The sequence below is a fragment of the Aquitalea sp. FJL05 genome (assembly GCF_003852595.1).
GTDB lineage: Bacteria > Pseudomonadota > Gammaproteobacteria > Burkholderiales > Chromobacteriaceae > Aquitalea > Aquitalea aquatilis.
The window spans coordinates 115,344-171,573 of sequence record NZ_QAJS01000015.1 but is presented as its reverse complement, the minus strand read 5'-3'; the positions used below and the strand labels follow the sequence as shown (position 1 = coordinate 171,573).

Sequence of the window (56,230 nt, the reverse complement as noted above, 5' to 3'; positions counted from 1 at the left end):
CTGGCAGGTTGACTGCTTCCAGCGGCCAATCGACAAGACTGAATGGTTTGGGATCTGGTCCCGCCACCAGCCGGGCGGCCGTGTCCGTCCATGATTCTGGCTGGTCGCTATACGCTACTGCCTCATCCACCAGCCAGTTTTTGTATGCCGGGGCCTCGGCAGCAAAACCGATGATCCAGTGCGCACCAATGGCACGCGCAAGGAAAGACAGCCTGTTTTCACCGCAGAGAAAGGCCAGATCGAAGCGCGGCATGGCAAATAGCTTACGTACCGAGGCAAAGTCTCGTGGATGCCAACCGACTGCAGTAATGCCGTAAGGCCTGCTCTGGTATAGCCCCACCTGTCCCTGCGGGCAGGCCAGTATGATCTCGGCAGCGGGATAGCGCTCGCGCAGTTTGGCCAGCAAGCTGGTGGCCATCAAGGCGTCGCCCAGTAGGAACTGATGCAACACCAAAATGCGCTGTACAGCCTCCTCGGCGGGACGCCGCCGCAACCACTGCCAGGGCAAACGGCATAATAGCGCGGCAAAAATCAGCAAGCGTCCAGGTAGTCGTCGCTGCTTTTTCATGCAGACTCCTCCATCACGCTATCAACCGCAGCAATCACCTGCTCCAGGCTGATCTGCTGTAGGCACTCACTCTGCCAACCTCCACCACAGCCGGCATTGCCGCACGGACGACAGGGCATGCGTGCTGCCACCACCCGATGTGGCACCTGCCATGGCCCCCACTCGATATCACCCGATGGGCCGAACAGCGCTACGCAGGGTGTTTTCATCGCCGAGGCGATATGCATGGGCACCGAATCCACACCGATATACAAGCGGGCATTGTCGATGGCCGCAGCCAGCTCTTTCAGGGTCAACTGGCCGGCCAGGCTGGCGGCGGGGGTAGCCAGACGCGACTGGATATCCGCCAGCATGGCCATTTCGTCGGGACTGGGTGCAGCGGTCAGCAACACTTTAAGGCCGCGCTGCTGCAGGGTATTGATCAGGGCCGCCATGTTTTCCACCGTCCAGCTTTTAAACAGCCAGCGCGAGGTGGGGTGGACCAGAATGTATTGCCCGGCGGTCAAACCAAGCTGCTCCAGCTTGGCCGCCAGCGTCGCTTCGGCATTGTGGCCAGGCACCAGCGTCAGTGCGCGCTGCTCAGGTGATGGGTACACGCCGATGCGACGCAGGGCATCCAGATGGATTTCAATGGTATGACGACGGTTGCCCGGCACCTGCAGATAGCGGTGGGTAAAGCTTTTGCGGAACAGCTTACCGTAAGGACCATCCGGCCCCACCGACCAGCGTGGTGCCAGCAAACGGACCAGCCAGGCCCCGCGCTTGTGCTCGGTCAGGGTAATGACCAGATCGTAGTGACGCTGGCGCAAGGCCGACAGCAAGCCCAGCTCGGCCTTGAACTGGCCGAATACGCCCAATTTTTTCCAGTTGCGATCTATCGTATGCAGCTGGCTGATGGCCGGATGCAGACTGAGCATTTCCTGCGTGTCGCGGTAGACCAGTGCATCGATTTCCAGATGTGGAGCCTGCTGTTTGAGCGCGGCAAAAACCGGAGACGTCAGCAAGACATCCCCATGATGGCGCAGTTTGATGACCAAGACGCGCCGTACCTGGTTCAGATCGATGGAGTCGTTTAGCATTTCACTCATGCGGTAAGAAAATCATTCGCTTGCGCCTTGCGACAAGGCAATCTGGCACGGTTCAAGACGTGTGCGCGGCAAGGAGTTTTTCATATTGTTGCAACATGACATCGGTCATGGCTTGCAGGGTCAGCCCCTCTACCGCCTGACGAGCCTGCTGGCACCAGACTGCCCAGTCCTGTCGGTGTTGAAGCCAGTTTGCCACCCCGTCATGCCACCCCTGCAGGTCATCCACCGCGGCGACCCAGCCATTACGGCCATTGGTCAGCAACTCGGCACTGCCGCAGGTGGTCGTGGTGAACACCGGCAGCCCCGCGGCCATGGCTTCAACACACACATTGGGGAAGGGATCATACAGCGTGGGCAATATAAAGGCATCCGCCATCCCGTAAAATGGCTTTACATCTTGTTGTGCCCCGGTAAAGCGCACCCGCGCCTTCATCCCCAAGCGTTCGGCCAATACCTGATAACGGGCAGCGTGCTTATCGCCGCCGACAACGACAAGATAGATTTCGGGAAATTTCTGCAGTACCTGCAGTGCCCTGGCCACGCCTTTGCGCTCAAAGCCGGAGCCGACATACAGCATGACCGGCGCTGAAGCTGGAATGCCGTACTGCTTGCGCATATCGGCACGATACTGCTGCTGTAATCCCGGATGAAACTGTGCGGTGTCGACGCCATTGTAAACAATGGCGAAGCGCTGATCCGGCAAGCCAAAATATTGCTGTATTTCTTGTTTCACCATGTGCGAATTACACACCACCAGACGCAAGTCTGGATGCTGAAACATGGCTTTTTCAGCATATTGCACATAGTGGTGATAGGGATTCAGCAGTAGCGACAGGCGCCCAAACCAGCCCAAATGCCGACGACGCAGTTGCAGCCAATGCCGATGCACGCCATCGCCGGCACGAAAAATATGGCAACCCGGGATGCGCTCATGCGACTGGACCAGATCAAAACCTTCCTGCTGCCAACGCCGCCGCGCCGACCACGCGAATCCCCAGTCACGCCACAAGCTGCCCAAATAGAAAGGATTGACCCGACATTCGGCAATGCCCTCCAGTTTTTCCCAATTGCGTGCAATCAGGGAAACACTCAGCGCATGCTGCTGGGTCAGCGCCTGCAAGGCGCGGCTGACAAAACGCTCTGCGCCGCCGGCGGGGTTGTATTTTTGACGAACAATGGCAAGGCGTGTCATCCGGGATAGGGCTTCCATTCACACTGAACAGCAGATCAGGCAACGATGCTGCTAAAAACAAAAGCCGGATCAGGCATCCGGCTCGACATTCAGCAGTTGCAAAAGATCGGCGATTTTATCAGGGTCTTCGGATCGAAGCATGCGTCCTGCAATGGGCGCGATATCGTCCAGATGGGTATTGAGCACTACCCGCTTGACGGCCAGCAAGCTGGCCGGGTGCATGGAGAACCTGCGCAGGCCCATGCCCAGCAGCAGCCGGGTCAGGCGCGGGTCGCCGGCCATTTCACCGCACACCGACACCGGCACCCCACCCTTGATACCGGTACGGATGGTATGCAGGATCAGTTTCAGTACCGCCGGATGCACCGGGTCGTACAGATGGCTGACCGAATCGTCGTTGCGGTCGATGGCCAGGGTGTACTGGATCAGGTCGTTGGTGCCGATGGACAGGAAATCGACATGCTTGATGAAGCTGCCCACCACCAGCGCGGCGGAGGGAATCTCGATCATGGCACCGACTTCGACCTCTTTGTCGAAAGGCAGGCCTTCTTCGTGCAGCTCCTGCTTGGCGTAATCCAGCTGGGCAATCGACTGCTTGAGTTCCCCCAGCGAATTGAGCATGGGGAACAGGATCTTGATCTTGCCGTAATGGGAAGCACGCAGCAGCGCGCGCAACTGGGCGCGGAACATCAAGGGCTCGGCCAGACACAGGCGGATGCCGGTCAGGCCCAGCGCCGGGTTGTCGGCCACATCATGATTCAGCCACTTCGGGTTCTTGTCGGCCCCCAGATCCATGGTTCGGATGGTGACCGGCAAGCCTTTCATGTCTTCGGCCACCTTGCGGTAAGCCTCGAACTGTTCGTCCTCGGTGGGCAGGGTGTCACGGCCCAGAAACAGGAATTCACTGCGGAACAGGCCAACGCCAACCGCGCCCGAACCGCGCACCACTTCCACATCCTGCGGCAATTCGATATTGGCCAGCAGTTCGATCACCGTACCATCGCGGGTTTTGGCATCAGACTTGCGGATGGAGGACAGCTTGCGCTTGGCATCGCGCCAGGCACGCTGGCGCCGGCGGTATTCACTGAGGACCAGCTCATCCGGATTGACGATCAGCACGCCTTGCTGGCCATCGACGATGATCTGCTCTTCTTCGCGGATCAGCTCACGGGCGTGGTGCAGGGCGATGACCGAGGGCAGGTCGAGACTACGCCCCAGAATGGCGGTATGCGAGGTGGCCCCGCCTACGTCGGTGACGAAGGCGGCAAAGTTGGAATCCTTGAAATACACCATGTCGGCCGGCGACAGGTCGTGCGCCACCAGAATGGTATCGTCCAGCAGGTCGCCGGGAGCCGGCAACTGCGGGGCGTGGCCATCCAGGTTCTTGAAGATGCGCTCCACCACTTGCAGCACGTCGTTCTTGCGCTCGCGCAGGTAGTCTTCTTCGATGGCGTCAAACTGTTCGACCAGCAGGTCGCACTGCAGCTTCAGCGCCCATTCGGCATTGCAGTGCTGCTTTTCGATGATTTCGCGCGGCTCGCGCGAGATGGTGACATCACCCAGCAGCATGATGTGCAAGGACAGGAAAGCGCCCAGTTCGGCCGGTGCGTTTTCCGGGATGCTGCCCCACAACATTTCCAGCTCTTTGCGCGTGGCGCGCACCGCTTCGTCGAAGCGGGTCATTTCGGCCGGAATTTCCGCGTCTTCCAGGCCGTAGTGCGCCACATCGTCCATGCTGCGCGAGATGAGATGGGCCCGGCCAATTGCGATGCCGCCACCAATGGCTACACCATGCAGGGTGATATTCATCGTCCCATCCCCTCCTCAAGCGGGCTGATTCATTCAGCCTCGTCAAACCGGTTATTGATCAGTGCTACCAGCGCATCCAGCGCTTCCTGTTCGTCAGGGCCAGCCACGTCCAGCTCGATGGTGGAGCCCTTGGCGGCCGCCAGCATCATCACCCCCATGATGCTCTTGCCGTTTACGCGGCGACCATTGCGGGCAATGCCCACATCGCTCTTGAAGCGGCTGGCAAGCTGGGTGAATTTACTCGATGCGCGAGCATGCAGGCCAAGTTTATTGATAATTTGTATTTCAACGCGCAGCATTTCCGTCCCCCGGGAGAATATAAAGCACACCTTCCAAGCCGCCGGTAATGGCCTTGCTGACCACGATCTCCAGCGGCTGGGTGCTGTAGCTGAGCGCTCGCACCAGCATCGGCAGGCTGACGCCGGCAACGGCCTCGACCTTGCCCGGATTGATCAGCCGGCTGGCGATATTGGATGGCGTGCCGCCATACATATCAGTCAATACCACCACGCCATCGCCCTGTTCCAGGCGTGCCACCAGCGCAGCGGCTTCGACCAGTTTCTGATCCGGATCCTCGGTTTTTTCTACCGCCAGCGTGGCGATATTGTCCGGGTCCCGTCCCAATACGTGCCGGGCGCAGTCCAGTAGACAGGCGCCCAGATTGCCATGTGATATGACTAGTACACCAACCATGCCCGAGTCTTCTTGTCCGTAACGATTATTGGCACACAGCCGCATGCTGCCCGGCTGTGCTCATGTCTGCTGCGAATCCGGCATTGTAGCAGGCCCGTTTTCCACCCGCCGGTACCAGGCCAGTTTATCCGCCAGCGTGACCACGCTGCCCACTATGATAAGCGCAGGCGAGGCTACGCCATAGGAGGAAATCAGTGCCGGCAGGCTGCTCAGGGTGCCGGTCAGCGTTCGTTGCCGTGCCGTGGTGGCCCATTCGATCACCGCGACCGGCGTATCTGCCGGCTTGCCATGCTGGATGAAGGCGGCACACAGCTCCGCGGCCATGGTCAGCCCCATGTACACCACCACGGTCTGATCTGGTCGGGTCAGCGCCGGCCAGTCCAGATTGATGCTGCCGTCTTTCTTGTGGCCGGTGACAAAGGTGACCGACTGCGCATGGTCGCGGTGGGTCAAGGGTATACCGGCATAGCTGGCTGCGCCATTTGCCGAGGTAATACCCGGTACGACTTCAAACGGAATGCCATGCTCGGCCAGGGTTTCGATTTCCTCGCCACCACGGCCGAAGGTAAAGGGATCGCCGCCTTTCAGGCGCAATACCCGCTTGCCTTCGCTGGCCAATCTTACCATCAGCAGATTAATGTCTTCCTGCGGCAGGCTGTGGTTGGCACGGGCCTTGCCCACGTAAATGCGCTCGGCGTCGCGGCGTACCAGTTCCAGTAATTCCGGGGCCACCAGATTGTCATGCAAGACCACGTCGGCCTGCTGCATCAGCCGCAGCGCACGGAAGGTCAGCAGGTCCGGATTGCCCGGCCCGGCTCCCACCAGGTATACCGCGCCGCTAGGCGTGTCATTGGTGCTGGCCAGGCGCTTTTCCATTTCCAGACTGGCGGCGGCTTCACGGCCATTCATCACGGCTTCGGCCACCGGGCCTTCCAGCACCGATTCCCAGAAGGCGCGGCGCGCTTCCACATCGCTGAAGCGGGCTTTTACCTTGTCGCGAAAGCGCGCGGAAAAAGCCGCCAGCAGGCCGAAACCCGCCGGGATGATGCTCTCCAGCCGGGCGCGGACCAGCCGCGCCAGCACCGGGACGGCACCGCCGGAAGATACCGCAATCACCAGCGGAGAACGGTCGATGATGGCCGGCGTGATGTAGGTGGACAATTCCGGATCATCCACCACATTCACCGGGATATTGTGGGCCTGGGCCGCTACGGAAACCTGCTGATTGACCGCGCGCTGGTCAGTGGCGGCGACCACCAGCCGCATGCCGGCAACCTGCTCGGGGGCGAAATACCCCGGCAACCAGTGCAAAGCGCCCTGCTGCGCCATTTCGCCCAGTTCGGCGGTCAGCTCAGGCGCGACCACGGTCATCTTCGCACCGGCCGCCTTCAGCAGACGAACCTTGCGCAAGGCGACATCGCCCCCGCCCACGACCAGGCAGGGGGCATCCTGCAGCTTCAGAAAAATCGGAAAGTAATCCATGCATCGCTCCACAACAATGGCCACAGCATACTTTATTTGTTGCATAAAAACGACGAGCTACCGGTACTCTGCCTGATTTTCGTCATCACAATTTCCCTGCCAAATGCCATGATGAGATGAAGCCCTCGGCAATAGACAAGCAGGGCAACTTCAGGAAGCGGCGGGTACACATTGAATATCTTCAGATCAAAATGCAGCAAGACCGGCCAGGGCAGCGCCCTGCTGCTGGCGCTGGGCAGCCCGCTGGCCTGGGCCACCGAACGGTCTCACGCCGTTTGGGACTGGCAGCTGGCAGGCTTGCTCGGCGCTGCCGTCGGCATCTGGCTGGGCAGTCTGTGGCAGCGCCGACGCCAGCTGCATGAGCAAGCCCGCACGCTGCGTTTTCTGGTGGAACACTCCAGTGCCGCCTTGCTGGCACTGGATGGGCAGGGCCAGTTGCAAGCCGCCGGGCAGGGCTGCACGGCCCTGCTCGGACGGCAGCCGCACAGCCTGGAAGAGTGCGGCCTCTCACCAGCACAGTGCCTGGCGCTGCAACAGCAAACTGCCTTGCTGGCACCCCCGCAGCATGTCGAGGTGCAGGATGCACAAGGCCGCACCCGGCAGTTGGGCTTGCAACAAATCGTGCTGCCAGCCGGCAGATCGCCCGGTAACTGGCGGCTGCTGTTATTGCACGATGCCAGCGATGAAGGCAGGCCGACACGGCTGGGCAATACCATCGCCACGGTGTTACAGGGCAGCCGCATCGGTCTGGGCGAATTCGATCTTGGCAAGCAGCAAGTCAGCTGCTCGCCTGGCTCGCTGCACAAGCTGCTGGGGCTGGACCCGCAGCTGGAAAGAATGAGTCTGGACGACTGGCTGCAACGGCTGCACCCGGAAGACCGCCCCTTGCTGGAAAACGCGCTGCAGGCGGCCTGTCATCATCCGGCCACTAGCCACAGCCTGGAATACCGCATGCGACATGCCGACCAGCACTGGGAGTGGCTGGAGCAGACCTTGCAGGCCGGCACGCAGGCGGACGACGGCGCCATCGTGCTGGCACTCAACCAGATCATCACCGCGCGCAAGCTGGCCGAGGCCGCCATGCGGCGGCGCGAGCAGGAATTCCGCACGCTGGTGGAAAACTCCAGCGACATCATCGCCCGCTACGATCTGGAACTGCGCTGCCAGTTCATCAACCGCAGCGTCAGCCGCTACTCGCCGCTGATCCGCGATGAACACATCGGCAAAACCGTCAGCGAAAAGGGCTGGCCGGCCGAGGTTGTCAGCCTGTTCGAGTCGCAATGTCAGCAGTTGATCGAAACCTGGGAACCGCGCTGCTTCGAACTGGAGCTGCTGTCGCACAACCGGCGCTATATTTTCGAAACCCGGCTGTTTCCCGAGTTCGACAACAATGGCAAGCTCACCAGCATTTTGTCGGTCGACCGGGAAATTACCGATACCCGCCAGGCCAATCGTCTGCTGAGCGAAGAAAACGCGGTGATGGAGATGATTGCCTCCAATCAGCCGCTGCAGGACACGCTGGCACAGATCTGCACCATGATCGAATCCCAGCTCACCGGCGGGCTGTGTTCGGTGATGCTGCTGACCGAAGATGGCCAGCACCTGCACGTGGCCTCCGGCAACAGCCTGCCGCCGACATACAGCGCCATGATCGAAGGCATTGCCATCGGCCCCGAAGTCGGCTCCTGTGGCACCGCGGCCTACTGGAAGCGCACCATCATTGTCGAGGACATGGAAAGCAGCCCGCTGTGGCAGCCCTATCTGGACCTGGTACGGCCCTATCAACTGCGTGCCTGCTGGTCTACCCCGCTGTTCAGCAGCACGCGCGAGCTGCTGGGCACCTTTGCCATTTACTACACCGAGCCGCGCACGCCCAACCCCGACGAAATGCGGCTGGTTTACCGCAGTTCCCACATCACCGCCATTGCCCTGCAGCGCGACATCCACGAGAAAAAGCTGTTCCAGCTGGCCACCAAGGACGAGCTGACCCGGCTGGACAATCGCCGTCATTTCCTGGAGCAGGCCGAACGTGAAATCAGGCGCAGCCAGCGCTATCAGCAGCCGATGGCAGTGCTGATGATGGATCTGGACCATTTCAAGAACATCAACGACCAGTACGGCCATGCCGCCGGCGATCAGGTCATCACCCACTTCGCCACGCTGTGCCGCGAAGTGCTGCGCACGAGCGATCTGACCGGACGACTGGGTGGCGAGGAGTTTGCCGCCCTGCTGCCCAATACCGGCGACAGCGCTGCACTGGCGGCGGCAGAACGTCTGCGCGAAGCGGTCAGCCAGAGCCGGGTCGAGGTCAACGGCCAGCAGATCCACTACACCGTCAGCGTGGGGCTGTCCTTGCTGCGCAGTACCGATCTGCATGTGGACGACCCGCTGAAGCGCGCCGACAAGCTGCTATATCAGGCCAAGCACCTGGGGCGCGACCGGGTTTGCCATGACCTGCTGCCGGCGCTGGATTAAAATGGGGCTTTTGTCAGGCAGCCGCCCATCGTGAGTCACTGGCACACCGACTATCTGTCCCACCCGCTCTACCAGCCAGTCCAGACCTTCGCCAAGCTGTTGGCCTTGTCCGACTGGCCTGATCAGCAGGCTTACGACCAGCTACTGACGCTGGCCCGCCCCTTGGCCGCCCTGCCGGCTGGCTTACGCTTTTGCAGCGACCTGCAAACCGCCTCCTACTACGAAACCCATATTGCCGACACCGGCGAGGTACCCACTCGCAGCGAAAACTGGCACGACTGGTTCAATGCCCTGGCCTGGCTGGCCTGGCCGCGGAGCAAAGCGGCGCTGAATGCACGCCATGTGCGCGCCATCGGCCGTGGCGAAATCAAGCGCGGGCCGCGGCGTGATGCCGCCACCTTGCTGGATGAGTGTGGGGTCGTCGTCGCCTGCGCCGAGCCGGCATTGGGACAGGCACTGGACGATATGCAATGGCAAACGCTGTTTGTAGATGAGCGTCACGCCTGGGGGCGGCAGATCAGTGTGCATGCCCTGGGACATGCCCTGTTTGAAACCGGCCTGGCACCGCACCTGGGCTGGTGCGGCAAGGCGCTGCTGATGGCGGTGGAGCCTGACTTCTTTGCCCTGCCCGAGCCCGTACAGCGCGAACAACTGGATAGCCGGCTGGCCACCCTGCTGGCCGATGACGACTGGCTGGCCAGCCCCCGCCAGCTATGGCCGCTACCCTTGCTGGGCATTCCCGGCTGGTGGCCGGACAACACCGAGCCGTCCTTCTATCAGAATACCGACTACTTCCGCCCCAGCCGGCGGGCAAAGTCTTCCAGCGACACGCTCTGAAGCCGCTCGGTCACCGTGCCGAGCAGGTTTTCTATCCCCTGGCCCACCTCATCGTCATTGGCCAGATCCGCCCGATAGACAAACAGCTGGAACAGCTCGGACAGCTGCACCGCAGTCAGCTTTTTCATCAGCACCCAGCCATCGCGCTGGCCTTTCTGCACATAGCCATGCAATGCCAGCTTGTCCAGCACCAGGCCCAGCTCGTCATAGCCTATCTTGACCTGCTGACGCAATTGCACCGGTGTCAGGCTGCAGCCCTGCTCCTGCGCCGCATCCAGCATCAGCAACACCTCCACCGCATCCAGAAAGCGCCGCCGTGGTTCGAAGCGCCGCCGCCAGGCCCCGCCTTCCCAGTAGGAAAGCGAAGCGGTAAACACCGCCCCGGCCAGCACAACCATCCACAGGCAATACACCCACAACAGAAAAATCGGAATACTGGCAAAAGCCCCGTACACCAGCTGGTAACTGGCCACCTGACCGATGTAATAACCGAAACCCAGCTTGGTCAGCTCCAGCAGCACCGCCGTGATCATCGCGCCCAGCACCGCGTGGCGAATCGGCACAAAGCGGTTGGGCACAATGCGGTACAACAGCGACAGCACGATGCCGGTGAGCAAGATGGTGCCGCCCGCCTCTACCGTACTGGCCAGCAAGGGCATGGTTTTTTCGAAGCGGGTGAACTTGAGCAGCCAGCGCCAGGACAGCAGGCCGCCACCCAGCACCAGCGGGCCCAGCGTCAGCACCGTCCAGTAGACCATGCTCTGCTGCAGCCAGGGCCGGCCGCGGCGCACGCTCCAGATGGCATTGAAGGTGCGCTCGATGGTGGACATCAGCATCAGCGCGGTCACCCCCAGCATGATGATGCCGGCGGCGGTGAGTTTTTCTGCATTGTCGGCAAACTGACGCATGTAGACGGAAATCACCTTGCCGGCGAACTCCGGTACCAGTGTCGACAACAGCAATACCTTGAAGCGCGTGCTGTAGTCGGAAAACACCGGAAAGGCCGAAATCACCGTCAAGGCAATGGTGAACAAGGGCACCAGTGCCAGCAGGGTGGTAAAGGTCAGGCTGCCGGCAACCTGCATCACGCGCAGGCGGCTCATGCGGCGGATCAGGAAGCCGGAAAAACCGACTTGCGTTGCATATTTGGCGGGCAGTTTCATGAGGCGCAAGGTAATTCAGCCACTGCCGGCTGGCAAGCAGCAATGTACTGGCGGCGGACCGCAACCCGTCGCCAGGCTGTGCGGCGGCGCTTGGCTTGACATACTGTCCGCATACAAATGAACAGATGGAAACTGGTATCATGCTGCCAGTTCACCCTGTTGCCGCCCTCCTTCCGGCGGCCATCTCTCTGGACATCGTCGTGCAAGACATCCTCGTACTCTATTACAGCCAGCACGGTGCCACCGCCGAGCTGGCCCGGCTGATCGCCCGTGGCATCGAAAGCGTGCCCGGCTGCCAGGCGCGGCTGCGCACTGTGCCCAAGGTTTCCACCGTATGCGAAGCCAGCGCACCGGCCATCCCCGCCAGCGGCGCGCCCTATGTGGAGAAAAGCGATCTGGCCGAGTGCATCGGTCTGGCGCTGGGCAGCCCCACCCGCTTTGGCAATATGGCCGCGGCCATGAAGTACTTCATCGACAGCACCAGTGGCGAGTGGATGGCCGGTGCGCTGGCCGGCAAGCCGGCTTGTGTGTTTACCAGCTCCTCATCCATGCATGGCGGGCAGGAATCCACCCTGCTGAGCATGATGTTGCCGCTATTGCACCACGGCATGCTGCTCGTCGGTCTGCCTTATTCCGAGCCAGCGCTGGCCGCTACCCAGACGGGCGGCACGCCCTATGGGGTGAGCCATGTGGCCGGGGTGCAGAATGACCGTCCGCTGTCGGCCGACGAAAACAAGCTGGCCTTTGCCCAGGGCAAGCGCCTGGCGGAAGCGGCCTTGCGCCTGCAACACCCCTTGTAATACAGGGTGGGGCGCTGGCTTTGCCATGCGCACCCGCCGATTTCTTACCTCTTGCGCAGCGCTGACCCCTGCGCCGGGAACAAGCTTTATGTGTGGAATTGCCGGTTTCTTTTCCCGGACTCCCGTTGCTGCGGCAACGGCCGATGCCATGTTGCTGGAACTGGCCCGTCGCGGGCCGGATGCCGCCCACCAGCTGCGGCTGGACCAGCAGGGCCAGCCTGCAGCGGATGACGCCATTCACAATGCGCTGCTGCATGCGCGCCTGTCCATCATCGACCCGCGCCCGGAGGCCGACCAGCCCATGCGCAACGACGATGGCCAGCTGTGGATCTGCTACAACGGCGAAGTCTACGACTGGGAAAACGACAAGCGCGAGCTGGAACAGGCCGGCGCGGTGTTCCGCACCCATTCCGATACCGAATTCATCCTGCGGGCCTATGAAGCATGGGGCATCGATGGCCTGCTGAGCCGGCTGCGTGGCATGTTTGCCTTTGCCATTCTCGATCTGCGCCAGGGCAAGGTGCATCTGGCGCGCGACCGCATGGGCGAAAAACCGCTGCTGTACGCGCTGCTGGATGGCAATCTGGCCTTCGGTTCGCTGGTACGCGCGGTGCTACCGCTTGTACCACTGGCCCAGCGCCAGTTCTCGGCCAGCGCCATCGATGCCTATCTGGCGCACCGCTACATTCCGGCACCGGCCACGGTGTTCCAGCCTATCCAGCGCCTGGAAAACGGCTATTGCCTGGAATTCGACCTTGCCAGTCGTCAATTGAAGAAACGTCGTTACTGGCAACCCGGTGCCGAAGCTGGCGACTGGCTGCCCGAGCTGGACCACGCAGTCGCCATGCGCACCGTGGCCGACCGCCCGCTGGGCGTGCTGCTGTCCGGCGGTATCGACTCCACCCTGATCGCCAGCCGCTTGGCCGCACAGGGCTATCAGCAGTTTTCCACTTTTACCGCAGCCTTTCCGGGCAGCACGCTGGATGAATCAGTCGACGCAGCCGACTCCGCCCAGCGCATGGGCCTGCAGAATGTCCGCATCGCCATGCCAGACAATCTGGCAGCCGATTTCTCGCGCATCGTGGCCGATCTGGACCAGCCCTTTGCCGACCCGTCCAGCTTTCCCACCTGGTATCTGGCACGCGAAGTCAGCAAGCAGGTGAAGGTGGTACTGGTGGGCGATGGCGGCGATGAGCTGCTGGCCGGCTACAAGCGCATGAACAAGCATCTGCGTACACGCTGGCGGCAGCATATCCGCCTGCCGCTGGGCATACGCCCGGCCTTGTCTGGTAAGCAGGGCAAGCTGGCGACTGAACTGGCCATGGACTGGCAGGCAGCTTACTCACTGCGTTTTTCCGGCCTGACACCGGGCCAACGCCGCTTCCTGCAGGGCGGCCGCAAGCTGCAGCAGCTGTGCTACTGGCGCCAGCCGGATGATATCGGCCCTGAGGCCAGCGATGCCGTACCTGGCCTGCAAAGCCTGCTGGCCATCGATTTTGCCAATTATCTGCCGGACTACATCCTGCAAAAGTCCGATCTGTGCACCATGGCGCACGGACTGGAAAGCCGCGCCCCGCTACTGGACCACCGCCTGTATCAGCATCTGCTGGCTACATCCGATGCCGAGCGCTACACCCAGCCAGCCAAGCTGATTTTCCGCCGTGCCATGCACCCGGCCCTGCCGGCCGACTTTTTCCAGCGCAAGAAGCGCGGCTTCAATCCGCCGCTGGCAGGCTGGCTGCAAACCAGCCTGGCCGAACGCTTCGCCGGTCTGGGCCAGCGACTGAGCCGCCTGACGGGTGGCCAACTGGATGCACAGGCGGTGGATGCTTTCAGCCAGGCATACCGCCAGGGTGAGGCGGCACTGGCCGAACAGGTATTGCAATTGCTGATTCTGGACGAAAGTCTGCAGCAGCTGGATGCGCTGCGCCGCGCCCTACCCTAAAACCGGCAAGGACCTTGGCAGGGTCCTAGCCCCCGGACAGCACCGGGTAAGCCGGCTGCGGCTGGGCGTAAAAACTGCTGGGCGATACCCCCAGCTCGCGCTTGAACATGGTGGCAAAGGCACTGGGGCTGGCATAGCCCAGGTCCAGCGCCACTTCCAGCACACTGGCCCCGCAGGCCAGCTTTTCCAGTGCGGCAATCAGCCTGGCCTGCCGCCGCCACTGCCCCAGCGACAGGCCGGTTTCGCGGCTGAAGCGCCGCTGCAGCGTGCGCGCATCCATGGCCAGTTGCTCAGCCCACTCCTCCACCGAACGCGCATCGCCCGGCTCGGCCTGCAGTACATCACACAAGCCCTGCAAGGCCGGACTTTGCGGCCTGGGCAAAGACAGCGCCAGCGTGGGCAGGCTGCGGATTTCATCCAGCAGCAGCTTCATCAGCCGCTCGTCACGCGAATCCGCCGCATACGGTACGGCAATATCCATGGCGGCCAGAATCAGCTCGCGCAACAAGGGCGAGATGGCCAGCACCCGGCATTCCTGCGGCAGCCCGTCCAGGCTGTCTTCCCGCACATACACCGTGCGCATGCGTACCGCGCTGATCATCCGCACCTGATGCCAGGTGTCGATTGGCAGCCAGATGCCACGGGTGGGCGGCACAATCCATTGCCCCAGCGCCGTGCTCACCACCATCACGCCTTCCACCGCATACAATAATTGAGCCGTCGGGTGGGCATGGCGCGGCGTATCTTCGCCAGCCGGGTAATCGCGGGCCTTGGCCACCACCGGGGCGATGCCGGTGTCGTACTGGTGCAGGTGTTGATAATCTGGCATCGCTGTCATTTTCTCGCAGATGATTGCCCCTCATGCGCAGGACGGGCAGGACACCCCTTGATAGCATGATGAACCCACCACAGCAAGAAGACCTCATCATGACAAGCGCCAGCCAGAGCATGGCCCCGCCGCAGGACACCCGTTTCCGGGTATTGGGTGCCATCAGCTTTACCCATTTCCTCAACGACATGCTGCAGTCGCTGATTCTGGCCATCTACCCGGTACTCAAGGGCGGCTTTCACCTGAGCTTTGCCCAGATCGGCCTGATGACCCTGGTGTACCAGTGCACCGCCTCGCTGCTGCAGCCGCTGGTCGGCATCTATACCGACAAGCGCCCGCTGCCCTATTCGCTGGTATTCGGCATGGGAGCGACGCTGTGCGGGCTGCTGCTGCTGTCGGTCGCCCCCAACTATCACACGCTGTTGATCGCGGCGGCACTGGTGGGGACTGGCTCGTCCATTTTTCACCCGGAATCCTCACGCGTGGCGCGCATGGCCTCGGGTGGCCGCCATGGTCTGGCGCAATCGCTGTTTCAGGTGGGCGGCAATGCCGGTTCTGCCACCGGCCCCTTGCTGGCCGCGCTAGTGGTGTTTCCCTACGGCCAACCCAGCCTGGCCTGGTTTTCGCTGGCGGCCTTGCTCGGCATGCTGGTGCTGTGGCGCATCGGCATCTGGTATAGCCACCAGCAGCGCAGCGCCAAGGCACACAAGGCTGTGGTGCCCACTGGCCTGTCGCCGGGCCGCACTGCCTTCACCCTGGGCATACTGGTGCTGCTGGTCTTTTCCAAGTATTTCTACCTCACCAGCATTACCAGCTATTTCACCTTTTACCTGATGCAGCACTTCGGGCTAGGGGTGCAGGCAGCACAGCTGCACCTGTTCATCTTCCTGTTTGCCGTGGCCGCCGGCACGGTACTGGGTGGCCCGATTGGCGATGCCATCGGCCGCAAGCGGGTGATCTGGTTCTCGATTCTGGGCGTGGCCCCGTTCACCCTGGCGCTGCCGCATGTGGACCTGTTCTGGACCAGCGTGCTGTCCTTCATCATCGGCTTTATCCTGGCATCGGCCTTCTCCGCCATTCTGGTGTACGCGCAGGAGCTGGTGCCGGGCAAGGTGGGCATGGTGTCCGGGCTGTTCTTCGGCTTTGCCTTCGGCATTGGCGGCATCGGCGCGGCCGTACTGGGCAAGGTGGCCGACCACTACGGCATCGAAACCGTGTACCAGCTATGCGCCTTCCTGCCTTTGCTGGGCATCATCACCGTGCTGTTGCCCGATCTGCACCACAAAAAAGCCTGAGCAACGCAGCCCAAAGCAAAACCGGCCATCACGGCCGGTTTTTTTCATGGTGTGGGCTGAGCGGGACTGGCCCCGGCCAGCGGCTGGCAATCCCGCGCCAGCGCCCGCCCGCCACGGGTCAGCAATACCGACTGCTCACCCTTGTTCCACCACACCAGTTGCTGGCTGGCATAGCGTACACCGCTGGCACTGCTCACCCGCACCAGCCGGTAGTGCTGCCCCTGCCAGAGAATACGGATGGGCAGCACATCGGCCACTTCCGGCTGCGGGTATTCCACACTGAGCAGGCGGTGGGCCGCGCACTGGTAATCCACCCGCTGCATGGCAGGTATCGTTTCGGCGGTGCCCGCCTCGCCAGCATTTTCCGGCGACAGGGCTTGTGGTTCGGCCAGCAGCGGCAAGGGCAGCAGGCAGGCCAGCAATACAGGCAAGAACTTCATGGCGCTTCCTTGTCGATGGCATCCCCATTCCACGGGGCCACCTTCAGCAACAACAACATGCCGGGCAAGGCCAGTACGGCGCACAGCAGGAAAAATCCGCCCCAGCCCACGGCATCCACAATATAGCCGGTCGCGGCATTGGCAAAAGTGCGCGGCACGGCAGACAGGCTGGTAAACAGGGCAAACTGGGTGGCGGTATAGGCCGGATGAGTGGTGCGGGCGATAAAGGCGACAAAGGCTGCCGTACCCAGGCCCACGCCCAGTGCCTCGAAACCGATCACCAGCGCCAGCTGGCCTAACTGGACAGGACCAATCTGCTGAAAATGGCCGTAGCTGGCCAGCCAGGCAAAACCCAGTATCGACAGCAACTGCACCACGCCAAACAGCCATAGCGCACGGTTGATGCCCAGCTTCAGCATCCACACCCCGCCCAGCAGGCCACCGATGACCGCCGGCCACAATCCGGCATTCTTGGCCACCAGACCGATCTGTGATTTGGCAAAACCCATGTCCAGATAAAACGGTGTGGCCAGGGCGGTGGCCATGCTGTCACCCAGCTTGTACAGGAAGATAAAGCCCAGAATGGTAGCGGCAGTCTGCCAGCCCTGGCGCTGAATGAATTCGTGAAAGGGCTCCACCACCGCCTCACGCAGCGTCTTGGGCGGTGCAGCGCGCAAGGCAGGCTCACTCACCAGCAGGGTCATCAGCACGCCCGGCAGCATGAACAGGGCACTGATGATGAATACATTCTGCCAACTGGTGTGGTCGGCCAGGATCAGCGACAAAGAGCCCGGCACCAGGCCGGCCAGCCGATAGGCATTGATATGCACCGAGTTGCCCAGCCCCAGTTCGGCATCAGTCAGCAGTTCGCGGCGGTAGGCATCCAGCACGATGTCCTGGCTGGCGGAAAAAAAGGCAACCACCGCTGCCAGCATGGCGATCTGCTGCAGTTGCAGCCGTGGATCGAACAAGCCGAACAAGGCCATGCTGACCAGCAAGGCCAGCTGGCTGAGCAGCATCCAGCCGCGCCGTCGTCCCAGCAGCGGCGGCACGAAACGGTCCAGTAGCGGCGACCACAGGAATTTCCAGGTATAGGGCAGGCCGATCAACGCAAACAGGCCGATGGCCTTGAGGTTGACGCCCTCGCTGCGCAGCCAGGCCGGCAACAGGTTGATCAGCAGATACAGCGGCAGACCGGAGGCAAAACCGGTGAAAACGCAAATCAGCATGCGGCGCGACAAGATGGCCTCGCGCCAGTGCAGGGGAGCTTGTTTCATGAATCCTTGTGGCCGGGGCCAGCAATGCAAAAAGGCGACCGTAGCCGCCTTTGTGGGTCATCGGTACTCAGCCAGGCTGGCGGGCTACCCGGTAAAACGCCAGGCTACCGCGCAGATTGGGCAGGAAATGAATGCGCTTTTCTTCGTTCATCACCACCCGCTCCAGCACACGGATGCCGTTCTTGGCACACAGTGCCTCAAAGTCGCCCAGCATGCACCAGTGAATGTTCGGCGTGTTGTACCACTCGTAGGGAATGGTTTCCGACACCGGCATATGGCCTTGCAGAATCTGCCAGCGGTTTTCCCAGTAGCCGAAATTGGGGAAGGTGACGATGGCCTCGCGGCCCACGCGCAGCATTTCCACCAGAATCTGCTCGGTATTGTGCATGGCCTGGATGGTCTGCGACAACACCACATGGTCGAAGCGCTGGTCTTCGAATTCGGCCAGACCGGTTTCCAGGTTGCCCTGAATGGCGTTGACGCCGGCTTCCACGCAACGCACCACATTGTTGACGTCGAAATCCACGCCGTAGCCACGCACGGCCTTGTGGCGGTTCAGCCAGGACAGCAAGGCACCATCGCCGCAACCCAGGTCCAGCACCCGGCTGGACGGTGCCACCCAGTCGGCAATCAGTTGCAGGTCGGCACGCAAAGTGTTGGTGGCGCTCATGCTGTCACCTCCTCGGCCACGCGGTTCAGATAGGCGCGCATCAGGTTGACATAGGGCTCGTCCAGCATCAGGAAGGCATCATGGCCGTGGACTGATTCGATTTCGCCGTACACCACCTCCTTGTCGGCCGCCACCAGCGCCTTGACGATCTCGCGCGAGCGCTCCGGCGAGAAGCGCCAGTCCGAGGTAAAGCTGGCCACCATGAAGCGGGCCGTGGCCTTTTTCAGCGCGGCCACGATATCGTCGTTCAGATCCTTGGCCGGGTCGAAGTAGTCCAGTGCCTTGGTCATCAAAAGATAGGTATTGGCATCGAAATAATCGGAAAACTTGTCGCCCTGGTAGCGCAGGTAGGATTCGATCTCGAATTCCACCTCGAAGCCAAACTGGTAGTCGCCGCTTTTGAGCATGCGGCCGAATTTCTCGCCCATGCCATCATCGGACAGATAGGTGATATGGCCCAGCATGCGCGCCAGCCGCAGGCCGCGACGCGGGATGGCATCCTGCGCGTAGAAGTCGCCGCCATGGAAATCGGGGTCGGTGAGGATGGCCTGCCGGGCCACATCATTAAACGCGATGTTCTGCGCCGACAGTTTGGGGGCCGAAGCAATCACCAGCGCATGGGCCACCCGCTCCGGGTAGTCGATGCTCCATTGCAAGGCCTGCATGCCGCCCAGGCTGCCGCCGATGATGGCGGCCCAGCGGGCGATGCCCAGCCGGTCGGCCAGCCGCGCCTGCGAGCGCACCCAGTCCGGCACCGTGACCACCGGGAAGGTCGAACCCCAGGGCTGGCCGGTGGCCGGATTAATGGAAGAGGGACCGGTGCTGCCATGGCAGCCACCCAGATTATTCACCCCCACCACAAAGAAACGGTTGGTATCGATGGGCTTGCCGGGGCCGACCATATTGTCCCACCAGCCGGCGGCCTTATCATCGGCAGCATAACGGCCAGCCACATGGTGGTGGCCGGACAGGGCATGGCAGATCAGGATGGCATTGCTGCGCGCAGCGTTCAGCGTGCCATAGGTTTCGAAGCATAGCTGGTAAGTCGGCAACACCGCTGCGCTGGACAGATGCAGCGGGGTATCGAATACCGCTGTCTGCGCCTGCACGATGCCGACGGACCTTGTCAGATCGGACATAGAAAAAAACGCCTCTATTGATTATTGCCCCGCCGGCGGCCGTACCGGCCATTCTCGTTGCGGGGCCTCCTGTAGGCTACGGCTGCTATCATCGCCTGTCTGGCCGATTATATCCATAGCCTTGCTTGCTCCTGAGCGGCCCGCACCGCATAATCGGCCCGGTTTTCCTGCCTGTTACCCGCCATGATCGGTCGCCTGTTCCGCCTCTTGCTGCTGTTTGCCGTGCTGTATGCCATCGCGCGCTGGCTGCTGGACCGGCGTCAGCGGGCAAGCCTGCGTGAATTCATCAGCACCCTGGCCACCGCCCTGCTGGCCGCCTCGGCCATCTTCGTGCTGCTGTACTGGCTGGGTTTTCACCAGCTGTAAGGGCAAGCCTTGATATGGCGCAGTGCCCGGGGCGGCCGCCACGGCTAAGCTGCCTGCTTTGTCCGCTGGCCAGGTGCCGGCGCGGCCTGCGCATCATGGATCTCACCGCTTATCTGCATACCTTTGGCCATTACCTGAAGCGCCGCCACGGCCAGGCGGTGCACAAGCTGTCACTGGCAGGCGACTTTACCTGCCCCAACCGCGACGGCACACTGGGCCGTGGCGGCTGCACCTTCTGCAATGTCAAAAGCTTTGGCCGCGATGCCGGCGAGCTGTCCATCAGCGACCAGATCGCCCGCGAAAAGGGCAAGACTGATCGCGCCCACCGCTATCTCGCTTACTTTCAGGCCTACACCAGCACCTATGCCGAAGTCAGCCGCCTGCGTCAGCTCTATGACGAAGCCACCGCCAGTGCCGATGTGGTGGGCCTGTGCGTGGGCACCCGGCCTGACTGTGTACCGGACAGCGCACTGGAGCTGCTGGCCGATTACCAGGCTGCTGGCAAGGAAGTCTGGCTGGAGCTGGGGCTGCAAACCGCCCACGACCATACCCAGCGGCGCATTCACCGTGGCCACACCCTGGCCGATTACCGTGATGCAGTACGCCGCGCCCAGCAGCACGGCCTGGCGGTGTGTACCCACCTGATTGCCGGTCTGCCCGGCGAAGACACCGCCGATGTGCATGCCACACTGGAAACCGTGCTGGAAATCGGCGTACAGGGGCTGAAACTGCACCCGCTGATGATCGTGCGCGGCAGCCGCATGGCGGCGCAATACCAGCGCGGCGAAGTGTCGGCCATGGCGCTGGACGACTATGCCAGCCTGGCGGCCTCGCTGATCCGCCATACGCCACCCGAGGTGGTGTTCCACCGGATATCGGCCACGGCACAGGCCCCCACCCTGATTGCGCCGGACTGGTGCGGACCACGCTGGAGCGCCCTGCAAGCCATCGCCGCCCTGCTGGCGCGTGACGGCGGCCAGGGCAGTGCACTGGGGCGCGGCTGGCAGGCTGCCACGGCCTGAGGACAAATTAGTTACTGGCTATCGACTAGCCAAGAACAATCGTAAAGTTTGCATGTCAGATTCTCCTTGTTGCTGCGACAAAGAAACACAGCACCGGAGAAACCATCATGCTCATCCAGAAACCTGCCGACATCGCCCCCTCGGAAATCACCCCCGAAGGCGTCTATTTCAATCGCCGCCAGTTCATGCTGGGCAGTGCCGGGCTGCTGCTGTCCGGTGAAACCCTGGCCGCACTGGCGGGCAAGAAAAGCCCGCTGTCCAGCGCGGACAAGCCCAACAGCCTGAAAGAGATCAGCACCTATAACAACTACTACGAATTCGGCACCGACAAGAGCGAGCCGGCGATGTATGCCGGCAGCCTGAAAACCCGGCCGTGGAATGTGGTGGTGGATGGCGAAGTGGGCAAGGCGCGCAGCTTTGGCATCGAAGAACTGCTGAAGCAGCCGCTGGAAGAACGCATCTACCGCCTGCGCTGTGTGGAAGGCTGGAGCATGGTGATTCCGTGGATAGGCTTTCCGCTGGCCAGCCTGCTCAAACAGGTCGCCCCCACTTCACGCGCCAAATACGTGGCCTTTGAAACCCTGCAGCGCCCGGCCGAGATGCCCGGCCAGCGCAGCCGCGTGCTGGACTGGCCTTACCGCGAAGGCCTGCGCATGGACGAAGCCATGCACCCGCTCACCATTCTGGCCGTCGGCCTCTACAACGATGTACTGCCCAACCAGAACGGCGCGCCCATCCGCCTGGTGGTGCCGTGGAAGTATGGCTTCAAGAGCATCAAGTCCATCGTGCGCATTCATTTGCAGGAGCAGATGCCGGCCACCAGCTGGAATATGGCCAATGCCCGCGAATACGGCTTCTATTCCAATGTGAATCCAGATGTAGACCACCCGCGCTGGAGCCAGGCCAGCGAACGGCGCATCGGTGAATTCCTCAAGCGCAAAACCCTGCCATTCAACGGCTATGGCGATCAGGTCGCCAGCCTGTATCGCGGCATGGACCTGCGGCGGAATTTCTGACATGACCACCCTGCGCATGAAAAACCCTGCCACCAGCCGCCAGCCTGTCCGCTTCAACTGGCTGAAAATCGCCGTATTCCTGCTGGCCTTGCTGCCGCTGGCCCGCGCGGCGTGGATCGTGCTGTCCGGCGCAGCCATCAATCCGGTGGAGTTCATCACCCGCTCCACCGGCACCTGGACGCTGAGCTTTTTGCTGATCACCCTGGCCATCAGCCCTTTGCGCCAGCTTTCCGGCTGGAGCTGGCCGCTGCGCCTGCGCCGCATGCTGGGGCTGTATGCCTTCTTTTACGGCAGCCTGCATTTCACCACCTATATCTGGCTGGACCAGTTCTTTGACTGGCCCGGCATGCTGCACGACATCGCCAAGCGGCCCTTCATCACCGTCGGCTTTGCCGCCATGCTGCTGATGACACCGCTGGCCATCACCTCCACCCAGGGCTGGATGCGCCGGCTCAAGCGCAACTGGGGGCGGTTGCACCGGCTGATTTACCCGATCGCACTGCTGGGGGTATTGCATTACTGGTGGCTGGTGAAAAAAGACCTGACCCAGCCCCTGCTGTATGGCAGCGTGCTGGCGGTGTTGCTGGGCTGGCGCTTATATCGGCGGCTACGGCAGCCTTAAACCGGCAGCACCTGCTGGAAATGTTCCACCACCGGAAACGGCTGATAGAAATGATGCAGCAGCCGTTTCCACTCCTGATAAGCCGCTGACTGACGAAAACCCTGCTCATGCGCGGCCACGCTGTCCCAGCCCACCAGCAGCAGGTATTTGCCCTCGACTTCCAGACAGCGTTGCAACTGGTGCCAGCGATAACCCAGCATGCTGGCAATAATGGCTTGCGCCTGGGCAAAGGCGGCTTCGAACTCCTGCTGCATGCCGGCTTTCACCTGCAGCATGGCGGCTTCCAGAATCATGACAGTTCCCTGCTTAAAACCTCAGCATGCCACAAGCCACACGGTTTGCAGTTGATCGCCGCAGCCACTAAAGTAGCGCTTTTGCAGTGGATAGACGGATATGTCCAAGGAAAAGACGCCGGTCACCCAGGCCATTCGCGTGCTGCGCGAACACAAGGTGGAGTACAGCGAGCATCTGTACAAATACGAAGACAAGGGCGGCACCACGGTGTCGGCGCGCGAGCTGGGTGTGGACGAGCATTGCGTGGTGAAGACGCTGATCATGGAAGACGAGCAGAAGCGGCCCTTGATCGTACTGATGCACGGCGACCGCGAGGTGGGCACCGGCATGCTGGCCAAGCAGATCGGCGTGAAAAAGGTCAGCCCCTGCGACCCGAAAACCGCCGACAAGCACAGCGGCTACCAGGTGGGTGGCACCAGCCCCTTCGGCACCCGCCACCCCATGCCGGTCTATATGGAAAGCAGCATTGCCCAGCTGCCACGCATTTACATCAATGGTGGCAAACGCGGTTTTCTGATCGGCATTGCACCGCAGGAAGTCATCCGCGTGTTGCAACCGGTGCTGGTACAGGCATCGGCCTGATCAAGCCACTCAAGCGGCGCGGTTGATACGGCGGCGATAGGCGCTGCGGAAGACAAAACCCAGCAGCAGAAACCCCGCCATGCACCAGGCCAGGTTCAGGGTGCTGCCCCACACCAGCGGGGCCACCACGCCGGCCACGATGCTGGACAGCATGGTCTGCAAAAAGCCCTGCAAGGATGACACCGTGCCACGCAGCGCCGGAAACTGGTCCATCAGGTTGAGCGTGATGGACGGTGCCGCCAGCGACATGCCGGTGGTGTACAGCGCCAGCGGCAACACCGCCCACGGCATGGCCGCCTGCAGCGCCAGCAGGTTGTAGGCCAGATTGGCCGTGGCCGCGGCAAACATCAGCACATAGCCCAGCGTGACGATTTCACGCGCTCCGCGTCGGCCGGCCATCTTGCCGGACAAAAAAGCGCCGAACATGATGCCGGACACCGCCGGGCCAAACATCCACAAAAACTGGTCCGGCCGCAGATGCAGGTGTTGCAGCAGAAACACCGGTGCCGACGGGATATACAGAAAGAAACCGGCAAAATTGCAGGACACGGCAGCCGCCAGCAACTGGAAATCGCGCTTGCGCAAGACCTCCAGATAATTTTGCAGCAGCGAGCGCCAGGCCAGCGGCGTACGCAAATGGGCGTGATGGGTTTCGTCCAGCGCAAACCAGCTCATCCCGAACAGCGCCAGGCCGATCAGCGCCATGAACACGAAAATGGAGTGCCAGCCAAAAGCACCAAACAACCAGCCGCCCACCACCGGCGCAATGGCCGGCGACAGTGAAAACAGCATGGTCACCTGCGACATCAGCCGTTGCGCCTCGGCACCATCCAGTTTGTCGCGGATGATGGCCCGCCCCACCACCAGCCCGGCCCCGCCACACAGCCCCTGCAAACCACGAAACAACAGCAGCCAGCCCAGTGAGGGGGCCAGCGCACAGCCCAGCGAGGCCAGACTGAACAGCAAGGTGGTGGCCAGCACCACCGGCCGGCGGCCAATGGCATCGGAAATCGAGCCGTGCCACAGCATCATCACCGCATAGCACAAGAGGTAGACAGTCAGGGCTTGTTGCATTTGCAGCGGCGAAGCGGACAAGGACTGGCCGATGGCCTGCATGGCAGGCAAAAAGGTGTCGATCGAGAAGGGGCCCAGCGTGGACAGGGCCGCCAGTAACATGGCCAAACCGAAATGGCTGCGGGCGGAGTGCGACATGAAAATCCGATAAGAACAGGTGGGGGCGGCCCATGTTACCGCCCGGCCCGCACAAAGCCAAACCCTTGGCGAGTGCGGCTGGCTGGGCGAGAATGCGCGCCGGGCGAAAACAGAGATACGCGGCGCGCGATCAACACTACACAAAGAAAAAGTTTTCTGCCTAAGATGGAAGTTGCTGACCCAACCCGCCGCGCCCTGGCGGCGCAGCGCGGCCCTGCCTTGCACCACCGAGTGCGGCAGCACCCTCTTCCTGCCCCACCATAATCAAAAGGGAGACCATGCATGATCCGTCTATACCATAACCCGCGCTGTTCCAAATCGCGCGAGGCCCTGGCACTGCTACAAGAAGCCGGTGCCGAGGTCGAAGTGATCGAGTACCTGAAACACCCACCGACCGCAGCAGAACTGGACCATATCCTCACCCTGCTGCAACTGGAACCGCGTGACCTCTTGCGCACCAAGGAAGAGGAATACGAAACCCTGTGCCTGGACGACATCACGCTGGAGCGCGAGTCACTGATCGAAACCATGGTGGACAATCCCATGCTGATCGAGCGCCCGATTGCCGTCAGCGCCGACATGGCCGTGGTCGGCCGTCCGCCCGAAAAGGTACTCAGCCTGCTGAATCGCTAAGCCACCGGCCTACCCGATTCACCCCACGATCAGACACCACACCAGGCACTTCAGCCTGGTGTTTTTCATTGGCCTGGCCGCTCATTTGTCGTAGTAAAGCTACAGCGAAGCCTCGGCGCAATGACTTTGATCCAAATAATAACTTGAAAAATAATAACGCCCGTTACTAAAATGCCTTCCATGAACAAATCATTCCATCATCTGGAACAGGCAGTCGACCGCATCGAAAACCGCTTTCCCGGCGTGCCGCGCCAGGAAGTGATTCTCACGCGGCTGTACTACCACATCATGCCGCGCCTCACCTGTTATCTGAATGAGGGCATGAAGGAATACGGCCTCAACGAGTCGCTGTGGATGTCGCTGCTGGCCATGTATGCCTGCCCGCAGCAAAACCTGTTTCCGTCCGACATCAGCGATACGCTCGACTCCTCGCGCACCAATGCCACGCGCATTGTCGACGAACTGGTGCGCAAAGACTGGGCCACGCGGATTCCCTGTGCCAAAGATCGCCGCAAGATCGGCCTGGAACTGACGGCCAAGGGCCTGGCACTGGTGGAAGAGCTGCTGCCAATCTCCCGCGCCAGCCATCGCGCACTGTGGCAGGACTTCGACGACGAGGAACGGCAGCTGATGGAAAAGATGATGCGCAAACTGCTGGCCAGGCTGGGCGGCTGAAGCGCGGCCGCTGCAAGCAGATGGCCACCCGAGTGGCTGTCATGCTGCGCACAAATAATAACTTGAGTGACTATCACACCATCAATCATCATGATGGAATCTGGAGACCCACAAGGTGAATAAACCCAATTGGCAGCAGACCGCCGGCCTGCTGATGCTTACCGCCATGCTGGGTGGCTGCGCCGGTTTCGGCGACGACACCAACCCGGCCCGGCCGCTGTCTGCGACCCAGCTGCAGTTGGGCGAGCATGCAGCCAGCCAGGTACACGCCGGCTGGTGGCAGCAACTGAATGATCCGGCGCTCAACCAGTTGATCGACACCGCACTACAGCAAGCGCCGTCGCTGAAAGTGGCCGATGCCCGCCTGCGTGAAGCACGCAGCGCCGTGGGCATGGCCCAAAGCAAGGAAGGCCCGCAAGTCGAGGCCAGTGCCAATCTCGACCGTGAGCGCTATTCGCTGTACGGCCTGCTGCCGCCGCCCATCGGTGGCAACTACTACAACGTCTATACCATGTCGCTGGGTGCCAGCTGGGAAATCGACTTCTGGGGCAAGCACCGCGCCGCGGTAAAAGCCGCGCTGGGCAACCAGCAAGCCATCGCCCTGGAAGGCCAGCAGGCTCGCCTGGTCATCACCCAGGCGGTGATTGCCCAGTACACCAGCCTGCAACGCATCCAGGAACAAGCCCGGCTGCTGCAGGCACGCCAGCAACTGGCACAAAGCCAGCTGGCACTGACCCATGCCCGCGTCACCGCCGGCCTGCTACCCGGCGACAGCCTGCGTGAGCGTGAAATCCAGCTCAAGCGCCTGAGCCAGCAGAGCAGTGCCTTGGCCAACGATGCCGACCATGCCCGTCATGCGCTGGCGGCACTGACCGGTCAGCCGCCCAATGCATTGTCCAGCCTCAAGCCCGGCCAGTTACGCCCTGCTCCGGCCCTGCCCGAGGCAGCACTGACGCTGGACATCCTCAGCCAGCGCCCGGACATCGTGGCCCAGCGTGAGCGTGTGGAGGCCATGAACCAGTCAGTCAAGGCGGCCAAGGCAGAGTTCTACCCCAATGTTTCGCTGTCGGCCTTTATCGGCCAGTCGGCACTGGAAACCTCGAATCTGTTCAATACCGGCTCCAAGATCGTCGGCATCACCCCGGCCATTCACTTGCCGATTTTCACCTCCGGCGCATTGCAGGCCAATCTGGCTTCCAGCCGCGCCCGCTACGACATCGCGGTGGAAAACTACAACCAGACCGTGCTGGATGCGCTGCGCGATGCGGCAGACAGCCTGTCCACCTGGCAGAAAACCGCCAGCCAGTTGTCCGACGCCCACCAGGCGACACAGCTGAGCCGCAAGGCCTCCGACTCCACCGTGCTGCGCTTCAAGGCCGGTCTGGTCAACAAGCTGGCCGTACTGGATGCACAGGAAGCCGACCTCAACCAGCAAGCCGGCAAGGTCGACGCCACCGCGGCCAACCGCCTGGCCTGGGCCGCACTGAATACCGCACTGGGCGGGGGTTTCGCCACCAGTGAAACCACCCAACAAGCCCGCTAAGGACACCCATCATGGATAAGCAGATCGAGACGGCAAAAAGCCGCAAACGCAATCTTTTTGTCGCCACCGGCATCATCGCCGCCCTGGCCATCGGCTACGGTGCCTACTGGGGCCTGGTGCTGAGCCATCAGGAAAATACCGACGACGCCTATGTCGCCGGCCACATGGTGCAACTGACCCCGGAAGTGGGCGGCACCGTGGTGAAGATTGCCGCCGAAGATACCGACCGCGTCAACAGCGGCCAGACCGTGGTGGCTTTTGACAACAGCGATGCCAAGCTGGCCTTCGAGCGCGCCCGCAATGAATTTGCCCAGACCGTGCGCGAAACCCGCCAGCTGATGACCAGCACCCAGCAACTGGCCGCCCAGGTTGCCGTGCGCGAAGCCGAACTGGGCAAAGCCCAGGCCGATCTGAAGCGCCGTGAAACCCTGGCCGGCTCCGATGCCATCTCCAGCGAAGAACTGGGCCATGCCCGCGATGCGGTCAGCACCGCCAAGGCCGCGCTGGACGCCGCCCGCGAACAGGCCAAGGCCACCGAAGCCCTGGTAGGCAAGGACGTACTGGCCAAGCAGCCAAACGTACAACGTGCCGCCAGCAAGCTGAAGGAAGCCTGGCTGGCGCTGCAGCGTACCGAGGTCAAGGCACCGGTTTCCGGCTATGTAGCCCGCCGTAATGTACAGGTCGGCCAGCGCGTGGCCGCCGGCACGCCGCTGATGGTGGTGGTTCCGCTGGAAAGCGTATGGGTGGATGCCAACTTCAAGGAAGTACAGCTGGCCAAGATCCGTATCGGCCAGGACGTGGAGCTGACGGCCGACTTGTACGGCAGCAAGGTGAGCTATCACGGCAAGGTGCAGGGCCTGTCGGCCGGCACCGGCAGTGCCTTCTCGCTGCTGCCGGCGCAAAACGCCACCGGCAACTGGATCAAGGTGGTGCAGCGCGTGCCGGTACGTATCCAGCTTGACCCCAAGGAGCTGAAGGAACACCCGCTGCGCGTGGGCCTGTCGGTGGATGCCGTGGTCGACATCTCCAAGCAGGATGGCGCTTCCCTGGCTGATGCGCCGCGCACCACCCCGGCACAGGAAACCCATGCCCTGACGCCAGACCTGAAACAGGCTGACGAACTGGTCGCCAGCCTGCTGGCCGCCAACGCCCAGTAATCTCCCGGCCGCTACCGGCTGCGGCAACATGCCGCGCCGGCAGCGCCGTCTTGAGGACTTTCCGTCATGACTCATCCACCACTGTCAGGTTCGCGCCTGGTGTGGATCACGCTGGCGCTGTCGATGTCGGTGTTCATGCAGGTACTGGACACCACCATTGCCAACGTGGCACTACCCACCATCTCCGGCAACCTCGGTGCCGCTACCAGCCAGGGCACCTGGGTCATTACCTCGTTCGGCGTGGCCAATGCCATCGCCGTGCCGCTGACCGGCTGGCTGGCCAAGCAGGTGGGCGAAGTCAAGCTGTTTACCATTTCCACCCTGCTGTTCGTGCTCACCTCGTGGATGTGCGGCATGGCCAACAGCCTGGAAATGCTGATTCTGTTCCGCGTGCTGCAAGGCGCGGTAGCCGGCCCGATGATTCCGCTGTCGCAAAGCCTGCTGATGTCCTGCTACCCGCCAGCCAAGAAAGGGCTGGCGCTGGCGCTATGGGCGATGACGGTGATCGTGGCACCGGTATTCGGCCCGATTCTGGGTGGTGTCATCAGTGATAACTGGCACTGGGGCTGGATCTTCTTCATCAACGTGCCGGTGGGGGTGGCTGCTGCCTTCATCAGCTGGAAGATCCTGAAAGAACGGGAAACCGGCCTGGTGCGCCAGCCCATCGACAAGCTGGGCCTGGCACTGCTGATCGTGGGCGTGGGCGCGCTGCAGATGATGCTGGACCGGGGCAAGGAGCTGGACTGGTTCAACTCCACCGAAATCGTGGTGCTGGCCATCGTATCGGCAGTGTCGCTGGTTTATCTGGTGATCTGGGAGCTGGGGGAAAAACACCCCATTGTCGACCTCACCCTGTTTGCCAAACGCAACTTCACCGTCGGCACCGTCGCCATCAGCCTGGGCTTCATGCTGTACTTTGGCGCGGTGGTGCTGCTGCCGCTGATGCTGCAAACCCAGATGGGCTATACCGCCACCTGGGCCGGCCTTGCCGCGGCACCCATCGGCATCCTGCCGGTATTCCTGTCGCCCATCATCGGCAAGAACGCGCACCGGCTGGACATGCGCTGGCTGGTCACCATCAGCTTCAGCATCTATGCCCTGTGCTTCTTCTGGCGCAGCACCTTCAATACCGACATGAGTTTCGCCTATGTGGTATGGCCGCAGTTCATCCAGGGTATCGGCGTGGCCTGCTTCTTCATGCCGCTGACCACCATCACCCTGTCCGGCTTGCGCCCGGATCAGATTGCCAGTGCCTCCAGCCTGTCCAACTTCCTGCGCATTCTGGCCGGCAGTATCGGCACCTCGATCACCACCACGCTGTGGGACCGGCGCGAAGCCTTGCACCACGCCCAGCTGACCCAGCATGTGACGCTATACGATCAGGCCAGCCTGATGTGGTTTCGCCTGCTGGAGAGTACCGGCATGTCCACCAGCCAGCAGCAGGCCTACACGGCGCTGCAGATTACCCGCCAAGGTTCGCTGATTGGCGTGAACGAGGTGTTCTGGCTGTTCGGCATCATGTTTGTCGCGCTGATTGGCCTGGTGTGGTTTGCCCGACCGCCTTTCACGTCCAGCGGCGCAGCCGACAGCGGGGCGCATTAAGAGCCGCTAACAAAAACCCTGCTGCTGCGTTGCACCTCCTTGCCCCAGAGACGCTACGCTCTTGTTAGCTACTCTCAAACCGTCTGTAAAAACAAGGCCCGCACCATGCGGGCCTTGTTCGTCTGCGCCACCAAGCCAGGCTAATCCACCCGGCAGCGCAACTGGCCGGCATCGTTGTCGGCACACAGCCGGATATTGCCGTCCTGATCCAGCACCAGCATTTCCTCGCCCAGCCATGCCTCTTCTGGTTTGGGAATGGCACGCAACTGGAAACTGTCGGCCCGCGCATTGCCATCCTGCGCACCAAAGCTGAGTTGGTAATGGCTGGTCGCCGTCACCGGCAAGGTCGGCCAGTGGCCGCTGCCTTCGGTATAGCGGCCATGCTCGCTGCGCCACTGCTCCATGAAGTGGCTGGCCTGCAGCAGCGCCACCCTGGCTTCGGCCTGGTGTAGCCGGAGCACATGCCCCCGCCACAATGGCAGGGCCATCAGCAGCAATAGCGACAGCATGGCCAGCACCGTCAGCAATTCAAGCAGACTGAAGCCGCTGCGCTTGCAGTTCAGCGTAATTCGCGCCATGCCAGCCTCCGGCTACGCAGGCTGCCCGTGGCATCCGGCAACAGCAGCACATGGCTTTGCAAGGTCACCGCGCTATCCGGCAAACGGCCCCAGCCACGCGCAGTCACCCGCAATAGCAGGCCCCGTTGTTCGCCATCCACATACTGCGGGTCCAGCAGCTCGAGCAGATAATGCGGGTCACTCCAGAACCATGGCCCGGTGGTCACCGCCGGGCAGCGTCCCGCCGTCGCGATGGGCTGCAGCACCAGCCGCAATGCCGCGCCACAAGGATGCAGCAAAGCCACGCCGGCCTCATCCAGCCTTTGCCAGGGTGGGGCGATTTCCTGGCCGGCCAACGTTGCCGACAGGCATAAGCCCTGCTGCCAACCCGCGGGATTGGCCGGCTGCCGACAGGACAGGGTAAACGGCGCATCGGCCTGCCGCAGCGCATTGCGGCTCATACCGGCCACTTGCGCAGCCAGCGGTAGCCTGGTCAAGGCCTGCTCACCCGCCTGCAAGCCCAGCTCAGCCAACTGAAAGGCGCGCTGGGCATCATCCAGCTGGCTGCCGATGCGCTGCTCATCCCGCAGTAGCCGGCTCAGTCCCAGCACCAGCGCGCTCATCAACAGCAGCAACAGCAAGGCCGTCACCAAGACCACCCCACGCGCGCGCGGACGACTCAGGCCAGACATGCAGACCCCGCCCGGCTCATCAGCTGCAAGCGATACGGCGTGGCAGTGGTGCTGCCGCTGGCTTGGCGCATGCCCAGTTGCAAGGTCCACCACTGCCGGGGCGCACCGCCCGGACAGGCTGGCAGCGTTTCTGCCAGCAGCTGCAAGCTGGCAATGCCGCTGGCCAGCCATAGCGCCGGCTGACCGTTCTGCTCCAGCCACAACTCGCCCGCCGTACTGCCCTGGCCCAGCCGGTAATGACGCTGCTGCAAGGCCAGTAATTCGAGTGATGGCAGATGATGCTCGGCCATGTGTGCCAGCAGCGGGCTGCCGGGAGCCAGTTGCAACCAGGATGACCCATCCTGCTGCCGCAAGAAAACATCAGTATCCAGCGTCAGCAAATCGATACGGCGGCAGCTGGCCAGTAGCAGAAACTGCCCTGGCGGCCAGGCCGGTGCCGGCTGCAGCAAGCGCAAGCGGCTAATCTGGCTGCTGCTATCGACCGGCTCGGCCAGCAGGGCGATACCGCCATCGCCATAGCTCAGGCTCAGCACGCCCTCTCCTGCCTGTGGCATGAGCAGCGTCCCGCTCCCTGGCCACTGCGCCGGGCCGGCGCAAGCAAAACTGCCGGCCATGCGCAGATCACGCGCCAGTTGTTGCAGCACAAAACGTGCTTCCTGTTGTGATGCCAGCCGGGCGCTGGCAAAGCTGCGACTCTGCAATGCGGCCTGCAGGCTCTGCCACAACAGACCGCATAGCAGCAGCCCCAGCAACATGCTCAGCATCAGCTCCACCAGCGAGAACCCACGCGGCGCCGACATCTGCTGCCTACTCCAGCGCCAGGGGCAAAGGCCCCGACGCTGCGGCCGGCTGCAACAGCCATAGCCTGCCGCTGGCCTGACAGCCAGCCACCGGTGGCACTGCCGGCAAAGGCCCAGCATGGCGACAGAGCAAGGGGCTTATCCGCTGGCCATCCGGCCATAGCAGGTCTGCCTCCTGCTGTAATTGCCCCAACGCGGCACGGGCGTATGACCCGCCATTGCCGGACGGCTGCGCCTGCTGCCGATCAGCCTGCATGGCTTCAGCCAGATTCAGACTGGCCAGCAACAGCCGGCTGTCGGCATCGCTGGCGCGTAACTGCCGCAAACTCTGCCCGGCCATGCCAGACAGGCTGAGCAGGCCAAACAGCAGGATCAGCAAGCCCAGCATCACCTCGACCAGACTGAAACCCCGGTTGGGCACCCGCCTAGCCACAGCAGTTGTCCTGGCTACACCATTGCGCCTTGCCGCTGGGCTGCAACAGCAAGCTGTGACACTGGCCACCGGGGGTGCGCAAGTGAAAACGCGGCACCGGACCGCTGTGCAGGCGACCGTGGGCGGTAAAGGCAAAATCCTGTCGATTGGCACTGAGCTGTACCTTGGCGCTGTTGAACAGCAGGTGATGCAGCCGCTCGCCGCTGTCGTAGCGGCCATTGGGCCGGGATGGCGCATCGGCAAACACCAGCATGCCTTCGCCCCAGTTGCCGGCAGAGGCAGTGCCAGGCTGGCAGCCCTGAATCTCCAGATTGACCTTGCTATTGAGCGCGCACACCCACACGGTGCGATTGCCGCGAATGGCCTCGCTGCGCGCCAATTGCAGGCCGGATTGCAATAGCTGGCCACGGGCCAGCAAGCGCTGCCGCTCCAGCATGTTCTGCATGGCTGGCAGTGTCTGGCCCAGCAAGATCGCGCTGACCGCCAGCACGATCAACAATTCGTACAAGGTAAAACCGCCACCGCGGCGGCAAGCAACAGAACGGGACATGGGCAGGCCACCTCCGTGAGCGCCAGCAAATGATGGGCAGGACTGGACATCCTGCTCCGCCATACCCGTGCCGGCTTGTGGCTTGTGCTGAGATCAGCGCGGAATTCTCTGATGTACCGTCATTCCTGCCCGGATCAAGCAAAGAAAAAGCCACCGGCGACGGTGGCTTTTCAGGCTGCTGACAAAGTTATTTAGTACGATTTCACAGGACCCGGCAAAGCCGGGCCTTCCGGTTAACTTATAGATTCCGCAGCCTTCCCATCTATTCCCCTTCCCCCGCCCTTGCCCTGCAAGGGAGCCTCGCTTTCTAGAAAGAAAGCGAGAGGGGGTTGCCAACCATCTGAAAAGCCACCGAAACCGGTGGCTTTTCTGTTGCCTCAAACTGGCTGGGACTAGTGTGCCGCTTCCCAGCTGTCGCCCGCCCCCACCTCAGCCAACAAGGGCACTTTCAGCGCGGCCACGCCGGCCATGATCTGCGGCAATTTCTGTTTGACCAGTTCCAGCTCGGCGGCGGGTACTTCCAGCACCAGTTCATCGTGCACCTGCATGATCAGCAGGCTGGACAGGCCGTCCTGCTGCAGCCAGTGCTGTACCGCGATCATCGCCAGCTTGATCAGGTCGGCGGCGGTGCCTTGCATCGGCGCATTGATGGCGGCGCGCTCGGCCCCGGCACGACGTGCCGGATTGGACAGCCTGATTTCCGGCAGATACAGGCGGCGGCCGAACACGGTTTCCACATAGCCGTGCTCGCGCGCGCTTTCGCGGGTGCGCTGCATATACTCGGCCACGCCCGGATAACGCATGAAATAGCGGTCGATGTATTGCTGGGCGGCGCTGCGCTCGATGTCCAGCTGGGCTGCCAGGCCAAAGGCGCTCATGCCGTAGATCAGACCAAAGTTGATGGCCTTGGCCGCGCGGCGCTGCTCGCTGCTCACCTGCCCCAGTTCCACGCCAAATACCTCGGCGGCAGTGGCCTTGTGGATGTCCTCGCCACTGGCAAAGGCCGCCAGCATGCCTTCGTCGTCGGACAGATGGGCCATGATGCGCAGCTCGATCTGCGAATAGTCGGCACTGACGATGCTGTGGCCCGGCTTGGCGATGAAGGCCTCGCGCACGCGGCGGCCTTCGGCGGTACGCACCGGAATGTTTTGCAGGTTAGGGTCGGAACTGGCCAAGCGCCCGGTAATCGCCACGGCCTGCGAGTAATTGGTATGCACCCGGCCGGTGTCCGGGTTGATCAGGGTTGGCAGCTTGTCGGTATAGGTGGACTTGAGCTTGGCCAGGCCGCGATATTGCAGGATGCACTTGGGCAGGGGGTGATCCAGCGCCAGGGTTTCCAGCACCGATTCATCGGTGGAAAAACCGCCGGACGGGGTTTTCTTGATGCCCTTGGTGGGAATGCCCAGCTTGCCGAACAGGATTTCCTGCAGCTGCTTGGGCGAGTTCAGGTTGAAAGGCTGGCCAGCCAACTCATAGGCCTGGCTTTCCAGCTGCAGCATTTGCGTACCCAGCTGATGGCTCTGCGCCGCCAGTTGCTCACGGTCGATCAGCACACCATTGCGTTCCATGCGGAACAACACCTCGGCCACCGGCAATTCGATGTCGCGGTAGATTTCGCCCAGCCGGCCGCTCAGTTGCGGCGCAAAGTACTGGTTCAGCCGCAGGGTGATGTCGGCATCTTCCGCCGCGTAATTGGCGGCAGTGTCGACATCCACTTCGGCAAAGCCGATCTGCTTGGCACCCTTGCCGCAGATGTCTTCGTAGCTGACCGTGGTTTCGCCCAGATGGCGCGCCGCTAGGTCATCCATATTGTGGCGCTGGTGGCTTTCCAGCACATAGGAAGCCAGCATGGAGTCGTCCATCACCCCGGCCAGGCTAATGCCATGGTTGGCAAACACGTGGCGGTCGTACTTCAGGTTCTGGCCGCATTTGGGCTTGCTGGCGTCTTCCAGCCAGGGCTTGAGTCGGGCCAATACGTCATCCAGCGCCAGTTGCTGCGGTGCGCCGGCATAGTGGTGCGCCAGCGGCAGGTAGGCTGCTTCACCAGCCTGCAGGGCAAAGCTGATGCCAACGATGTGCGCCTGCATCTGGTCGAGGCTGGTGGTTTCGGTGTCCAGCGACACCAGCGCGCCGCTGCCCAACTTGTCCAGCCACAGCGCCAGTGCGGCCTCATCCAGAATGGTGTGGTACTGGCGGCTGATGGCGCTGGCAGGCGGCGTGACGGCTACGGCTGCCGCTTCGCCAGCAAACAGGTCGTCGGTATGACCGGGGGCGGCGACCGGGGTATCCACAGCCAGCGGGCTGCTGACCGGGGCATCCTCCCCTTCGGTCATTTCGCGGTAAAAGGTGCGGAAGCCCTGGTCCTTGAACAGTTCGGCCAGGCGCGGACGATCTTTCACCCCGTGCTGCAGGCTGTTCAGGCCATAGGGCATTTCCTGCTGCAGATCGACATCGCACTTGATGGTGATCAGCTCATGGCCGCGCGGCAGCCAGTCCAGTGCGGCACGCAGGTTCTCGCCCACCTTGCCGCCTATTTTTTCGGCATTGGCAATGATGTTATCCAGCGTGCCGTATTCTTCCAGCCACTTCACTGCCGTTTTGGGGCCGCATTTGTCCACGCCGGGGACGTTGTCCACCTTGTCGCCGATCAGGGTGAGGTAGTCGATGATGCGTTCCGGCGGCACGCCGAATTTCTCTTTTACCCCGGCCTGATCCAGGTTTTCATTGGTCATGGTATTCACCAGCGCGACCTGCGGCGTCACCAGCTGGGCCATGTCCTTGTCACCGGTGGAGATGATGACCTGGAAGCCCGCCGCCTCGCCCATCCGGGCCAGCGTGCCGATGACATCGTCGGCTTCCACGCCGTCCACCATCAGCAGCGGCCAGCCCGAAGCTTGCACCACCTCATGCACCGGCTTAATCTGTGCGGCCAGCTCTTCCGGCATGGAAGGCCGGTTGGCCTTGTATTCCGGGTACAACTCATCGCGGAAAGTCTTGCCTTTAGCGTCGAAAACGCAGGCGCTATAATCGAACTGCACCTCTTTCTCCAGCCGGCGCAGCATGTTGACCATGCCGTAAACCGCCCCGGTGGGCCGGCCATCCGGAGAACGCAAATCGGGCATCGCGTGAAAGGCACGATACAGGTAGGAAGAGCCGTCGATCAATAACAATGTTTTCATAGAAGAGGGGCGAATGATGAGCTTGTCCGATAAGTTGCCGCAGACCAGTGATCGTTACGACATGATGCAGCGCTTCCGCTCGCGCGAGGCGTGGCACGTGATGAAGATCATGTCGGAGTTTGTCGACTCGGCCGAAGAACTGCAAGGCATCACGCCGGCAGTCAGCATCTTCGGCAGCGCCCGCACTCCGCGCGACCATCCCTATTATAAGCTGACCGAGGAAGTGGCCCGGCTTCTTTCTGATTCCGGTTTCTCGGTGATTTCCGGTGGCGGCCCCGGCATCATGGAAGCCGCCAACAAGGGCGCTTTTTATGGCAAGAGCCCGTCAGTGGCGCTGAACATCGTGCTGCCACACGAACAAAAGCCCAACGAATACCAGGATCTGTCGATCAAGTTCAACCACTTTTTCAGCCGCAAGGTCATGTTCGTCAAGCATGCCATTGCCTATGTGGTGATGCCGGGCGGCTTTGGCACGCTGGATGAAATGTTCGAGGCGCTGACGCTGATCCAGACCGGCAAGTCGCGCCCCATCCCCATCATTCTGTGCTGCAGCGAATTCTGGACCGGTCTGATCGACTGGGTAAAAAACCATCTGGTAAAAGAAGGTATGATCAACCCTGACGACGTGAACCTGATCCAGCTGATCGACGACCCCAGCCAGATCGTGGAAACCATTTTCAAGCACTACGAAACCCGCGGCTTCGAGGCTCTGCCGGAAGAACGCGAAAAACTGCTCAACCTGTAACGACACAGTCACCAAGGACCCATCATCATGCGCCGCTTCCTTGCCCTACTCGCCCTGCTGCCGCTGTCGGCCGCCTGGGCCGCAACACCGGCCCCCGCCACCATCCCGCCGCCGCCCACCATTTCGCAGGATGCCGCCGGCACGGCCGAGCCGGAAGTACGCATCATCCAGCGTGGCGACGACAAGATCGAGGAATACCGCCTCAATGGTCAGCTCTACATGATGAAAGTGACCCCCTCCATCGGTTTTCCCTATTACCTGATGGATGAAGAGGGCAATGGCAGCATGAAGCAGGTGGACCCGAATCGCCGCATCATCATCCCGCAATGGGTTCTCAAGCGCTTCTGAGGAACAGGCATGTCGGTTTACACCACCGTCAGCGATGACATGATGCAAAGCTGGCTGAGCCGCTATGCGCTCGGCCAGCTGGTCGAACTCAAGGGCATTGCCGCTGGCGTCACCAATACCAATTACTTTGTCACCACCACGCATGGCCGTTACGTCCTCACCATCTTCGAAACCCTGAAGCTGGAAGAACTGCCCTACTACCTGACGCTGATGAGCCATCTGGCGCGTCACGGCGTGGCCTGCCCGGCACCGCTGGCCGATCACACCGACCAGTTTGCCTCGCTCTTGGCCGGCAAACCGGCCTGTCTGGTGAGCTGCCTGTCCGGTGCCGACATCAGCCAGCCCAGCGCCGTGCAATGCCGGGCCGTGGGTGAAATGCTGGCCCAGATGCATGTGGCCAGCACCACCTTCCCGCACAAGATGGCCAATCCGCGTGGCCCGCGCTGGTGGAGCGAAACTGCCAGCGCCATGTATGCCTTCATGGACGAGGCCGACGCGGCCAGCCTGCGCCAGGAAATCCAGTTTCAGGACCAGCACCGCTTCGACCACCTGCCCAGCGGCGTGATCCATGCCGACCTGTTCAAGGACAATGTGCTGATGGACGGTGACAAGATTGCCGGCTTCATCGACTTTTACTACGCCTGCAACGACATCCTGTTGTACGACGTCGCCATTGCCTTCAACGACTGGACGCGGCTGGAAGACGGCAGCATCTGTCCGGAACGGGCCACTGCCTTTCTGGCTGGCTACCAGTTGGTACGCACACTGACGGCCGAGGAAGTGCGCGCCTGGCCGGTGATGTTGCGTGCCGCTGCACTGCGTTTCTGGACCTCGCGCCTGCTCGACCTCTATCAGCCCATGGCTGGCGAGCTGACCTACACCAAGGACCCGAAGGTATTCCAGCGTCTGGTGGAAGCCCATCGCCAGCGCAGTGACTTCTGGTTGTAAGAAGCTGCCGGCAGCCGTGCGCTGCCGCTAGCGGAAGCTGCCATGCGCACACCCTGCCCACGGCAGCTTCACATCCGGTTGAACGCCAGCATGCCGCGCGTCTGGCTCTTGTCCTTGTGATGAATGCGGTACAGGGTGCGATGCAAGGTGGGCAGCGGGGCCAGTACCGCCACCACCTGCCCGCTGTCCAGCAGCTCGCGCACCACATGCAAGGACAGGCAGCTGACTCCCAGCCCGGCGGCCACAGCCCGTTTGATGGCTTCGGAATGGCCCATTTCCATCACCTGGGCAAAGCCACCGACATGCGGCAGCAACAAGCGCTCCACTTCCTCGCGCGTGCCGGAACCGCTTTCGCGCAATACCCACTGCGCCTGCGCCAGCTGTGACAGGCTGACTGCCCCCTGCGCCAGCGGATGGCTGGCGGCGGCAAACACCACCAGGATATCGTCCTGCCATGGCTCGACCACGATGTCCGGATGGTGGCAGGGCCCTTCGATGAACCCCATGTCCACCTTGAAGCCGGCTACTGCCTCGACCACGTCGGCAGTATTGGCCACCAGCAATTCCACCCTGGCCTGCGGCTGCTGCAACTGGAAACGGGCAATCTGTTCCGGCAGCAGATAATTGGCAATGGTGGTGCTGGCAGCCAGCCGCACATGCATCGCCGCCTGGCTATTGAACAAGCGCTGCATATCCTGCGCCGCATCCAGCATGGCGCGGGCTCGCGGCAGCAGCAGCCGGCCGTGTTCGTTCAGCACCAGCCGCCGTCCCACGCGGTCGAACAGGGGCGCAGCCAGCCCGGTTTCCAGGGCTGCCAATGCCTGGCTGGCGGCTGACTGGGTCAGTGCCACCTGCTCGGCCGCCGCGGTGACCGTGCCCTGCTCGGTCACCGCCACAAATACTTCCAGTTCGCGCAAGCTCAAACGCAATGCCATCTGCCGCTCCTGTTGCGGCTGCTCACCAGACAAGGTGGCCAGCCGGATTGCACCCCACTCAATATATTAATTTTTCTAATTGTTTTCAGATATTTTATCCGTTTTTCAACTTTAATGCGGCGGCGTATCGTTCAGACATCGGGGCAAAGCGCCCTCACTTCTTGCAGGTAGCTCATCATGAACACACTACGTCAGCACACACCCGGCCTGCTGCTGGTCCTGGTTCTGGCACTGGGTTCGCTCCATGCCGCCGCACTGCCCTGGTTCAGCCAGCTGGGCCTGTCGGCGCTAACCATTGCCATCGTCGGCGGCATGGTGCTCGGCAACACCATCTATCCGCGCATCGCCCTGCCCAGCCACAGCGGCGTCACCTTTGCCAAGGGCCAGATCCTGCGCCTGGGCATCATTCTGTTCGGCTTCAAGCTGACGTTTCAGGACATCGCCGCAGTCGGCATCAGCGGCATCCTGATCGATGCCTGCGTGCTGAGCTCCACTTTTTTGCTGGCCTTCTGGCTGGGCCGGCGCAAGCTGGGGCTGGACGAGCAAAGCGTCATCCTGATCGGGGCCGGCAGCTCCATCTGCGGCGCAGCCGCCATCCTGGCCACCGAACCCGTGCTCAAGGCACATGCTGAAAAAGTAGCGGTGGCAGTAGCCACGGTAGTGGTCTTCGGCACCCTGGCCATGTTTCTGTACCCCCTGCTGTTCTCACTGGTCCAGACACTCGGCGTATCCGAATTTGCCTATGGCGTGTTTACCGGTTCCACCGTGCATGAAGTGGCACAGGCCGTGGCCGCCGGCCGTGCGGTCAGCGAGCAGGCCGCTACCAGCGCGGTGATTACCAAGATGATCCGGGTCATGATGCTGGCACCGTTTCTGGTGATCCTGTCGACCTGGCTGGCCCGTCGCCACCAATCTGGCAGCAAGGAGGCGCGCCGCATCACCATTCCGTGGTTTGCCCTGGGCTTTCTGGCCATGGCCGGTTTCAATTCGCTGCACTGGCTGCCGCAAGCCTGGGTGGCCCAGCTGATTGCGCTGGATAATCTGCTGCTGGCCATGGCCATGGGTGCCCTGGGCCTGACCACGCACTTTTCCGCCATCCGCCGCGCCGGCAGCAAGCCGATGTGGCTGGCCAGCGCCCTGTTTGCCTGGCTGCTGATTGGCGGCACGCTGATCAATAGCGGCATCAGCTATCTGGTTCACCTGATCTGAAACACTACGTGCAATAAAAAACCGCCCGGATTCGGGCGGTTTTGCTATGGCTGACTGGAAATCAGCACGGGCACTTTTTCATCGACTTGCCACCGTAACGCTCGCTCTGGCAGTGGGCGAAAAAGGCCTCGCGACTCATGACCGGGGCATTGGGGCTGCAACGGCGGCGGCTAGCGACATACTTGTCGTAGTCTTTCACCCCCACCATCAGCCGGGCTGCCTCGGCCAGCTGGCGCAACAACTCAGACATTGGCTTCTCCCTGACGATAGACCGCCGGCACTTCCTTGGTGGTGACCCACTTCACGGCCAGCGCCTTGCGGATGACATTGACCGAGAACACCAGCATGGCCACCACCACGGCAATGAACATGGCAGTCAGCGTGGCATCCACATAATCATTGAAGATGATCTGCTGCATTTGCGCCAGGCTCTTGGCCGGGGCCAGCACTTCACCCTTGGCCGCAGCGGTGGAGAACTTGTTGGCATGGGCCAGGAAGCTGATCTTGGGGCTGGCGTGGAACAGCTTCTGCCAGCCGGCCACCAGGGTAACGATCAGCAGCCAGATGGTGGGGACCGCAGTCACCCACACATAGCGCAGTTTTTGCATCTTGATCAGCACCACGGTGGCCAGGATCAGCGCAATGCCGGCCAGCATCTGGTTGGCAATGCCAAACAGCGGCCACAGGGTGTTGATGCCACCCAGCGGATCGACCACACCCTGATACAGGAAGTAACCCCAGCCCGCCACGGCCAGGCCGGTGGCGATCAGGTTGGCTCCCCAGGACTCGGTATTGGCCATGGGCTTGATGAAAATGCCCAGCAGATCCTGAATCATGAAGCGCAGCACGCGGGTACCGGCATCGATGGTGGTGAGGATGAACAGCGCTTCAAACAGGATGGCAAAGTGATACCAGAAGGCCATCATGGTCTTGCCGCCGATCACGCCGGACAGGATATGCGCCATGCCCACGGCCAGCGTCGGTGCGCCACCGGCGCGTGACAGGATGGTGGATTCGCCCACGTCCTTGGCCATTTGCGTCAGCACATCCGGGGTGATGACAAAGCCCCAGCTGGAAATGACTTGCGCCGCATCCACTGCGGTCTTGCCGATGACGGCGGCCGGGCTGTTCATGGCGAAGTACACACCCGGGTCCAGCACGCAGGCGGCGATCAGCGCCATGATGGCGACAAAGCTTTCCATCAGCATGGCGCCGTAGCCGATAACGCGGGCGTGGGTTTCGTTCTCGATCAGCTTGGGCGTGGTTCCCGAGGCCACCAGCGCGTGGAAACCGGACACGGCACCGCAGGCAATGGTGATGAACAGGAAGGGGAACAGGTTGCCGGCGAATACCGGGCCGCTGCCGTCGATGAACTTGGTCAGCGCCGGCATGTGCAGGTTCGGTGCCACGATCAGGATGCCGATGGCCAGACCGATGATGGTGCCGATCTTGAGGAAGGTGGACAGGTAGTCACGCGGAGCCAGCAGCAGCCACACCGGCAGTACCGAGGCCACAAAGCCGTAGCCGATCAGCACCCAGGCCAGCGTCGTGCCCTGCAGGGTGAACAGCGGTGCCAGCGTGGCGCTCTTGGCCACATCGCCACCGTAGACAATGGCCAGCATCAGCAGGACAAAGCCGATGACGGATATCTCGCCAATCTTGCCCGGGCGGATATAGCGGGTATAGATACCCATGAACAGGGCAATCGGAATGGTGCAGGCAATAGTGAAGCTGCCCCACGGGCTGCCAGTCAGCGCCTTGACCACCACCAGCGCCAGCACCGCCAGCAGGATGATCATGATCATCAGGATGCCGATGGAGGCAATCACCCCGGGAATCGGCCCCAGCTCCAGCCGGATCATTTCACCCAGCGACTTGCCGTCGCGGCGCATGGACAGGAACAGCACCAGGAAATCCTGTACTGCACCGGCCAGCATCACGCCGATCAGAATCCACAGCGTGCCCGGCAGATAGCCCATCTGCGCAGCCAGCACCGGCCCCACCAGCGGCCCCGCCCCGGCAATGGCGGCGAAGTGATGGCCAAACACCACCCACTTGTTGGTCGGCACGTAATCCAGGCCGTCATTGTGCCGTTCTGCCGGAGTCAGCCGTTTGGCATCCAGCTCCAGCACGGTCTTGGCAATAAAGCGGCCATAAAAACGGTAAGCGATGGAATACACCGACACCGCGGCCACCACCAGCCAGATGGCATTGACCGGCTCGCCGCGATTCAGTGCCACCACGGCAAAAGCGACGGCGCCCGCCAGGGCCACGGCAATCCAGATTGCCCATTCCTTTAAGCGTTGCATGTAATTTTCTCTGTCCTTGGTTGATCATGGGCCGCTGCTGAAGCCGGCCTGACTGCTTTGTATGTGCAGCGTCGATTCTGTCCGCATAAACCGGGAAATACAAGCCGGATGCCAGCCATGCCATACATGGTGATACTATTTCCCCCATTGATTTTCGCAGGCATGGCATGACACCCCACATTCTGATTATCGAAGACGACATTCATCTGGCGCAGCTGATCTCCGCCTACCTTGGCAAACACGGTTATCAGGTCAGCCTGCATGGTCGCGGCGATACCGCCGCCGATGTGATTCTGGACACCCGGCCAGACCTGGTGATTCTGGATGTGATGCTGCCGGGCAAAGAAGGCTTCGATGTCTGCCGCGAGGTCAGGCTGCGTTATCACGGCCGCATCCTGATCATGACGGCGCGGGATGAGGACGTGGACGAAATCCTCGGGCTGGAACTGGGGGCCGACGACTATCTGGCCAAGCCGGTAGAGCCACGCCGCCTGCTGGCACGGGTGCGCGCCCTGCTGCGCCGTGGCGTCGATGATGGCGACAGCAGCAATAGTGGCGACAACGATGAACTGGTGTTCGGCCAGTTCAACATCAGCCAGGGCACGCGTTCCGCCTATCTTTCCGGCGAAGAAATGGAACTGACCACTGCCGAATTCGACCTGCTGTGGCTGCTGGCCAGCCATGCCGGCCAGGTGCTGTCGCGCGACGACATCATGAACGAGCTGCGCGGCATCGGCTTTGACGGGCTGGACCGCTCCATCGATGCCCGCATCTCGCGCCTGCGCAAGAAACTGGGCGACAGCCCCGATTCGCCCACCCGCATCAAGACCGTGCGCGGCAAGGGCTACCTGTTTTCCCGTAGTGATTGGGAATGATGAGACTCCCCCTGTTGCGAACAGACAAGAAACAGCGCCTGGGCAAAACCTCGCTGGCTACGCTGTTTGCCCGCTATTTCATCATCGCCATGGCCGCCGAGCTGGCCATCATCATCGGTTTCGCCTTCATGCTGGGCAAGCTGTACCAGAATAGCGACAGCGAAAATGCCCGCCGCATGCTGGATGGTCCCGCCTCGCTGCTGGTGCAGGAACTGGAGCGGGTGCCACCTGCAGGACGCGCGCACATCCTGCCGCAACTGACCCGCCATTTCAGCTATCCGGTCAAGCTGATCGCCCAGCCACCGGCCGACCTCGACCCCGACAGCCGGCAGAACTTCGCTGCCGGCAAAACCTATCTCGATTTCGACAACAACCTGCTCTACATCCCGCTGCGGGACGAGCACCGCATGGTGTTGATGGGGCCGCTGGATGCCACCAGCAACAGCAATGACAGCGGCTGGATCACCGAAGACATCGAAGTGCTGCTGCTGTGGATCCTGTTTACCGGCAGCACGCTGGGGCTGCTGATTTACTTTTACCTGCGGCCGATGTGGCGCGATCTGGTGTCGGTACGCGACGCCGCCGAGCTGTTCGCCAACGGAGACTTCCATGTGCGCACGCCACAGGCGCACAGCCGGCTGTTCGCCCCCTTGTCCACCGCCCTCAACAGCATGGCGGCCCGGCTGGAGCGGCTGCTGGAAATGCATCAGGCCATGAGCCACGCCGTGGCGCATGAAATCCGCACCCCCATTGCCCGTTTGCGTTTTGGCCTGACCATGCTGGAAGAAGAAGAGGACGAGGCCGAACGTCAGCGCTACCGCGACGGCATGGAACGCGACATGCAGGAACTGGAAGAACTGATCACCGCCAGCATGGAGTACGCCAAGCTCAACCGGGGCGAATCCATCCTGCAACGGGAGCAGGTCGATCTGTACGACTGGTTCGACGACCTGCTCGATCTGGTCAACCCGCTGAAGCCGGCCACCCTCAATCTCTCCATGGATTGCGCGCGCGGCCAGGCCACCTTTGACCGCAAGCTGATCTATGTCGCCAGCCGCAACCTGCTGCTGAACGCCTTCAAATACGCCCAGCACCAGGTGCATCTGGTGGTAGAGCGCCATGGCAACATGCTGGAGATTCATGTCGACGACGATGGCCACGGCATTCCGCCGCAGGACTGGGAGCGGATTTTCGAACCCTTCCGCCGGCTGGACCGCAGCCGCGACCGCGCCACTGGCGGCTACGGTCTGGGACTGTCCTATGTCAGGCTGATTGCCGAGCATCACGGCGGCAATGCCTTTGCCAGCAAGAGCCCGCTGGGTGGTGCACGGCTGACCCTGCGCATTGCCCTCAGCTGAAAGAGTCACAGCCTGTCACAATCCTGTGACAGGAAACTGACAGACTGGCCGCTTTATCTTGGCCATACTGCAGGCTGTTCATTCTCCTGCCCGGAATCTTCCATGCCCTCACCTCGTCCCGCCGCCCTGTTGATTCATGGACTGGGTGGCACCGTTTACGACCTCGGCTCGCTGGGCCGCACCCTGGAAGAAGCCGGGATCGATACCCATGTCCCGCTGCTGCCTGGCCACGGCACCGTACCGGACGATCTGCTGGCAACCGGCTGGCAAGACTGGATAGCCAGCATGCGTGCCGAATACCGGGCGCTGAAACAGCGCCATGGCGTGGTGCATCTGGCTGGCGTCTGCCTGGGGGCACTGGTCGCGCTGGAAGTGGCGCGGCTGGAAAACCACCAGGACAAGCTGGCACTGTATGCGCCGCCGCTGTTCCTAGATGGCTGGAGCCTGCCGCGCCTGACCTGGCTGCGCAAGCTGGGCTATATCCTGCCGGGCATGGCCAATCGCATGCGCGTACCGGAAGCCGAGCCTTTCGGCATCAAGAACCAACGCATCCGCAAGCTGATCCAGCAACGCTTCGAACGTGGCGAACGCTTCCACTATCCCTATGTGCCGCTGGCCTGCATCCGCGAGGTAGACAAACTGCGCAAACAGCTGATGCCGCGGCTGCAGGAAATTACCTGCCCCACGCTGATCGTGCATGCCGACGAAGATGACATCACCAGCCCGCGCTCGGCCCGTCACTTGCAGGCCCACCTGGGTGGCGAAGTGGACTTCATGCCGCTGTCCGACAGCTATCACATGGTGCTGGTGGATAACGAACGCATGGCCGTGCTGGCCCGCAGTGTGGATTTCTTCCGGGCCCGTCCGGCCAGCAAGCCGCGCCCGGCCAGCAGCACACCGCCGCTGTGGCAGGGTGACGCGCTCACCGCCTGACCCCCTCCCTCGCATTTGCCGCCACCGGGCCGACACTGCCAGCAGTGCCGGCCCTTTGTCATTGCCGGCAGGCAAAGTTCCCCCGCTTCATCAATCGAAACAAACTGCGCCGCTTTGTCATGCAATGTCATCAAGCCGGCACAGCGCCGGCACATAGCCCAGACGCTAGCCGCACAGAGCTGCATCCTGGCTCTGGCACACTGTGTTCCATGCAAACAAGCCATGCCGCAGAAACCCCCGAGCCTGCGGCAAGGTGCTTGCTCTGTATCTGTTTAGGGTCTGGCAACGGGCCCGTTCTCCTCTGTCCTTTGTGTGACTTTGTGTAACCCGCCCCCTCAGGCGGGTTCTTTTTTTGTCCGCGCCGGGCGCTGCGGCGGCCGGGAATGGCTCTGCTACAATGCCAGCCACACCACCACCCAGGATATTACGATGAGCCACCCCCACGCCCATGATGTGAAAGCCTTTCTGCTGCAACTGCAAGACCGCATCTGCGCCGCACTGGAACAGGCAGACGGCAGGGGGCGCTTTGTCGAGGATGCCTGGCAGCGGCCCACAGGCGGTGGCGGGCGCAGCCGCGTGCTGAGCCAGGGCGCGGTATTCGAACAGGCCGGGGTGAATTTCTCTCATGTCAGCGGTGATGCGCTGCCGGCATCAGCCACCGCCCACCGCCCGGAACTGGCGGGCCGCCGTTTCGAAGCCATGGGCGTGTCGCTGGTGATTCACCCGGAAAACCCGCACGTTCCCACCAGCCACGCCAATGTGCGCTTTTTCATTGCCGAACAGGATGGTGCCGAGCCGATCTGGTGGTTTGGCGGCGGTTTCGACCTGACCCCCTACTACGGCGTGGAAGAAGACGTGGTCCACTGGCACAGCGTGGCACGCGAGCTGTGCCAGCCGTTTGGCGACACCGTGTATGCCGACTACAAGAAATGGTGCGACGAGTATTTCTTCCTCAAACACCGCAATGAAGCACGCGGCGTGGGCGGGCTGTTCTTTGACGATCTGAACCAGTGGGGTTTTGCCCGCTGCTTCGACTTCATGCAGGCCGTGGGCCTGGGCTTTGCCGAGGCCTACATCCCCATCGTGGACAAGCGCAAGGCCACGCCGTGGACCGAGGCGCAGCGCCAGTTCCAGCTCTACCGCCGTGGCCGCTATGTGGAATTCAATCTGGTATGGGACCGTGGCACGCTGTTCGGCCTGCAAACCGGTGGCCGTACCGAATCCATCCTGATGTCGATGCCGCCGCTGGTGCGCTGGGAGTATGGCTACCAGCCCGCCGAGGGCAGCGCCGAAGCCGAGCTGTACCAGCGCTTCCTGCCGGTACGCGACTGGGTCTGAGCAGGCTTATGCCACGCCGGGAGGCTGCCCCTGCAGGTCGAGACAGACCCGGTTGCGGCCCTCCTGCTTGGCGCGGTACATGGCATCATCGGCCCGTTTCAGCACGGCCTCGGCCTTGCTGTCGCTGGCCAGCACCACCGCACAACCCATGCTGGCGGTGACTTTATCCGGCAAACCCAGCTTGGCCCAGTTGAGCCGTTCCAGCTGCAGACGCAGACGCACGGCCGCCTTCATCGCGTCGCGCAGCTCGGTGGCCGGCAATACCAGCACAAACTCCTCGCCCCCCAGCCGCGCCACCAGATCCTGGTTGCGCAGCATGCGCCGCGCCAGCCGCACCAGCACTTTGAGCACCTCGTCGCCCACCGCATGGCCGAAGGTGTCGTTGATTCTCTTGAAGTGATCCAGGTCCACCATCACCAGCGAAAACACCTGTCCGCGCTCCTGGTAGTCCTGGTACAGCTGTGACAGCACTGACTGAAAAGCACGGTGATTCAAGGCGCCGGTGAGCGGGTCGTGTTCGGACAAGCGCCGCAGTTCGCGATTGAGCACCCAGGTACGGGTCAGCAAGGCCAGCGCCAGCCACAGCAGCAAGGCCGCCACGATGCCGGGTGCCGTTCCCTTGATGATCTCCAGCGCCAGCACGCCATTGGGCAGGTAATGCAGCACGCGCATGCCGGTATCGCCCACCGCAAACACCTTGACGTGGGCAGTGGGGCCGGCGAGGTAGTCGGCCATCACCGGCAGGCGCAACAGATTCTCCTGCGGCAAGGCCTGCTCGGTATTGGCCGCGACAATCTGGTTCTGGGCATTCAGCAGATACAGCTTGCCCAGCACATCGCCCGAGCTGCTCAATAGCTGATGCAGGGTGCTGATACTGACATCCATGTTCAGAGAGCCGTAAAAATGCCCTTCGGCCACAATGGGCTGGCCGATGGTCAGCATGGCACCCTTGCCCGCCTGATCGATATACACCGGGGTCATGATCCGCCGCCCTCCCGGATTCACTTCCGGCAGCACCATGCGCCAGAACACGCCGTTGGGCGTGGCCAGGCTGTAATGGAAATCGGCGGCAGGGGTAAACGGATAAAGGTAGATGAACTGCTGGCGTGACACGTAGTAGACCCAGGCCACACCATGGTCATCCAGATTGCGATAGGCGGCAGTCATCATCGGCGCCAGCCCCAGCGCCACGGCGATCTCGCGCTGGCGCGCCGGGTCCCGCTTGCCGGGCAGCACCAGCCCGGTCAGATTGCCGATCTGCTGATGACTGAGCGGTGGTGGCAAGCTGTCCAGCGAAAAATAGTTGCTCCCCGGCACATTGCGCAGCGCAGACAATTGCCCATCCACATCACGGGACTGCTCGCCCCATTGCAGCTCGCGCACGGCTTCGGCCTGAATGGTGTCGATAAAACCGGATATTTTCTCGAAATGCTGGCGGATGCCGACTACGGCACGGTGGGCGTACTGATCTGACAGACTAAGTGAGCGGGAATAGACATACCAGCCGTTGGAAACAACCAATAGCATGAACACCAGCGTTAATATGCCGCGAAAGGCCCGCTGGTGATCCAGCACCATTTCTCCCAACAGCATCCTACGCATATTGCCAACCCGCTTGCGACTCTCTCGACACGATAGCACTGTACTTTATATATGCTTACACGCTAACACGGGTGTTAGCAGAGCTGTACTTTGCGCGGTCGATTCACAAGCCGGCATTGAAAAAACGGGTCAGATTGACCCGTTTTTCCCACAACGCCCCCCCTGATCAGAGCGCGAGTTTGGCAATCGCTTCCTTGGCCGCATGAATCGCGGTCGCGCGCTTGTCGTCGCCCATATTGACCGCTTCAGCCCGTACAAACTCGATATCGCTGATGCCCAGAAAACCCAGCACGGTACGCAGGTAGTCTTCCTGGAAATCCATCAGCTGGCCCTGCTCGGTGGAGTAAACACCGCCACGGCTGGAGACGATCACCACTTTCTTGCCACCGGCCAGGCCTTGCGGGCCATTCTCGGTGTACTTGAAGGTGCGGCCGGCAGCGGCCACGCGGTCAATCCAGCTCTTCAGCTGCGACGGGATGGAAAAGTTGTACATCGGCGCACCAATCACCAGCACGTCGGCAGCCAGGAATTCTTCGATCAGCGCATTGCTCAGCGCGCTTTCGCTACGCTGGGTATCGGTCCAGTCGGCTTCGGCAGTGAAGTTGGCACCGATGATTTCGCCGGACAGATGGGCAATCGACTGGCTGGCCAGATCGCGATAGCTGACGTCAAGGGCGGCATGGCGTTGGCGCACGGCATCCACCACGGCGGCAGTCAGCTGACGGGAAACGGAGTTCTGGCCAAGAATGCTGGAATCAAGGTGTAGCAGTTTCATGATGGACTTCCTTTTTGTGCAGTTCGGTATGGGTGAATAGTAGTTTTTGCTACCAATCATGACTAGACTGCAAAAAAAGGAAACATTGTTCCACCCACAGGACAATCTCATGCAAGACCTCAACGACCTGCTGTATTTCGCCAAGGTGGTGGAGTTCGGTGGTTTCATGGCGGCCAGCCGCATGCTGGGCATACCCAAATCGCGGCTGTCGCGCCGGGTGGCCGAGCTGGAAGAACGCCTTGGCGTACGCCTGCTGCAACGTACCACGCGGCGGCTGGCACTGACCGAAGTCGGCAGCAGCTATTACCAGCATTGCCAGGCCATGCTGGCCGAGGCCGAGGCGGCGGATGATGCCATTGCCCGCATCACTGCCGAACCGCGTGGCCTGGTACGGGTCAGCTGCCCCGAGCTGCTGGCCAAGACCTTGCTGGCACCGGTACTGCCACGCTTCATGCTGCGTCATCCACAGGTACGGGTCAGCCTGGAAGCCACCAACCGGCGGGTGGATCTGATTGAGGACAATATCGATGTCGCCCTGCGCGTGCGCAACAGCCTGGACAACAGCGCCAATCTGGTGGTGCGCCAGCTGTCGGTCAGCCAGGTCATTCTGGTGGCCAGCCCGGACTTCATGCACCAGCATCCCATGCCGCAATCACCGGCCGATTTGCTCGCGCTGCCGGCGCTGACCATGAGCCGCCCGGATGGCCGTGGCCAGTGGCAGTTGCTGGACCAGGCCGGCCACACCTATAACCTGCAAATCGACAACCCGCGCCTGATGACCGACGACCTGCTGGTGCTGCTGGAGGCGGCCATCGCCGGCCTGGGCGTGGCAGCGCTGCCGGTGATGGTCTGTGACGAGGCCTTGGAGCAAGGACGCTTGCTGCGGCTGCTGCCAGAGTTCAACAGCCCCTGGGGTATTCTGCACGCGGCCTTTACCAGCCGGCGCGGCCTGTCGCCGGCCATCCGCGCCTTTATCGATTTTCTGGTAACCGACCTGATCCCACCGGGCCACCCCTCCTACCCGCCCGCCGGCTAGGACTGCCGACCGGCGCGCTGCGCCAGCAGGTAGGCATGCAGCTGGGCGGCCGTTAGCGGCCGGGCAAAATGATAGCCCTGGGCCTGCTCGCAGCCCATTTGCCGCAGCAGGTCAGCAATCTGCTGGCTTTCCACCCCTTCGGCCAGCGTCTGCAATTGCATCTTGCGCGCCATTTCGATGATGGCGCAGACGATATTGCCGTCGTCGGCATCTTCGGTCAGATGGCGGATGAAGGATTGATCGATCTTCAGCTTGTTGACCGACAGCCGCTTGAGATAAGCCAGGCTGGAATAACCGGTACCGAAGTCGTCGATGGCCAGTCTGACACCCAGTTCGCTCAGCCGCGACAGCGTGTGCAATACGGCCTCGGTCTGGTGCAGCAAGGTGGTTTCGGTCAGTTCCAGCTCCAGCAGCTGCGGCGGCAAGCCGCTGTGTGCCAGCGCCTCGGCCACGGTATGTTCCAGATTGCCGCGCTTGAACTGCACCGCCGAAATATTGACCGCCACGCACAGCGGGCGGTCATGCTCCTGCTGCCACTGCACCGCCTGGCGGCAGGCTTCGTGCAGCACCCACTCGCCCAGCGGCACGATCAGGCCACTGCTTTCTGCCATGGGGATGAACTCGGCCGGGGCAATCAGCCGCTCGCCATCCTGCCAGCGCACCAGCGCCTCCACCCCCAGCACCTGGCCATCGGCCAGCCTTACCTGCGGCTGATAGTGCAGCACAAACTGGCCGGCCTCCAGCGCGGCCATGAAATGGCTGCGCAAGCGCAATACCTGCTGCGCCTCGACATTCATCCGCTCGTCGAACAGGCGATAGGTGTTACGCCCGGCATCCTTGGCGTGATACATGGCGGTATCCGCTTTTTTCATCAGCGTGGTGAAATCCTCGCCATCGTCCGGATACAGGGCCACCCCGATGGAGGCCGAGGTGGACAGCTGATGGTTTTGCAGCAGGAAAGGCTGCTCCAGGCCATGCAGGAGGCGCCCAATCAGCAGTGCCAGCCCCTCCACCCCGCCCATGCCACGGATGCCGGGCAGCAACAGCAGGAACTCGTCCCCGCCCAGCCGGCAGGCGGTATCGTGCTCGCGTAGCAAGGACTGCAAGCGCTGTGCCACGGCTTGCAGCATCTCGTCGCCCACGTCATGCCCCAGCGAATCATTGATGGTCTTGAAGCCGTCCAGATCCAGGAACAGCATGGCCAGCCGCTCCTCGTGACGCTGCGCCAGGCCGGCCAGCTGGCAGAAGCGGTCTTCGGCCAGAATGCGGTTGGGCAGGCCGGTCAGCGCATCGTGATGAGCCAGAAAGGCGATCTGCTGCTGCTGCCGCTTGCGCTCGCCAATGTCCTGGAACAGCAGCACCGTGCCAACATTCTTGCCATCCTTGAGCAGCGGGTAGGCATCGTAACGCACGGCCAGCAGGCTGCCATCGGCCCGGGTGAACACGTCATCGGCCTCATGCACGCTCTGTCCTTGCCGCACGGCCTGGCGGATCAGGCAGTCTGTCGCCGGCAAGGGCCGGCCATCGGCCTGCCGGGCATGAATCAGGCCGGGCAGGTCCTGCTCGCGCAGGGTGGCTTCGTCGGCATGGCCCAGCAACTGACGGGCTGCCGGATTGGAAAACAGGTAGCGGCCTTGGCCATCCATGCCGCAGATGCCCTCGCCCACCGAATTGAACAATTGCAGGAAGCGGTCCTCGCTGGCCTGCAACTCGCCACTGGCATGCAGCCGCCGCTCTTCCGACCGGCGCAGGCGCTGCAGCAGCCAGGCCAGCAGCAACAAGCACAGCAAGGACACCACCACCGTACCCAGCAAGGTGGTATGCCACTGCGCCAGAAAATCATCGCTGGCAATGCCGGCCGCCACATAAAAGGGGAACTCCCCCACCCGCTTGAACGCGTAAACCCGCTCTACATGATCGATGGCAGCATGAAAACGAATGACGCCCTGCTGCTCGCCGGCTTCCACCCGCTGCTGCATGGGATTGTTATGCAAGGTCTGGTTGACGGTGCCCGGCCGGGCCGGATGGCGTAACACCAGCCGGCCATCGTCGCTGCGGCGAAAGGTAATCACGCCATGCGGCCCCAGATCCACCGCATCGAACAGCTGCTGGAAATAGCCGATATCCAGCGGCGCCATGGCGATACCGGCAAAAGCACCTTGCGGCGTGCGGATCGGCACTGCCATATACAGTTGCAGGATGCGATTGATACGGCCGGTGGTCACTTCGGAAAAAAACAGGGACTGCTGCGGATGCTGGCTCAGGGCGATGAAATAACTGCGGTCGCGCACATTGGCTTGTGGCAGCAAACGGTCCGAGGCATAGAGCACATTCCCCTCGGCATCAATCAGCCGCAGGCCGACGATTTCAGGAAAATGGCGAGCCGGCAAGGCCAGTTGCTGCTGCATGGTAGCGGCATATTGCGGCCGGGCGGCCAGCGACAAGGCCGCCAGTGGCGTGCGCTGGGCCAGTTCTTCCAGATTGGCCTGGGTACGACGCAGGGCCGCCTCCAGCCTGGCCTCCAGCACGGCCACCACATTGCGGGCATTCACTTCGGCCTGATGCTGTTTTTCGACATAAGCCGTGCCCAGCAGAAAAGCAATCAGCGCTGCCGTGCCCATGAACAGCAGCAGGAAAAACACCAGATAAATGCGTTGCGGACGCTGGATCATGAGCCAAAGAAGGGTGGTTGATGCCGAAAGCCATGTTAGCAAACCCTATCTGGCTGTCCTAGCAACTTCACCGTCATCCAGCTGACAAAAATCAAAGTGCCGGCACGAGACAAAATACAATGGCATGACTGGCCAGCACGGTCGATACAGAGCAGATTTTCCTCCCCAAGCAGCCAAGGCCTGCCGGCAAATTCACTGTGCTGCACAGCAGGTTTTTGACTATGCTGTGCCAGCACTTACCGCCCCCGTGATGTACTTTCAGCGACAAGGAGTTGCCTGTGAACGCAAGATGGATTGATATACCTGCCGCCGACGGCCAGACATTCAGTGCCTATCTGACATTACCACCCAGCGGCAGTGGCCCCGGCATTGTGCTGGTACAGGAAATCTGGGGGGTCAATGAACACATCCGCGCCGTGGCCGATCAATATGCCCTGGCCGGCTATGTGGTACTGGCTCCGGACGTGTTCTGGCGTCTTAGCCCCAGAGTGGATCTGGACTATGACGCGGCCGGCACCCAGCAAGCCTTTGGCTACTACCAGACCGTGGACACCGCGCAGGCGGCGGCGGATGTGGCCGCGACCGTGGCGCAGCTGCGCCAGCGCCCCGAGCTAACAGGCAAGGTAGCCACCCTGGGCTACTGCCTGGGCGGCCAGCTGGCTTTCCGTGCGGCGGCGCTGAGTCAGGCGGATGCGGCCGTGTGCTTTTACGGCGGCGGCATCGATCAGCACCTGGCGCTGGCCGCACAGATCAGCCAGCCCATTCTGTTTCACTATGCCGGTCAGGACGAGCACATCACGCCCAGCGCTGTTACCCAGGTCAAGGCCGCATTTTCCGGCAAGGACAATGCCGTATTCTTTGACTACCCGGCTGCCGGCCATGGTTTCAATTGCTGGGGCCGCCAGACTGCCTACAATCAATCCGCCGCGGCTCTGGCCACCGGCCGCACCCTGCAGTTCCTGGCCGAGCATCTGTAAGAACCTGTTTACCATTTGCGATACCCGGGTGCTCCTTCGCGCGCGAGAGCGTGAGCAGGTTCTCAGTGCCCGCCCGGCACACGGCGCTCAAGGTTGCCAGTCATGGTAGGGCTGGTGCACCGCAGTATAGGCGCGGGCCAGCTCACCACTGGCACGTGCCGCAGCAATCGCCTTGCTCAGCACCTGGTTGACATAATTGCCACGCTGGTTGCAGGAAAGAAAGATCACATCCGGGTAGTCATCGAAATGGGAGCGGTGCACATTTTCCAGCCGGAATTTGCGGATCAGGAAATCCGCCTCCTCCTGCGCCCAGATCACCCCGTCTATCCGCCCCTGATTGAGCATTTTGAGCGAGCGCTCCAGATCCACCACACTCTCGGTGTGAAAGCCCCAGTTGGTTGGCGGCGCGGCCAGCTGGTATTTGTTGAGATTGGCCATGTCCAGCACTGCGGCCTTGTCCAGTGGCCTGGCCTTGTTGCTGTACAGGACAAAGCTGACCTTGCCCAGCATCTCATGCCCAAACTGGTAAGGCGTCTGGCTATCCGCGCCATCACGGATTTTCATGATGGGGAAGCGGAAATCGGCATTCTGGTCGCTGATGTCCAGGTAAACCCGCCGCACCGGGGCGATGCTGAGGCTGATCCGCCCTGCGGGGTAGTACTTGTTCACCACCTTGATCAGATTGGCAAAGGGGCTGTCCACGGTGTTTTCCAGCACTTGCGGCAGAAACACTGCAATGCCGTGGATATCCGGCCGGTTGTAAGGTGCCGTACCATCCGGCGTGACCGTACCATTGCAAGCCTCTACCGGCAGCGGTAACAGGCCGAATATGAGCGCACCGCGCATGACCATTCGCCACATGTGTAAGCACCTTCAAGCTGCTTGCGATAATGCGTATTAGCATCAATCCGCCAACCGTGCTGGGCAAAATCAGCGCAAGCGCAATCCACGACGACACCGCAGCAGCCTAATCAAGCCAGGGATGTGCCGCCAGCCAGCGGCCCAGCTCATTGTCATTGGCGCACTGCAGTTTGCTGAAGATATTGGCGCGATGGGTTTCCACCGAGCGGTGGCCACAAGGCGGCACCAGGATGCGGGCGATCTCCTTGTTGGGCTGGCCCAGGCCGACCAGGCGTGCCACCTCGCGCTCACGTGGTGTCAGCTCGGCCCAGCGTTGCAGCGCCTGGGCGCGGGCGCGCGCCAGGGCAATGGCAGCAGGCAGCTTATCCAGCAGCTGCTGGGTATCCGGCTTTTCCACCCAGTCATAAGCCCCACGCCGCACGGCTTCCAGTGCCGTGGGGATATCACCGTGCGCCGACAGAAACAGGGTAACCAGTGGGCTGTGTGCCGCCAGCAGGCTGTCAAACACGCTCAGCCCGCTCATCCCGCCCAGGCGCAGGTCAAGAATCAGGCAGCCGGGCTGGCGCAGGTTGACCGCGTTAAGAAAGTCCTCGCCCGAGGCAAAGGCCTGTACCGCCAGCCCCTGGGAAAACAACAGCAGGATCAGCGAGCGGCGCAGTGCTTCGTCGTCGT

54 protein-coding genes (2 of these 54 only partly in view) are annotated in these 56,230 nt (G+C 61.9%); 25 read left to right on the top strand and 29 right to left on the bottom strand.

Going from position 1 to position 56,230, the window contains the following annotated elements:
* The 7 genes from DBR44_RS13630 to cysG all read right to left on the bottom strand — a co-directional run.
* Positions 1-568, bottom strand: partial view of a glycosyltransferase family 9 protein gene (locus tag DBR44_RS13630; protein ID WP_124644580.1) — the start only. Its footprint begins 584 nt before the window's first position; only the first 568 of its 1,152 coding nucleotides appear in the window; the start codon lies at positions 566-568; its stop codon lies off the left edge, out of view.
* Positions 565-1,656, bottom strand: coding sequence for a putative lipopolysaccharide heptosyltransferase III (gene rfaQ, locus DBR44_RS13625; protein ID WP_233578555.1), 1,092 nt, complete (start codon positions 1,654-1,656; stop codon positions 565-567). The genes DBR44_RS13630 and rfaQ overlap by 4 nt, the downstream gene beginning before the upstream one ends.
* A 52-nt stretch (positions 1,657-1,708) precedes the next feature.
* Positions 1,709-2,848: a glycosyltransferase family 4 protein gene (locus tag DBR44_RS13620; protein WP_124644579.1), complete on the bottom strand. Its 1,140-nt coding sequence runs from the start codon at positions 2,846-2,848 to the stop codon at positions 1,709-1,711.
* A gap of 69 nt (positions 2,849-2,917) precedes the next feature.
* The gene (gene ptsP / locus DBR44_RS13615; RefSeq protein WP_124644578.1) at positions 2,918-4,657 is read right to left on the bottom strand and encodes a phosphoenolpyruvate--protein phosphotransferase; all 1,740 of its coding nucleotides are present in this window, start codon (positions 4,655-4,657) and stop codon (positions 2,918-2,920) included.
* Between the two features lie 29 nt (positions 4,658-4,686).
* A complete protein-coding gene (locus DBR44_RS13610) occupies positions 4,687-4,956 on the bottom strand; it encodes an HPr family phosphocarrier protein (protein WP_103523523.1) in 270 nt (89 codons plus the stop codon).
* On the bottom strand, positions 4,943-5,350 hold the full coding sequence (locus tag DBR44_RS13605; RefSeq protein ID WP_124644577.1) for a PTS sugar transporter subunit IIA: 408 nt from the start codon (positions 5,348-5,350) through the stop codon (positions 4,943-4,945). The genes DBR44_RS13610 and DBR44_RS13605 overlap by 14 nt, the downstream gene beginning before the upstream one ends.
* A gap of 60 nt (positions 5,351-5,410) precedes the next feature.
* The gene (cysG, locus tag DBR44_RS13600; protein ID WP_124644576.1) at positions 5,411-6,832 is read right to left on the bottom strand and encodes a siroheme synthase CysG; all 1,422 of its coding nucleotides are present in this window, start codon (positions 6,830-6,832) and stop codon (positions 5,411-5,413) included.
* Positions 6,833-7,003: 171 nt separating this feature from the next.
* Between cysG and DBR44_RS13595 the strand changes: the two genes are divergently transcribed.
* Together DBR44_RS13595 and DBR44_RS13590 are read left to right on the top strand one after the other, a co-directional pair.
* Positions 7,004-9,307 (top strand): diguanylate cyclase, encoded by a 2,304-nt coding sequence (locus DBR44_RS13595; RefSeq protein ID WP_124644575.1) that lies wholly within the window; start codon positions 7,004-7,006, stop codon positions 9,305-9,307.
* 30 nt (positions 9,308-9,337) lie between these two features.
* Positions 9,338-10,144 carry a DUF3025 domain-containing protein gene (locus tag DBR44_RS13590; RefSeq protein ID WP_124644574.1) on the top strand — a complete coding sequence of 269 codons (807 nt, stop codon included), beginning with the start codon at positions 9,338-9,340 and terminating at the stop codon, positions 10,142-10,144.
* Here the strand turns inward: DBR44_RS13590 and DBR44_RS13585 are convergent.
* Positions 10,096-11,307, bottom strand: coding sequence for a YihY family inner membrane protein (locus tag DBR44_RS13585; RefSeq protein ID WP_124644573.1), 1,212 nt, complete (start codon positions 11,305-11,307; stop codon positions 10,096-10,098). The two genes, DBR44_RS13590 and DBR44_RS13585, sit on opposite strands and share 49 nt — an antisense overlap.
* Before the next feature lie 200 nt (positions 11,308-11,507).
* On the opposite strand from DBR44_RS13585, the gene wrbA reads away from it, so the two are divergent.
* On the top strand, positions 11,508-12,107 hold the full coding sequence (gene wrbA / locus DBR44_RS13580; protein WP_124644622.1) for an NAD(P)H:quinone oxidoreductase: 600 nt from the start codon (positions 11,508-11,510) through the stop codon (positions 12,105-12,107).
* 88 nt (positions 12,108-12,195) lie between these two features.
* Complete coding sequence (gene asnB / locus DBR44_RS13575) at positions 12,196-14,052, top strand: asparagine synthase (glutamine-hydrolyzing) (protein ID WP_124644572.1); 1,857 nt, start codon at positions 12,196-12,198, stop codon at positions 14,050-14,052.
* Positions 14,053-14,077: 25 nt separating this feature from the next.
* Here the strand turns inward: asnB and DBR44_RS13570 are convergent, their stop codons facing one another.
* Positions 14,078-14,881, bottom strand: coding sequence for a helix-turn-helix domain-containing protein (locus tag DBR44_RS13570; RefSeq protein WP_124644571.1), 804 nt, complete (start codon positions 14,879-14,881; stop codon positions 14,078-14,080).
* 98 nt (positions 14,882-14,979) lie between these two features.
* Here DBR44_RS13570 and DBR44_RS13565 point away from each other — a divergent pair, with 98 nt between their 5' ends.
* On the top strand, positions 14,980-16,176 hold the full coding sequence (locus DBR44_RS13565) for an MFS transporter (protein WP_124644570.1): 1,197 nt from the start codon (positions 14,980-14,982) through the stop codon (positions 16,174-16,176).
* A gap of 44 nt (positions 16,177-16,220) precedes the next feature.
* Here DBR44_RS13565 and DBR44_RS13560 read toward each other — a convergent pair whose 3' ends face one another.
* The 4 genes from DBR44_RS13560 to DBR44_RS13545 all read right to left on the bottom strand — a co-directional run bounded on the left by DBR44_RS13560 (position 16,221) and on the right by DBR44_RS13545 (position 19,702).
* The gene (locus DBR44_RS13560) at positions 16,221-16,616 is read right to left on the bottom strand and encodes an MliC family protein (RefSeq protein WP_124644569.1); all 396 of its coding nucleotides are present in this window, start codon (positions 16,614-16,616) and stop codon (positions 16,221-16,223) included.
* Entirely contained in the window at positions 16,613-17,893 is a 1,281-nt protein-coding gene (locus DBR44_RS13555; RefSeq protein WP_124644568.1) for an AmpG family muropeptide MFS transporter, read from the bottom strand. Before DBR44_RS13555 ends, DBR44_RS13560 begins: the two co-directional genes overlap by 4 nt.
* A gap of 67 nt (positions 17,894-17,960) precedes the next feature.
* Positions 17,961-18,563 carry a methionine biosynthesis protein MetW gene (metW, locus tag DBR44_RS13550; protein ID WP_124644567.1) on the bottom strand — a complete coding sequence of 201 codons (603 nt, stop codon included), beginning with the start codon at positions 18,561-18,563 and terminating at the stop codon, positions 17,961-17,963.
* Complete coding sequence (locus DBR44_RS13545) at positions 18,560-19,702, bottom strand: homoserine O-acetyltransferase (protein ID WP_124644566.1); 1,143 nt, start codon at positions 19,700-19,702, stop codon at positions 18,560-18,562. Before DBR44_RS13545 ends, metW begins: the two co-directional genes overlap by 4 nt.
* A gap of 183 nt (positions 19,703-19,885) precedes the next feature.
* On the opposite strand from DBR44_RS13545, the gene DBR44_RS13540 reads away from it, so the two are divergent.
* The 4 genes from DBR44_RS13540 to DBR44_RS13525 all read left to right on the top strand — a co-directional run bounded on the left by DBR44_RS13540 (position 19,886) and on the right by DBR44_RS13525 (position 22,728).
* A complete protein-coding gene (locus DBR44_RS13540) occupies positions 19,886-20,068 on the top strand; it encodes a hypothetical protein (protein WP_059284412.1) in 183 nt (60 codons plus the stop codon).
* 95 nt (positions 20,069-20,163) lie between these two features.
* Positions 20,164-21,090, top strand: a complete 927-nt coding sequence (locus tag DBR44_RS13535) for a TIGR01212 family radical SAM protein (RefSeq protein ID WP_124644565.1) — start codon at positions 20,164-20,166, stop codon at positions 21,088-21,090.
* A gap of 107 nt (positions 21,091-21,197) precedes the next feature.
* Positions 21,198-22,106, top strand: a complete 909-nt coding sequence (gene msrP, locus DBR44_RS13530; protein ID WP_124644564.1) for a protein-methionine-sulfoxide reductase catalytic subunit MsrP — start codon at positions 21,198-21,200, stop codon at positions 22,104-22,106.
* Between the two features lies 1 nt (position 22,107).
* Complete coding sequence (locus DBR44_RS13525; RefSeq protein ID WP_124644563.1) at positions 22,108-22,728, top strand: sulfite oxidase heme-binding subunit YedZ; 621 nt, start codon at positions 22,108-22,110, stop codon at positions 22,726-22,728.
* On the opposite strand, the gene DBR44_RS13520 is transcribed toward DBR44_RS13525, so the two are convergent.
* A complete protein-coding gene (locus DBR44_RS13520) occupies positions 22,725-23,021 on the bottom strand; it encodes an antibiotic biosynthesis monooxygenase (RefSeq protein ID WP_124644562.1) in 297 nt (98 codons plus the stop codon). The two genes, DBR44_RS13525 and DBR44_RS13520, sit on opposite strands and share 4 nt — an antisense overlap.
* Positions 23,022-23,121: 100 nt before the next feature.
* Here DBR44_RS13520 and ybaK point away from each other — a divergent pair, with 100 nt between their 5' ends.
* Positions 23,122-23,604 carry a Cys-tRNA(Pro) deacylase gene (ybaK, locus tag DBR44_RS13515; RefSeq protein WP_124644561.1) on the top strand — a complete coding sequence of 161 codons (483 nt, stop codon included), beginning with the start codon at positions 23,122-23,124 and terminating at the stop codon, positions 23,602-23,604.
* 9 nt (positions 23,605-23,613) lie between these two features.
* Here ybaK and DBR44_RS13510 read toward each other — a convergent pair whose 3' ends face one another.
* A complete protein-coding gene (locus DBR44_RS13510) occupies positions 23,614-24,816 on the bottom strand; it encodes a multidrug effflux MFS transporter (protein ID WP_124644560.1) in 1,203 nt (400 codons plus the stop codon).
* A gap of 282 nt (positions 24,817-25,098) precedes the next feature.
* Here DBR44_RS13510 and arsC point away from each other — a divergent pair, with 282 nt between their 5' ends.
* The 5 genes from arsC to DBR44_RS13485 all read left to right on the top strand — a co-directional run bounded on the left by arsC (position 25,099) and on the right by DBR44_RS13485 (position 30,426).
* On the top strand, positions 25,099-25,449 hold the full coding sequence (arsC, locus tag DBR44_RS13505) for an arsenate reductase (glutaredoxin) (protein WP_124644559.1): 351 nt from the start codon (positions 25,099-25,101) through the stop codon (positions 25,447-25,449).
* 180 nt (positions 25,450-25,629) lie between these two features.
* A complete protein-coding gene (locus DBR44_RS13500; protein ID WP_124644558.1) occupies positions 25,630-26,124 on the top strand; it encodes a MarR family transcriptional regulator in 495 nt (164 codons plus the stop codon).
* A gap of 115 nt (positions 26,125-26,239) precedes the next feature.
* On the top strand, positions 26,240-27,667 hold the full coding sequence (locus DBR44_RS13495; protein WP_233578553.1) for an efflux transporter outer membrane subunit: 1,428 nt from the start codon (positions 26,240-26,242) through the stop codon (positions 27,665-27,667).
* An 11-nt stretch (positions 27,668-27,678) separates the two neighbouring features.
* Positions 27,679-28,824, top strand: a complete 1,146-nt coding sequence (locus DBR44_RS13490; protein WP_124644557.1) for an HlyD family efflux transporter periplasmic adaptor subunit — start codon at positions 27,679-27,681, stop codon at positions 28,822-28,824.
* A gap of 66 nt (positions 28,825-28,890) precedes the next feature.
* Complete coding sequence (locus tag DBR44_RS13485; protein WP_124644556.1) at positions 28,891-30,426, top strand: DHA2 family efflux MFS transporter permease subunit; 1,536 nt, start codon at positions 28,891-28,893, stop codon at positions 30,424-30,426.
* Positions 30,427-30,566: 140 nt separating this feature from the next.
* On the opposite strand, the gene DBR44_RS13480 is transcribed toward DBR44_RS13485, so the two are convergent.
* The 6 genes from DBR44_RS13480 to polA all read right to left on the bottom strand — a co-directional run bounded on the left by DBR44_RS13480 (position 30,567) and on the right by polA (position 36,637).
* The gene (locus tag DBR44_RS13480) at positions 30,567-31,004 is read right to left on the bottom strand and encodes a type IV pilin protein (protein ID WP_124644555.1); all 438 of its coding nucleotides are present in this window, start codon (positions 31,002-31,004) and stop codon (positions 30,567-30,569) included.
* Complete coding sequence (locus DBR44_RS13475) at positions 30,986-31,675, bottom strand: PilX N-terminal domain-containing pilus assembly protein (protein ID WP_158613619.1); 690 nt, start codon at positions 31,673-31,675, stop codon at positions 30,986-30,988. The genes DBR44_RS13480 and DBR44_RS13475 overlap by 19 nt, the downstream gene beginning before the upstream one ends.
* Entirely contained in the window at positions 31,663-32,475 is an 813-nt protein-coding gene (locus tag DBR44_RS13470; protein WP_158613618.1) for a PilW family protein, read from the bottom strand. The genes DBR44_RS13475 and DBR44_RS13470 overlap by 13 nt, the downstream gene beginning before the upstream one ends.
* A gap of 7 nt (positions 32,476-32,482) precedes the next feature.
* Positions 32,483-32,908 carry a prepilin-type N-terminal cleavage/methylation domain-containing protein gene (locus DBR44_RS13465; RefSeq protein WP_233578552.1) on the bottom strand — a complete coding sequence of 142 codons (426 nt, stop codon included), beginning with the start codon at positions 32,906-32,908 and terminating at the stop codon, positions 32,483-32,485.
* Complete coding sequence (locus DBR44_RS13460) at positions 32,901-33,458, bottom strand: GspH/FimT family pseudopilin (RefSeq protein WP_158613622.1); 558 nt, start codon at positions 33,456-33,458, stop codon at positions 32,901-32,903. Before DBR44_RS13460 ends, DBR44_RS13465 begins: the two co-directional genes overlap by 8 nt.
* A 392-nt stretch (positions 33,459-33,850) precedes the next feature.
* Complete coding sequence (gene polA, locus DBR44_RS13455; RefSeq protein WP_124644550.1) at positions 33,851-36,637, bottom strand: DNA polymerase I; 2,787 nt, start codon at positions 36,635-36,637, stop codon at positions 33,851-33,853.
* Positions 36,638-36,653: 16 nt separating this feature from the next.
* Between polA and DBR44_RS13450 the strand changes: the two genes are divergently transcribed.
* From DBR44_RS13450 to thrB, 3 genes are read left to right on the top strand one after another with little or no spacing between them, the layout of a single operon-like run.
* Positions 36,654-37,382: a TIGR00730 family Rossman fold protein gene (locus DBR44_RS13450; RefSeq protein WP_124644620.1), complete on the top strand. Its 729-nt coding sequence runs from the start codon at positions 36,654-36,656 to the stop codon at positions 37,380-37,382.
* 27 nt (positions 37,383-37,409) lie between these two features.
* Positions 37,410-37,730: a DUF2782 domain-containing protein gene (locus DBR44_RS13445; protein ID WP_124644549.1), complete on the top strand. Its 321-nt coding sequence runs from the start codon at positions 37,410-37,412 to the stop codon at positions 37,728-37,730.
* Between the two features lie 9 nt (positions 37,731-37,739).
* Entirely contained in the window at positions 37,740-38,678 is a 939-nt protein-coding gene (gene thrB / locus DBR44_RS13440; RefSeq protein ID WP_124644548.1) for a homoserine kinase, read from the top strand.
* Between the two features lie 68 nt (positions 38,679-38,746).
* Here thrB and DBR44_RS13435 read toward each other — a convergent pair whose 3' ends face one another.
* Positions 38,747-39,613 carry a LysR family transcriptional regulator gene (locus tag DBR44_RS13435; RefSeq protein WP_124644547.1) on the bottom strand — a complete coding sequence of 289 codons (867 nt, stop codon included), beginning with the start codon at positions 39,611-39,613 and terminating at the stop codon, positions 38,747-38,749.
* 177 nt (positions 39,614-39,790) lie between these two features.
* Here DBR44_RS13435 and DBR44_RS13430 point away from each other — a divergent pair, with 177 nt between their 5' ends.
* Positions 39,791-40,822 carry a YeiH family protein gene (locus tag DBR44_RS13430; RefSeq protein WP_124644546.1) on the top strand — a complete coding sequence of 344 codons (1,032 nt, stop codon included), beginning with the start codon at positions 39,791-39,793 and terminating at the stop codon, positions 40,820-40,822.
* Between the two features lie 61 nt (positions 40,823-40,883).
* On the opposite strand, the gene DBR44_RS13425 is transcribed toward DBR44_RS13430, so the two are convergent.
* Positions 40,884-41,072, bottom strand: a complete 189-nt coding sequence (locus DBR44_RS13425; RefSeq protein WP_124644545.1) for a YbdD/YjiX family protein — start codon at positions 41,070-41,072, stop codon at positions 40,884-40,886.
* Positions 41,065-43,131, bottom strand: coding sequence for a carbon starvation CstA family protein (locus DBR44_RS13420; protein WP_124644544.1), 2,067 nt, complete (start codon positions 43,129-43,131; stop codon positions 41,065-41,067). Before DBR44_RS13420 ends, DBR44_RS13425 begins: the two co-directional genes overlap by 8 nt.
* A gap of 167 nt (positions 43,132-43,298) precedes the next feature.
* Between DBR44_RS13420 and DBR44_RS13415 the strand changes: the two genes are divergently transcribed.
* The 4 genes from DBR44_RS13415 (at position 43,299) to hemF (ending at position 47,635) form a co-directional block, all read left to right on the top strand.
* Positions 43,299-44,006 carry a winged helix-turn-helix domain-containing protein gene (locus DBR44_RS13415; RefSeq protein ID WP_124644543.1) on the top strand — a complete coding sequence of 236 codons (708 nt, stop codon included), beginning with the start codon at positions 43,299-43,301 and terminating at the stop codon, positions 44,004-44,006.
* Complete coding sequence (locus tag DBR44_RS13410; protein WP_233578550.1) at positions 44,003-45,364, top strand: ATP-binding protein; 1,362 nt, start codon at positions 44,003-44,005, stop codon at positions 45,362-45,364. Before DBR44_RS13415 ends, DBR44_RS13410 begins: the two co-directional genes overlap by 4 nt.
* A 102-nt stretch (positions 45,365-45,466) precedes the next feature.
* Positions 45,467-46,297: a carboxylesterase gene (locus tag DBR44_RS13405; RefSeq protein WP_124644542.1), complete on the top strand. Its 831-nt coding sequence runs from the start codon at positions 45,467-45,469 to the stop codon at positions 46,295-46,297.
* Positions 46,298-46,726: 429 nt separating this feature from the next.
* On the top strand, positions 46,727-47,635 hold the full coding sequence (hemF, locus tag DBR44_RS13400; RefSeq protein WP_124644541.1) for an oxygen-dependent coproporphyrinogen oxidase: 909 nt from the start codon (positions 46,727-46,729) through the stop codon (positions 47,633-47,635).
* A 6-nt stretch (positions 47,636-47,641) separates the two neighbouring features.
* On the opposite strand, the gene DBR44_RS13395 is transcribed toward hemF, so the two are convergent.
* Together DBR44_RS13395 and DBR44_RS13390 are read right to left on the bottom strand one after the other, a co-directional pair.
* Positions 47,642-49,237 carry a sensor domain-containing diguanylate cyclase gene (locus tag DBR44_RS13395; protein ID WP_124644540.1) on the bottom strand — a complete coding sequence of 532 codons (1,596 nt, stop codon included), beginning with the start codon at positions 49,235-49,237 and terminating at the stop codon, positions 47,642-47,644.
* Between the two features lie 166 nt (positions 49,238-49,403).
* Positions 49,404-50,012: an FMN-dependent NADH-azoreductase gene (locus DBR44_RS13390; RefSeq protein ID WP_124644539.1), complete on the bottom strand. Its 609-nt coding sequence runs from the start codon at positions 50,010-50,012 to the stop codon at positions 49,404-49,406.
* 109 nt (positions 50,013-50,121) lie between these two features.
* On the opposite strand from DBR44_RS13390, the gene DBR44_RS13385 reads away from it, so the two are divergent.
* The gene (locus DBR44_RS13385) at positions 50,122-51,048 is read left to right on the top strand and encodes a LysR substrate-binding domain-containing protein (protein ID WP_124644538.1); all 927 of its coding nucleotides are present in this window, start codon (positions 50,122-50,124) and stop codon (positions 51,046-51,048) included.
* Here DBR44_RS13385 and DBR44_RS13380 read toward each other — a convergent pair.
* Entirely contained in the window at positions 51,045-53,720 is a 2,676-nt protein-coding gene (locus DBR44_RS13380) for an EAL domain-containing protein (protein ID WP_124644537.1), read from the bottom strand. The two genes, DBR44_RS13385 and DBR44_RS13380, sit on opposite strands and share 4 nt — an antisense overlap.
* Before the next feature lie 278 nt (positions 53,721-53,998).
* Between DBR44_RS13380 and DBR44_RS13375 the strand changes: the two genes are divergently transcribed.
* On the top strand, positions 53,999-54,697 hold the full coding sequence (locus DBR44_RS13375) for a dienelactone hydrolase family protein (RefSeq protein WP_124644536.1): 699 nt from the start codon (positions 53,999-54,001) through the stop codon (positions 54,695-54,697).
* Positions 54,698-54,784: 87 nt separating this feature from the next.
* Here DBR44_RS13375 and DBR44_RS13370 read toward each other — a convergent pair whose 3' ends face one another.
* Both DBR44_RS13370 and DBR44_RS13365 read right to left on the bottom strand, forming a co-directional pair.
* Positions 54,785-55,558 carry a hypothetical protein gene (locus DBR44_RS13370; protein ID WP_124644535.1) on the bottom strand — a complete coding sequence of 258 codons (774 nt, stop codon included), beginning with the start codon at positions 55,556-55,558 and terminating at the stop codon, positions 54,785-54,787.
* Between the two features lie 106 nt (positions 55,559-55,664).
* Positions 55,665-56,230, bottom strand: partial view of a response regulator transcription factor gene (locus DBR44_RS13365; protein WP_124644534.1) — the 3' portion only. Its footprint extends 34 nt past the window's final position; the window shows 566 of its 600 coding nt (coding positions 35-600); the start codon falls outside the window, past its right edge; it ends in the stop codon at positions 55,665-55,667.

Excerpts from the sequence above, each read along its gene's own strand:
- DBR44_RS13520 (WP_124644562.1), bottom strand. The coding sequence starts at position 23,021 with ATGATTCTGGAAGCCGCCATGCTGCAGGTGAAAGCCGGCATGCAGCAG.
- DBR44_RS13425 (WP_124644545.1), bottom strand. The coding sequence starts at position 41,072 with ATGTCTGAGTTGTTGCGCCAGCTGGCCGAGGCAGCCCGGCTGATGGTG.
- DBR44_RS13555 (WP_124644568.1), bottom strand. The coding sequence starts at position 17,893 with ATGAAACAAGCTCCCCTGCACTGGCGCGAGGCCATCTTGTCGCGCCGC.
- DBR44_RS13525 (WP_124644563.1), top strand. The coding sequence starts at position 22,108 with ATGACCACCCTGCGCATGAAAAACCCTGCCACCAGCCGCCAGCCTGTC.
- DBR44_RS13395 (WP_124644540.1), bottom strand. The coding sequence starts at position 49,237 with ATGCGTAGGATGCTGTTGGGAGAAATGGTGCTGGATCACCAGCGGGCC.
- DBR44_RS13545 (WP_124644566.1), bottom strand. The coding sequence starts at position 19,702 with ATGTCCGATCTGACAAGGTCCGTCGGCATCGTGCAGGCGCAGACAGCG.
- DBR44_RS13430 (WP_124644546.1), top strand. The coding sequence starts at position 39,791 with ATGAACACACTACGTCAGCACACACCCGGCCTGCTGCTGGTCCTGGTT.
- DBR44_RS13535 (WP_124644565.1), top strand. The coding sequence starts at position 20,164 with ATGGATCTCACCGCTTATCTGCATACCTTTGGCCATTACCTGAAGCGC.
- DBR44_RS13620 (WP_124644579.1), bottom strand. The coding sequence starts at position 2,848 with ATGACACGCCTTGCCATTGTTCGTCAAAAATACAACCCCGCCGGCGGC.
- DBR44_RS13380 (WP_124644537.1), bottom strand. The coding sequence starts at position 53,720 with ATGATCCAGCGTCCGCAACGCATTTATCTGGTGTTTTTCCTGCTGCTG.
- DBR44_RS13490 (WP_124644557.1), top strand. The coding sequence starts at position 27,679 with ATGGATAAGCAGATCGAGACGGCAAAAAGCCGCAAACGCAATCTTTTT.
- hemF (WP_124644541.1), top strand. The coding sequence starts at position 46,727 with ATGAGCCACCCCCACGCCCATGATGTGAAAGCCTTTCTGCTGCAACTG.
- DBR44_RS13435 (WP_124644547.1), bottom strand. The coding sequence starts at position 39,613 with ATGGCATTGCGTTTGAGCTTGCGCGAACTGGAAGTATTTGTGGCGGTG.
- DBR44_RS13565 (WP_124644570.1), top strand. The coding sequence starts at position 14,980 with ATGACAAGCGCCAGCCAGAGCATGGCCCCGCCGCAGGACACCCGTTTC.
- polA (WP_124644550.1), bottom strand. The coding sequence starts at position 36,637 with ATGAAAACATTGTTATTGATCGACGGCTCTTCCTACCTGTATCGTGCC.
- DBR44_RS13510 (WP_124644560.1), bottom strand. The coding sequence starts at position 24,816 with ATGTCGCACTCCGCCCGCAGCCATTTCGGTTTGGCCATGTTACTGGCG.
- DBR44_RS13585 (WP_124644573.1), bottom strand. The coding sequence starts at position 11,307 with ATGAAACTGCCCGCCAAATATGCAACGCAAGTCGGTTTTTCCGGCTTC.
- DBR44_RS13485 (WP_124644556.1), top strand. The coding sequence starts at position 28,891 with ATGACTCATCCACCACTGTCAGGTTCGCGCCTGGTGTGGATCACGCTG.
- DBR44_RS13405 (WP_124644542.1), top strand. The coding sequence starts at position 45,467 with ATGCCCTCACCTCGTCCCGCCGCCCTGTTGATTCATGGACTGGGTGGC.
- DBR44_RS13420 (WP_124644544.1), bottom strand. The coding sequence starts at position 43,131 with ATGCAACGCTTAAAGGAATGGGCAATCTGGATTGCCGTGGCCCTGGCG.
- DBR44_RS13450 (WP_124644620.1), top strand. The coding sequence starts at position 36,654 with ATGAGCTTGTCCGATAAGTTGCCGCAGACCAGTGATCGTTACGACATG.
- arsC (WP_124644559.1), top strand. The coding sequence starts at position 25,099 with ATGATCCGTCTATACCATAACCCGCGCTGTTCCAAATCGCGCGAGGCC.
- DBR44_RS13480 (WP_124644555.1), bottom strand. The coding sequence starts at position 31,004 with ATGGCGCGAATTACGCTGAACTGCAAGCGCAGCGGCTTCAGTCTGCTT.
- ptsP (WP_124644578.1), bottom strand. The coding sequence starts at position 4,657 with ATGAATATCACCCTGCATGGTGTAGCCATTGGTGGCGGCATCGCAATT.
- DBR44_RS13470 (WP_158613618.1), bottom strand. The coding sequence starts at position 32,475 with ATGTCGGCGCCGCGTGGGTTCTCGCTGGTGGAGCTGATGCTGAGCATG.
- DBR44_RS13390 (WP_124644539.1), bottom strand. The coding sequence starts at position 50,012 with ATGAAACTGCTACACCTTGATTCCAGCATTCTTGGCCAGAACTCCGTT.
- metW (WP_124644567.1), bottom strand. The coding sequence starts at position 18,563 with ATGAGCGCCACCAACACTTTGCGTGCCGACCTGCAACTGATTGCCGAC.
- DBR44_RS13370 (WP_124644535.1), bottom strand. The coding sequence starts at position 55,558 with ATGTGGCGAATGGTCATGCGCGGTGCGCTCATATTCGGCCTGTTACCG.
- DBR44_RS13560 (WP_124644569.1), bottom strand. The coding sequence starts at position 16,616 with ATGAAGTTCTTGCCTGTATTGCTGGCCTGCCTGCTGCCCTTGCCGCTG.
- thrB (WP_124644548.1), top strand. The coding sequence starts at position 37,740 with ATGTCGGTTTACACCACCGTCAGCGATGACATGATGCAAAGCTGGCTG.
- DBR44_RS13415 (WP_124644543.1), top strand. The coding sequence starts at position 43,299 with ATGACACCCCACATTCTGATTATCGAAGACGACATTCATCTGGCGCAG.
- DBR44_RS13445 (WP_124644549.1), top strand. The coding sequence starts at position 37,410 with ATGCGCCGCTTCCTTGCCCTACTCGCCCTGCTGCCGCTGTCGGCCGCC.
- DBR44_RS13460 (WP_158613622.1), bottom strand. The coding sequence starts at position 33,458 with ATGTCCCGTTCTGTTGCTTGCCGCCGCGGTGGCGGTTTTACCTTGTAC.
- DBR44_RS13475 (WP_158613619.1), bottom strand. The coding sequence starts at position 31,675 with ATGTCTGGCCTGAGTCGTCCGCGCGCGCGTGGGGTGGTCTTGGTGACG.
- DBR44_RS13540 (WP_059284412.1), top strand. The coding sequence starts at position 19,886 with ATGATCGGTCGCCTGTTCCGCCTCTTGCTGCTGTTTGCCGTGCTGTAT.
- DBR44_RS13500 (WP_124644558.1), top strand. The coding sequence starts at position 25,630 with ATGAACAAATCATTCCATCATCTGGAACAGGCAGTCGACCGCATCGAA.
- DBR44_RS13605 (WP_124644577.1), bottom strand. The coding sequence starts at position 5,350 with ATGGTTGGTGTACTAGTCATATCACATGGCAATCTGGGCGCCTGTCTA.
- DBR44_RS13410 (WP_233578550.1), top strand. The coding sequence starts at position 44,003 with ATGATGAGACTCCCCCTGTTGCGAACAGACAAGAAACAGCGCCTGGGC.
- asnB (WP_124644572.1), top strand. The coding sequence starts at position 12,196 with ATGTGTGGAATTGCCGGTTTCTTTTCCCGGACTCCCGTTGCTGCGGCA.
- cysG (WP_124644576.1), bottom strand. The coding sequence starts at position 6,832 with ATGGATTACTTTCCGATTTTTCTGAAGCTGCAGGATGCCCCCTGCCTG.
- DBR44_RS13570 (WP_124644571.1), bottom strand. The coding sequence starts at position 14,881 with ATGCCAGATTATCAACACCTGCACCAGTACGACACCGGCATCGCCCCG.
- DBR44_RS13385 (WP_124644538.1), top strand. The coding sequence starts at position 50,122 with ATGCAAGACCTCAACGACCTGCTGTATTTCGCCAAGGTGGTGGAGTTC.
- ybaK (WP_124644561.1), top strand. The coding sequence starts at position 23,122 with ATGTCCAAGGAAAAGACGCCGGTCACCCAGGCCATTCGCGTGCTGCGC.
- msrP (WP_124644564.1), top strand. The coding sequence starts at position 21,198 with ATGCTCATCCAGAAACCTGCCGACATCGCCCCCTCGGAAATCACCCCC.
- DBR44_RS13610 (WP_103523523.1), bottom strand. The coding sequence starts at position 4,956 with ATGCTGCGCGTTGAAATACAAATTATCAATAAACTTGGCCTGCATGCT.
- rfaQ (WP_233578555.1), bottom strand. The coding sequence starts at position 1,656 with ATGAGTGAAATGCTAAACGACTCCATCGATCTGAACCAGGTACGGCGC.